General features: G+C 63.2%; 53 protein-coding genes (1 of these 53 running past the window's edge). 33 read left to right on the top strand and 20 right to left on the bottom strand.

Going from position 1 to position 56,798, the window contains the following annotated elements; all coding sequences use genetic code 11:
• The 12 genes in view from J4D52_RS00265 to J4D52_RS00210 are tightly spaced (at most 40 nt apart) and all read left to right on the top strand, a layout consistent with a single transcriptional unit that may run on beyond the window.
• A protein-coding gene (locus J4D52_RS00265; RefSeq protein WP_025808159.1) for an outer membrane lipoprotein carrier protein LolA crosses the window boundary here: on the top strand, positions 1-524 show its 3' portion. Its footprint begins 184 nt before the window's first position; 524 of the gene's 708 nt are visible here — the last part of the coding sequence; the start codon falls outside the window, past its left edge; its stop codon occupies positions 522-524.
• Positions 508-2,847 (top strand): MMPL family transporter, encoded by a 2,340-nt coding sequence (locus J4D52_RS00260; protein ID WP_102675921.1) that lies wholly within the window; start codon positions 508-510, stop codon positions 2,845-2,847. Before J4D52_RS00265 ends, J4D52_RS00260 begins: the two co-directional genes overlap by 17 nt.
• Complete coding sequence (locus J4D52_RS00255; protein WP_102675920.1) at positions 2,844-4,025, top strand: sodium:proton antiporter; 1,182 nt, start codon at positions 2,844-2,846, stop codon at positions 4,023-4,025. Before J4D52_RS00260 ends, J4D52_RS00255 begins: the two co-directional genes overlap by 4 nt.
• Positions 4,012-5,259 (top strand): NAD(P)/FAD-dependent oxidoreductase, encoded by a 1,248-nt coding sequence (locus tag J4D52_RS00250; protein WP_063427922.1) that lies wholly within the window; start codon positions 4,012-4,014, stop codon positions 5,257-5,259. Before J4D52_RS00255 ends, J4D52_RS00250 begins: the two co-directional genes overlap by 14 nt.
• Positions 5,256-6,002, top strand: coding sequence for a class I SAM-dependent methyltransferase (locus J4D52_RS00245; RefSeq protein WP_102675919.1), 747 nt, complete (start codon positions 5,256-5,258; stop codon positions 6,000-6,002). The genes J4D52_RS00250 and J4D52_RS00245 overlap by 4 nt, the downstream gene beginning before the upstream one ends.
• Positions 5,999-6,484: a DUF3261 domain-containing protein gene (locus J4D52_RS00240; RefSeq protein ID WP_009046615.1), complete on the top strand. Its 486-nt coding sequence runs from the start codon at positions 5,999-6,001 to the stop codon at positions 6,482-6,484. Before J4D52_RS00245 ends, J4D52_RS00240 begins: the two co-directional genes overlap by 4 nt.
• Positions 6,481-7,677 carry a beta-ketoacyl-[acyl-carrier-protein] synthase family protein gene (locus J4D52_RS00235; protein WP_102675918.1) on the top strand — a complete coding sequence of 399 codons (1,197 nt, stop codon included), beginning with the start codon at positions 6,481-6,483 and terminating at the stop codon, positions 7,675-7,677. Before J4D52_RS00240 ends, J4D52_RS00235 begins: the two co-directional genes overlap by 4 nt.
• On the top strand, positions 7,674-8,147 hold the full coding sequence (locus J4D52_RS00230; RefSeq protein ID WP_025808170.1) for a hotdog family protein: 474 nt from the start codon (positions 7,674-7,676) through the stop codon (positions 8,145-8,147). The genes J4D52_RS00235 and J4D52_RS00230 overlap by 4 nt, the downstream gene beginning before the upstream one ends.
• Positions 8,144-8,872: a 3-oxoacyl-ACP reductase FabG gene (gene fabG / locus J4D52_RS00225; protein WP_038582689.1), complete on the top strand. Its 729-nt coding sequence runs from the start codon at positions 8,144-8,146 to the stop codon at positions 8,870-8,872. Before J4D52_RS00230 ends, fabG begins: the two co-directional genes overlap by 4 nt.
• Positions 8,872-10,101 carry a beta-ketoacyl-ACP synthase gene (locus tag J4D52_RS00220; protein ID WP_025808171.1) on the top strand — a complete coding sequence of 410 codons (1,230 nt, stop codon included), beginning with the start codon at positions 8,872-8,874 and terminating at the stop codon, positions 10,099-10,101. Before fabG ends, J4D52_RS00220 begins: the two co-directional genes overlap by 1 nt.
• A 23-nt stretch (positions 10,102-10,124) precedes the next feature.
• The gene (locus J4D52_RS00215; protein WP_025808173.1) at positions 10,125-10,571 is read left to right on the top strand and encodes a hypothetical protein; all 447 of its coding nucleotides are present in this window, start codon (positions 10,125-10,127) and stop codon (positions 10,569-10,571) included.
• A 40-nt stretch (positions 10,572-10,611) separates the two neighbouring features.
• The gene (locus J4D52_RS00210; RefSeq protein WP_025808174.1) at positions 10,612-11,058 is read left to right on the top strand and encodes a hypothetical protein; all 447 of its coding nucleotides are present in this window, start codon (positions 10,612-10,614) and stop codon (positions 11,056-11,058) included.
• 252 nt (positions 11,059-11,310) lie between these two features.
• On the opposite strand, the gene J4D52_RS00205 is transcribed toward J4D52_RS00210, so the two are convergent.
• Together J4D52_RS00205 and J4D52_RS00200 are read right to left on the bottom strand one after the other, a co-directional pair.
• Complete coding sequence (locus J4D52_RS00205) at positions 11,311-11,694, bottom strand: type II toxin-antitoxin system PemK/MazF family toxin (RefSeq protein WP_102675917.1); 384 nt, start codon at positions 11,692-11,694, stop codon at positions 11,311-11,313.
• A gap of 114 nt (positions 11,695-11,808) precedes the next feature.
• Positions 11,809-12,702, bottom strand: coding sequence for a LysR family transcriptional regulator (locus J4D52_RS00200; protein ID WP_025808177.1), 894 nt, complete (start codon positions 12,700-12,702; stop codon positions 11,809-11,811).
• A gap of 120 nt (positions 12,703-12,822) precedes the next feature.
• Here J4D52_RS00200 and J4D52_RS00195 point away from each other — a divergent pair, with 120 nt between their 5' ends.
• A complete protein-coding gene (locus J4D52_RS00195; RefSeq protein WP_063427916.1) occupies positions 12,823-14,091 on the top strand; it encodes an MFS transporter in 1,269 nt (422 codons plus the stop codon).
• Positions 14,092-14,182: 91 nt separating this feature from the next.
• On the opposite strand, the gene J4D52_RS00190 is transcribed toward J4D52_RS00195, so the two are convergent.
• The 12 genes from J4D52_RS00190 to J4D52_RS00135 all read right to left on the bottom strand — a co-directional run bounded on the left by J4D52_RS00190 (position 14,183) and on the right by J4D52_RS00135 (position 30,443).
• On the bottom strand, positions 14,183-14,530 hold the full coding sequence (locus J4D52_RS00190) for a YgiW/YdeI family stress tolerance OB fold protein (protein ID WP_009046606.1): 348 nt from the start codon (positions 14,528-14,530) through the stop codon (positions 14,183-14,185).
• 144 nt (positions 14,531-14,674) lie between these two features.
• Positions 14,675-15,742 (bottom strand): uroporphyrinogen decarboxylase, encoded by a 1,068-nt coding sequence (gene hemE, locus J4D52_RS00185; RefSeq protein ID WP_025808180.1) that lies wholly within the window; start codon positions 15,740-15,742, stop codon positions 14,675-14,677.
• A 238-nt stretch (positions 15,743-15,980) separates the two neighbouring features.
• Positions 15,981-17,399 (bottom strand): FAD-dependent oxidoreductase, encoded by a 1,419-nt coding sequence (locus J4D52_RS00180; RefSeq protein WP_007925837.1) that lies wholly within the window; start codon positions 17,397-17,399, stop codon positions 15,981-15,983.
• Positions 17,400-17,432: 33 nt separating this feature from the next.
• Positions 17,433-21,878, bottom strand: coding sequence for a glutamate synthase large subunit (gltB, locus tag J4D52_RS00175; protein ID WP_063427914.1), 4,446 nt, complete (start codon positions 21,876-21,878; stop codon positions 17,433-17,435).
• A gap of 350 nt (positions 21,879-22,228) precedes the next feature.
• The gene (locus tag J4D52_RS00170) at positions 22,229-23,818 is read right to left on the bottom strand and encodes an SPOR domain-containing protein (RefSeq protein WP_063427912.1); all 1,590 of its coding nucleotides are present in this window, start codon (positions 23,816-23,818) and stop codon (positions 22,229-22,231) included.
• Positions 23,819-23,828: 10 nt separating this feature from the next.
• Positions 23,829-24,929, bottom strand: coding sequence for a 3-dehydroquinate synthase (gene aroB, locus J4D52_RS00165; protein WP_102675916.1), 1,101 nt, complete (start codon positions 24,927-24,929; stop codon positions 23,829-23,831).
• Positions 24,930-25,077: 148 nt separating this feature from the next.
• Positions 25,078-25,596: a shikimate kinase AroK gene (gene aroK, locus J4D52_RS00160; protein WP_009041824.1), complete on the bottom strand. Its 519-nt coding sequence runs from the start codon at positions 25,594-25,596 to the stop codon at positions 25,078-25,080.
• A gap of 4 nt (positions 25,597-25,600) precedes the next feature.
• Complete coding sequence (gene pilQ, locus J4D52_RS00155; RefSeq protein ID WP_063427909.1) at positions 25,601-27,673, bottom strand: type IV pilus secretin PilQ; 2,073 nt, start codon at positions 27,671-27,673, stop codon at positions 25,601-25,603.
• A gap of 13 nt (positions 27,674-27,686) precedes the next feature.
• On the bottom strand, positions 27,687-28,214 hold the full coding sequence (locus J4D52_RS00150; RefSeq protein WP_102675915.1) for a pilus assembly protein PilP: 528 nt from the start codon (positions 28,212-28,214) through the stop codon (positions 27,687-27,689).
• On the bottom strand, positions 28,211-28,828 hold the full coding sequence (locus tag J4D52_RS00145) for a type 4a pilus biogenesis protein PilO (RefSeq protein ID WP_063427904.1): 618 nt from the start codon (positions 28,826-28,828) through the stop codon (positions 28,211-28,213). Before J4D52_RS00145 ends, J4D52_RS00150 begins: the two co-directional genes overlap by 4 nt.
• Positions 28,825-29,391 (bottom strand): PilN domain-containing protein, encoded by a 567-nt coding sequence (locus J4D52_RS00140; RefSeq protein WP_025808191.1) that lies wholly within the window; start codon positions 29,389-29,391, stop codon positions 28,825-28,827. Before J4D52_RS00140 ends, J4D52_RS00145 begins: the two co-directional genes overlap by 4 nt.
• Positions 29,391-30,443: a pilus assembly protein PilM gene (locus J4D52_RS00135; protein ID WP_063427902.1), complete on the bottom strand. Its 1,053-nt coding sequence runs from the start codon at positions 30,441-30,443 to the stop codon at positions 29,391-29,393. The genes J4D52_RS00140 and J4D52_RS00135 overlap by 1 nt, the downstream gene beginning before the upstream one ends.
• Before the next feature lie 216 nt (positions 30,444-30,659).
• Here J4D52_RS00135 and J4D52_RS00130 point away from each other — a divergent pair, with 216 nt between their 5' ends.
• Positions 30,660-33,095 carry a penicillin-binding protein 1A gene (locus tag J4D52_RS00130; RefSeq protein WP_164485792.1) on the top strand — a complete coding sequence of 812 codons (2,436 nt, stop codon included), beginning with the start codon at positions 30,660-30,662 and terminating at the stop codon, positions 33,093-33,095.
• Positions 33,096-33,277: 182 nt separating this feature from the next.
• On the opposite strand, the gene J4D52_RS00125 is transcribed toward J4D52_RS00130, so the two are convergent.
• The 3 genes from J4D52_RS00125 to rpmE form a co-directional block, all read right to left on the bottom strand.
• Positions 33,278-34,546, bottom strand: a complete 1,269-nt coding sequence (locus J4D52_RS00125; RefSeq protein ID WP_025808196.1) for a malic enzyme-like NAD(P)-binding protein — start codon at positions 34,544-34,546, stop codon at positions 33,278-33,280.
• Positions 34,547-34,730: 184 nt separating this feature from the next.
• The gene (locus J4D52_RS00120) at positions 34,731-35,513 is read right to left on the bottom strand and encodes a thermonuclease family protein (RefSeq protein WP_063427898.1); all 783 of its coding nucleotides are present in this window, start codon (positions 35,511-35,513) and stop codon (positions 34,731-34,733) included.
• Positions 35,514-35,554: 41 nt separating this feature from the next.
• Positions 35,555-35,773 (bottom strand): 50S ribosomal protein L31, encoded by a 219-nt coding sequence (gene rpmE, locus J4D52_RS00115; RefSeq protein ID WP_009046593.1) that lies wholly within the window; start codon positions 35,771-35,773, stop codon positions 35,555-35,557.
• A gap of 169 nt (positions 35,774-35,942) precedes the next feature.
• Here rpmE and J4D52_RS00110 point away from each other — a divergent pair, with 169 nt between their 5' ends.
• The 10 genes from J4D52_RS00110 to J4D52_RS00065 all read left to right on the top strand — a co-directional run bounded on the left by J4D52_RS00110 (position 35,943) and on the right by J4D52_RS00065 (position 48,770).
• The gene (locus J4D52_RS00110; RefSeq protein ID WP_063427896.1) at positions 35,943-38,162 is read left to right on the top strand and encodes a primosomal protein N'; all 2,220 of its coding nucleotides are present in this window, start codon (positions 35,943-35,945) and stop codon (positions 38,160-38,162) included.
• A 191-nt stretch (positions 38,163-38,353) separates the two neighbouring features.
• Complete coding sequence (argS, locus tag J4D52_RS00105) at positions 38,354-40,090, top strand: arginine--tRNA ligase (protein ID WP_063427894.1); 1,737 nt, start codon at positions 38,354-38,356, stop codon at positions 40,088-40,090.
• 1 nt (position 40,091) lies between these two features.
• Positions 40,092-40,811, top strand: coding sequence for an SPOR domain-containing protein (locus tag J4D52_RS00100; RefSeq protein WP_025808203.1), 720 nt, complete (start codon positions 40,092-40,094; stop codon positions 40,809-40,811).
• A 211-nt stretch (positions 40,812-41,022) separates the two neighbouring features.
• Positions 41,023-41,553 carry an ATP-dependent protease subunit HslV gene (gene hslV, locus J4D52_RS00095; RefSeq protein WP_025808204.1) on the top strand — a complete coding sequence of 177 codons (531 nt, stop codon included), beginning with the start codon at positions 41,023-41,025 and terminating at the stop codon, positions 41,551-41,553.
• A 57-nt stretch (positions 41,554-41,610) separates the two neighbouring features.
• Entirely contained in the window at positions 41,611-42,951 is a 1,341-nt protein-coding gene (gene hslU, locus J4D52_RS00090) for an ATP-dependent protease ATPase subunit HslU (protein ID WP_025808205.1), read from the top strand.
• A 75-nt stretch (positions 42,952-43,026) separates the two neighbouring features.
• Entirely contained in the window at positions 43,027-43,407 is a 381-nt protein-coding gene (locus tag J4D52_RS00085; protein ID WP_063427892.1) for a gamma-butyrobetaine hydroxylase-like domain-containing protein, read from the top strand.
• A gap of 258 nt (positions 43,408-43,665) precedes the next feature.
• Positions 43,666-45,345 carry a class II poly(R)-hydroxyalkanoic acid synthase gene (gene phaC, locus J4D52_RS00080; protein WP_025808207.1) on the top strand — a complete coding sequence of 560 codons (1,680 nt, stop codon included), beginning with the start codon at positions 43,666-43,668 and terminating at the stop codon, positions 45,343-45,345.
• Between the two features lie 98 nt (positions 45,346-45,443).
• A complete protein-coding gene (phaZ, locus tag J4D52_RS00075; protein WP_025808208.1) occupies positions 45,444-46,301 on the top strand; it encodes a poly(3-hydroxyalkanoate) depolymerase in 858 nt (285 codons plus the stop codon).
• A 108-nt stretch (positions 46,302-46,409) separates the two neighbouring features.
• Positions 46,410-48,092 (top strand): class II poly(R)-hydroxyalkanoic acid synthase, encoded by a 1,683-nt coding sequence (gene phaC / locus J4D52_RS00070; RefSeq protein WP_102675914.1) that lies wholly within the window; start codon positions 46,410-46,412, stop codon positions 48,090-48,092.
• Positions 48,093-48,149: 57 nt separating this feature from the next.
• On the top strand, positions 48,150-48,770 hold the full coding sequence (locus J4D52_RS00065; RefSeq protein ID WP_009046585.1) for a TetR/AcrR family transcriptional regulator: 621 nt from the start codon (positions 48,150-48,152) through the stop codon (positions 48,768-48,770).
• Positions 48,771-48,845: 75 nt separating this feature from the next.
• Here the strand turns inward: J4D52_RS00065 and J4D52_RS00060 are convergent, their stop codons facing one another.
• From J4D52_RS00060 to J4D52_RS00050, 3 genes are all read right to left on the bottom strand, one after another.
• The gene (locus J4D52_RS00060; RefSeq protein WP_063427880.1) at positions 48,846-49,661 is read right to left on the bottom strand and encodes a phasin family protein; all 816 of its coding nucleotides are present in this window, start codon (positions 49,659-49,661) and stop codon (positions 48,846-48,848) included.
• Positions 49,662-49,671: 10 nt separating this feature from the next.
• Entirely contained in the window at positions 49,672-50,094 is a 423-nt protein-coding gene (locus tag J4D52_RS00055; protein WP_063427879.1) for a phasin family protein, read from the bottom strand.
• A 209-nt stretch (positions 50,095-50,303) separates the two neighbouring features.
• Complete coding sequence (locus J4D52_RS00050; RefSeq protein ID WP_007925878.1) at positions 50,304-50,579, bottom strand: polyhydroxyalkanoic acid system family protein; 276 nt, start codon at positions 50,577-50,579, stop codon at positions 50,304-50,306.
• A gap of 155 nt (positions 50,580-50,734) precedes the next feature.
• On the opposite strand from J4D52_RS00050, the gene ubiE reads away from it, so the two are divergent.
• The 9 genes from ubiE to J4D52_RS00005 all read left to right on the top strand — a co-directional run bounded on the left by ubiE (position 50,735) and on the right by J4D52_RS00005 (position 56,788).
• A complete protein-coding gene (gene ubiE, locus J4D52_RS00045; RefSeq protein WP_007925879.1) occupies positions 50,735-51,505 on the top strand; it encodes a bifunctional demethylmenaquinone methyltransferase/2-methoxy-6-polyprenyl-1,4-benzoquinol methylase UbiE in 771 nt (256 codons plus the stop codon).
• Positions 51,505-52,128, top strand: a complete 624-nt coding sequence (locus J4D52_RS00040; RefSeq protein WP_063427877.1) for an SCP2 domain-containing protein — start codon at positions 51,505-51,507, stop codon at positions 52,126-52,128. The genes ubiE and J4D52_RS00040 overlap by 1 nt, the downstream gene beginning before the upstream one ends.
• Positions 52,125-53,729, top strand: coding sequence for a ubiquinone biosynthesis regulatory protein kinase UbiB (gene ubiB, locus J4D52_RS00035; protein ID WP_102675913.1), 1,605 nt, complete (start codon positions 52,125-52,127; stop codon positions 53,727-53,729). Before J4D52_RS00040 ends, ubiB begins: the two co-directional genes overlap by 4 nt.
• An 81-nt stretch (positions 53,730-53,810) precedes the next feature.
• Entirely contained in the window at positions 53,811-54,203 is a 393-nt protein-coding gene (gene hisI / locus J4D52_RS00030) for a phosphoribosyl-AMP cyclohydrolase (RefSeq protein ID WP_007925882.1), read from the top strand.
• A 2-nt stretch (positions 54,204-54,205) separates the two neighbouring features.
• The gene (locus tag J4D52_RS00025) at positions 54,206-54,538 is read left to right on the top strand and encodes a phosphoribosyl-ATP diphosphatase (RefSeq protein WP_025808216.1); all 333 of its coding nucleotides are present in this window, start codon (positions 54,206-54,208) and stop codon (positions 54,536-54,538) included.
• A 25-nt stretch (positions 54,539-54,563) separates the two neighbouring features.
• Complete coding sequence (locus tag J4D52_RS00020) at positions 54,564-54,842, top strand: twin-arginine translocase TatA/TatE family subunit (protein ID WP_007925884.1); 279 nt, start codon at positions 54,564-54,566, stop codon at positions 54,840-54,842.
• Between the two features lie 10 nt (positions 54,843-54,852).
• The gene (tatB, locus tag J4D52_RS00015; RefSeq protein ID WP_025808217.1) at positions 54,853-55,293 is read left to right on the top strand and encodes a Sec-independent protein translocase protein TatB; all 441 of its coding nucleotides are present in this window, start codon (positions 54,853-54,855) and stop codon (positions 55,291-55,293) included.
• Entirely contained in the window at positions 55,290-56,084 is a 795-nt protein-coding gene (tatC, locus tag J4D52_RS00010) for a twin-arginine translocase subunit TatC (RefSeq protein ID WP_025808218.1), read from the top strand. The genes tatB and tatC overlap by 4 nt, the downstream gene beginning before the upstream one ends.
• Positions 56,081-56,788 carry a 16S rRNA (uracil(1498)-N(3))-methyltransferase gene (locus J4D52_RS00005; protein ID WP_025808219.1) on the top strand — a complete coding sequence of 236 codons (708 nt, stop codon included), beginning with the start codon at positions 56,081-56,083 and terminating at the stop codon, positions 56,786-56,788. Before tatC ends, J4D52_RS00005 begins: the two co-directional genes overlap by 4 nt.
• Positions 56,789-56,798 lie beyond the last annotated feature (10 nt).

The following is a 56,798-nucleotide window of genomic DNA, read 5'->3' as shown; positions in this document are numbered from 1 at the left end:
AGCTCAGCGACCAGTTGGCCAAACCCGAGGTGATCCACGGCAGTTTCGTCCAGGAGAAACACCTGCGCGCCCTGCCCCAGCCGCTGACCAGCAAGGGCAGTTTCGTCCTGGCGAAGAACCATGGCCTGCTGTGGCTGCTGAAAACACCGCTGCAACAGGACTACCGCATCACCGGCAAAGGCATCGCCCGCCGGGATGGCAGCGGCTGGCAAATGCTACCGAACAAGAGCGCCGGGGCCGAACAGAACCGCCTGTTCCTCGCCGTGCTGCAAGGCGACAGCAGCGGCCTGCAACGGGACTTCGAGCTGGCCCTGTCCGGCGACGCCAAGGCCTGGAAACTGACCCTGACCCCACGTTCGCTGCTGCTCAAGCAGGTGTTCAACCAGATCAACATCGACGGCGGCGAACTGGTGCAGCGCATCGAGCTGCTGGAAACCCAGGGCGACAGCACCCTACTGAAGATGCACGACAGCATCAGCAACCAGCCCTTGAGCGACGCGGAGCAACATGACTTTGCCGAGTGAACGCTGGTGGCCGCGCCTGTTCCTGCTCCTGCTGGTGACCGTGCTGGCCCTGGGCGGCTGGCAATGGCGCCATGGCGCGCCGCTGTCGGCCAACCTCATGGAGCTGGTGCCGGGCACCGACCCCGATGCCCTGGAGCTCAAGGCCGAGCAGCGCATGCAGGAGCCGCTGAACCGCGAAATGCTGGTGCTGGTGGGCCACGCCGAGCGCCAGCAGGCCATCGCCATGGCCCAGCGCCTGGGTGAGCAATGGCAGGCCAGCGGGCTGTTCGAGAAGGTCCAGTGGAACCTGCAGGCCGACCTGCCGGCGCTGCGCAGGCAATTGCTGCAAGGGCGCCTGGCAATGCTGGGCGCCGCCGATCGCCAGCAACTGATCGAGCACCCCGATGCCTTTATCCAGCAGCGCGTACAGGCGCTGTTCGACCCCTTCAGCGGTTTCAGCCTGGTCCCGAGCCAGGACGACTGGCTGGGCCTGACCGGACGCATCCAGAACAGCCAGCCGCAACGCGGCGCGGTGCAACTGGATATCGGCAGCGGCACCCTGATCGCCGATGCCGACGGCAAGAGCTGGGTGCTGCTGCGAGCACGCACCACCGGCAACGCCTTCGACATGCAGCTACCGCTGCAGGTGGCGGCCTTGCTCCAGCGCAGCCGCGAACAGGCCGCCCAGGCCGACGTCCAGCTGCTGGCCGCCAGCGGCCTGCTCTACGCCGCCAACGGCCAGCAGCAAGCCTCCCGCGAGATAACCTGGGTCGGCGGCGGCGCCACCGTCGGCATCCTCCTGCTGCTGTTGCTGGCTTTCCGGCGCTGGCGAGTGTTGCTGGCGTTCGTGCCAGTGCTGGTGGGCATGCTGTTCGGCGCGGTGGCCTGCGTGGCGTTCTTCGGCCATATGCACGTGATGACCCTGGTGCTGGGTTCAAGCCTGATCGGCGTCGCCGTCGACTACCCCCTGCACTACCTGTCCAAGAGCTGGAGCCTGCGTCCCTGGCACAGCTGGCCGGCCCTGCGCCTGACCCTGCCGGGACTGAGCCTGAGCCTGGCCACCAGCTGCATCGGCTACCTGGCATTGGCCTGGACACCGTTCCCGGCCCTGACCCAGATCGCCGTGTTCTCCGCTGCCGGCTTGCTGGGCGCCTACCTGAGCGCGGTGTGCCTGCTGCCGGCGCTGCTGCGCGGCGTCGAACTGCGACCGGCGCAATGGCCGCTGCGTGTCGCCGAGTGGCTGCTGAACCTGCGCACCCAGTTGCTCAAACGCGTGTCCAGCCCCTGGCTGCTGGCGCTGGTGATCGCCTTCTGCGCCGGTGGCCTGTGGCAACTCGACAGCAAAAACGATATCCGCCAGTGGATCGGCGCGCCGCCACAACTGCTCAACGAAGCCCAGACCATCGCGCGGATCACCGGCTACCAACCCACCAGCCAGTTTTTCCTGGTGCGCGGTGCCGATCAGCAACAGTTGCTCGAACGCCTCGGCGCCCTGAGCGAGCGCCTGGAGCAACTGGTCAACCTGGAGAAACTCCAGGGCTACCTGTCGCTCAACCAACTGGTGAGCCTGCCCAGCGAGCAACAGCGCCTACGCCAGGCCCTGGACGCGCTGCCGCGGCACTGGCAGCCGCTGCTGGATCTCGGGGTACCGGTCACGGCCCTGAACGCGGAGCTCGCGCAACTGCGGGCGCTGCCCAACGAAGACATCGACAGCGTCCTGCAAGGCCCGCTGGCCGAGCCTTACCGCACCCTGTGGCTGGGCCCCACCGACAACGGCGTGGCGGCCATGGTCAGCCTGCAGGGGCTGAACAACCCACAGCTGCTGCGGATACAGGCGCAGGACCTGCCGGGGGTGCAACTGGTGGACCGCCTGGGCGACCTGAACCAAGTGTTCGCCGCCACCCAGGTCAGCGCCGCCGAGCTCAAACTCGCCTCCTGCGTGCTGATCGTCTTACTGCTGATCCTGCCGTTCGGCCTCGGCGGCGCCCTGCGCCTGGTCGCGCTGCCGCTGCTGGCGGCCCTGTGCAGCCTCGCCAGCCTGGGCTGGCTGGGGCAACCGCTGACCCTGTTCAGCCTGTTCGGCCTGTTGCTGGTGACCGCCATCAGCGTCGACTACGCCATCCTCATGCGTGAACAGGTCGGCGGGGCCGCCGTAAGCCTGCTCGGCACCTTGCTTGCAGCGCTGACCACCTGGCTGTCGTTCGGCCTGCTGGCGATTTCCAGCACCCCGGCGGTCAGCAACTTCGGCCTGTCGGTGAGCCTGGGCCTGGCCTTCAGCTTTATCCTGGCGCCCTGGGCCGGTCGCCAGCGCCATCGCCAGCCCGTTACGGAGCCCGCCCTGTGATGATTGCCCTGTTCTGGCTCATGGCGCTGCTGCTGTTCGCGCTCGCCACCCGCATCGGCAGCCGTTTCGGCCTGATCCCGATCGTCAGCCAGTTGCTGCTGGCGACCTTCGGCCTGCCGCTGCTGATGCTGTTCTGGATCGAGCCGCACTGGCAGTTGAGTGGCGCCCAACTGGTCGCGCCGGTCTGGCTGAAGAACCTGTACGGCTTGAGTTTCGCCCTGCTGCTGGGGCATATCCTCAGCGACGTGATCGACCTGCGCCTGGATCGCCAGAGCCTGAAGATCGCCCTGCCGAGCTTCGCCATTCCCTTCGCCTGCGGCCTGGCCACGGCGGTCTGGCTGTTGCCGGCGCAACCCTGGCTGAGTTCCCTGGCGGTCGGCCTGCTGTTCGCCATTACCGCGATTCCGGTGCTGTACCTGTACCTGCGGCACATCGACTACCCGCCGCCGGCCACCCGGCGCCTGGTGCAGACCGCGATCCTCATCGACCTCGGCTGCTGGACCCTGTTCGGCGTCGCCCAGGGCAGCCTGCACCTGAGCAGCCTGCTGTTGCCGTTGGCCGGAGCCTGCCTGCCACTGCTCCTGCACGGCCTCGGCCTCGGCCTGCGCCAGCCGTTGCTGCACAGCCTGGGCTTCTTCGGCTTGTTGGTGGTGGCCGAGCACTACAAGCTCAACGCGCTGATTTTCGGCATCGGTTACCTGCTGTGCATGGCCGCCCTCAAGGTGCCGCTGGTGCTGCCGTTAAAGGCAGCCTGGATGAGCCGTTTGCAGACCTTTATCGCCATCCCGCTGATCCTCACGTTCGGCATCGTGCAGATCAATGTGCACAGCGCCATGGACAGCCTCGGCTGGGTGCAACTGGGGGCGTTGCTGCTGCTGCCGATTGCCAGCAAGCTGCTCGGCAACTGGCTCGGCCTGGGCTGGGCCGGCGCCTCCTTCAAGGGCGCCAGCCGCTGGCGGGAAAGCCTGCTGCTGAATATTCGCGGGCTGAGCGAGATCGTTTTTCTCAACCTGCTGCTGCAACAACAGCTGATCAGCCCGGCGCTGTACTTCGCGCTGATGCTTATGGGCCTGATCGCCACCCTGATGCCGGCCCTGGCCGGGCTGCACCGAACACCTTTGGTCCCTTCGAACCTGAACATCGCCGAACCGGCAAGGAGCCCCAGTGCCAACAGTTGAAATGGAACGCCGCCGGATTGTGGTGATCGGCGCTGGCCCATCGGGCGCCATCGCCGCCGCGCTGCTCAAGGGCAAAGGCCACGACGTGCTGATCGTCGAGCGCCAGCATTTCCCACGGTTTTCGATCGGTGAAAGCCTGCTGTCCCACTGCCTGGATTTCGTCGAAGAGGCCGGCATGCTCGAGGCGGTCAAGGCTGCGGGCTTCCAGCTGAAGAACGGCGCCGCGTTCGCCTGGGGCGAGCGTTACAGCGCCTTCGATTTCGGCGACACCTTCAGCAACGGCAAGCCCACCACTTTTCAGGTGCAACGCGCCGACTTCGACAAGCTGCTGGCCGATCAGGCTGCCCTGCAAGGCGTCGAAGTGCGTTATGGCGAGGCCATCGTCAGCGCCGACTTCAACCTGGCCAGGCCGCAGTTGCAGGTGCTGCGCGAAGACGGCAGCGAGTACCGCGTGGAGGCCGACTTCGTCCTCGACGCCAGCGGCTACGGCCGTGTGCTGCCGCGCCTGCTGGACCTGGAGGCGCCCTCGAACTTCCCGGTCCGCCAGGCGGTGTTCACCCATATCGAAGACCGTATCGACAGCCCGGCTTTCGAGCGGGAAAAGATCCTCATCACCACTCACCCCAGCCAACGCGATGTGTGGTTCTGGACCATCCCGTTCAGCAACGGGCGCTGCTCGATCGGCGTGGTGGCGGCCAAGGAGCACTTCGACGGCCGTGACGACGACCTGGACCAGTGCCTGCGCGGTTTCATCGAGCAAACCCCGAGCCTGGCCAAGGTCCTGCACAACGCCGTCTGGGACACCCCGGCGCGGACCATCGGCGGCTACTCGGCCAACGTCAAGACCCTGCACGGCCCGGGCTTCGCGCTGCTGGGCAACGCCGCGGAATTCCTCGACCCAGTGTTCTCCTCCGGCGTGACCATCGCCATGCGTTCGGCGAGCATGGCCGCCGCCGTACTGCATCGGCAGTTGCAGGGCGAAAGCGTGGATTGGGAAAAAGAATTCGCCGCCCCCCTCAAGCGCGGCGTCGACACCTTCCGCTGCTACGTCGAAGGCTGGTACGCCGGCACCTTCCAGGACGTGATCTACCACCCGGGCAGCTCGCCGGAAATCCGCCGGATGATCAGTTCGATCCTCGCCGGTTATGCCTGGGACGAACGCAACCCGTTCGTCAGCGAACCCAAGCGCCGGCTGCGCATGCTCTCGGAAATCTGCGCCATGGAGGCTCCATGAACGACACCCAGCCGCAGTACCTGAGCGCCAGCTACGTCGAGGAAACCCGCTTCGGTTTCTGGTTCCTGCGCAGCCATACCTGGCAGCACCATGTACTGCGAGTGGCGATCAACGACCTGCGCCGCCTGTTCGACAAGGAACCGCCGGCCAACCCGGTGCTGCTGGATGCCGGCTGCGGCCAGGGCAAGTCGTTCCAGTACCTGCGCCAGGTGTTCGCCCCGCGGCGCCTGATCGGCCTGGACGCCGACCCGCACAGCCTCAGGCTCAGCAGCGAAGAGGCGGCGCGCCAGGGCCTGCAGGTCGAGCTGATCGGCAGCGACTGCGCGACCCTGGACGTGGCCGATGCCAGCGTCGACCTGCTGTTCTGCCACCAGACCTTTCACCACCTGGTGGAACAGGAAAAAGCCCTGGCCGAGTTCTATCGCGTGCTCAAGCCGGGCGGTTATTTGCTGTTCGCCGAATCCACCGAGGCCTACATCGACACCTGGGTAATCCGCTGGCTGTTCCGCCACCCGATGCATCTACAGAAAAGCGCGGCGCAGTACCTGGAAATGATCCGACGACAGGGTTTTGAATTTACCCCGCGCAATGTGTCTTATCCCTATCTGTGGTGGAGCCGTGCCAAGGATTTCGGGCTGCTCGAACGCTTTGGCCTGCGCCGCCCGAAACCCTTTGGCCAACGGGAAGAAACCCTGGTCAATGTGGTCGCCCGCAAACCCTTGCACGAAGGTGCCGCTGGATGATCCGTGCCCTGCTCGTCGGCTGCCTGCTGTTGCTGAGCGCCTGCGCCAGCCAGCCGCCGCTGCCCGAGAAAACCCCGAGCCTGGCCCTGCCGCTGCAACTGCATATCGAGCGGCAACAGGCCGGGCAGCGCCAGGACTGGCTGCTGGTGATCCAGGCCGAAGGGCCGGGCATCCGCTGGTCGCTGCTCGACCCGCTGGGCATTCCCCTGGCGCGCCAGCAACTGATCGACGGTCGCTGGCAGGCCGACGGCCTGCTGCCGCCGAACCCGGAGGCCCGCGAACTGTTCGCCGCACTGCTGTTCGCCCTCACGCCCGCGGGCGAACTGCGAGATAATTATCCAGCCGCCCGGCAGCACGGCGCGCAGCGCGATCTCGCCCCGCACTGGCAGGTCCGCTATCGCCAGGCCCTGGATTTCCGCCTGGAGCTGCCCCAGGGCTTGTACTACCACATCAGCCCGCTGACCGCCGAGAACGCCTCATGACGGCCTACCTGAATGCCCTCGGGGTGATCTGTGCCCTTGGGCGCGACAAGCAGCAAGTGGCCCGCAGCCTGTTTGCCGGCGACTGCTCAGGCATGCGCGCCGTAGCCGGCTGGGTGCCGGAGCGCAGCGTGCCGGTGGCCGCCGTCCAGGGACCGCTGGCGAGCATTCCAGCGGAGCTGGGGCCGCAGAGCAGCCGCAACAACCAGCTGCTGCTGGAGGCCGCCCTGCAGATCCGCGGCGACATCGACCAGGCCATCGCTCGCTACGGCCACAGCCGCATCGGCATCGTCCTCGGCACCAGTACCTCGGGTATCGACGAGGCCAGCCGCGGCATCGCCCACTACCTGCGCGACCGGCACTTCCCGGCCGACTACGACTACCGGCAGCAGGAACTGGGCGCGCCGGCGAATTTTCTCGCCGACTGGCTCGACCTCAGTGGCCCGGCCTACGTGATTTCCACCGCCTGCACCTCCAGCGCCCGGGCGCTGATGAGCGCCCGCCGCCTGCTCGACCTGGGCCTGTGCGACGCGGTGCTGTGCGGCGGCGTCGACAGCCTGTGCAAGCTGACCCTCAACGGTTTCTCGGCCCTGGAAGCGGTGTCCGCCCAGCGCTGCAATCCGTTCTCGGTCAACCGCGATGGCATCAATATCGGCGAAGCCGCCGTGCTGTTCCTGATGAGCAAGGAAACCCTCGCCGCGCAACCGATCGCCTTGCTCGGCGGCGGCGCCAGCTCCGACGCGCACCATATTTCCGCCCCCGAACCCAGTGGGCGCGGCGCCCTGCAAGCCATGCAGAAGGCCTTGCACAACGCTGGCCTACAAGCCGAGCAGATCGGTTACCTGAACCTGCATGGCACGGCCACCCAGCACAACGACGCCATGGAAAGCCTGGCGGTCGACCAATTGTTCCCGGCCGGCGTGCCCTGCTCGTCGACCAAACCCATGAGCGGCCATACCCTGGGCGCCGCCGGTGCCCTGGAAGCGGCATTCTGTTGGCTGAGCCTGTCCGCCGCGAACAGCGCGCACGCTCTGCCGCCCCATGTCTGGGACGCCCAGGCCGACCCGCAACTGCCGCCTCTGCATTGGGTCACCGCCACCACACGTCTGGAGCAGAACGCTCCGCGCTGCCTGATGAGCAACTCTTTTGCCTTCGGCGGCAACAACGTCAGCCTGATTATCGGAGACGCCCCATGATTGACTGGCCGCTCGCCGAACTGCTGCCCCACGCGGGCGACATGATCCTGATCGATCAGGTCCTGGGGTTCGATGAAGAGCAAATCCGCACCCGCCTCACTGTCCGTCCCGGCGGCCTGTTCAGCCGTGCCGACGGCAGCCTGCCGGCCTGGGTCGGCATCGAGCTGATGGCCCAGAGCGTCGCTGCCTACGCCGGTTGCCATGCGCGCCAGAAAGGCCAGGCCGTCGAGCTGGGATTCCTGCTCGGCACACGCAAGTTCGAATGCAATGTGGAGCACTTCCCGGCCGGCAGCGAACTGCAGATTCACGCCTTGCGCTCCCTGCAAGACGACAACGGCATGGGCGTATTCGAATGCCACCTGAGTGCCCCCGGTATTCAGGCCGTCGCCCGCCTCAACGTGTTCTGTCCGCCACAGGCGGACAGCTACCTGAACGAATCACCCGCTTTATCAACAGGAGTCCAGCCATGACTGAATCCATATTGGTCACCGGCTCCAGCCGTGGTATCGGCCGCGCCATCGCCCTGCGCCTGGCCCAGGGCGGCTATGACCTGATCCTGCATTGCCGCAGTGGCCGCAGCGAAGCCGAGGCCGTGCAGGCCGAAGTCGAGGCCCTGGGGCGCCAGGCGCGCATCCTGCAATTCGATGTGACCGACCGCGCCAGCTGCAAGGCCGTTCTCGAAGCCGACGTGGAAGCCCACGGCGCCTACTACGGCGTGGTGCTCAACGCCGGCCTGACCCGCGACGGCGCCTTCCCGGCCCTGAGCGAAGACGACTGGGATACCGTGCTGCGCACCAACCTCGACGGTTTCTACAACGTGCTGCACCCGGTGATGATGCCGATGATCCGGCGCCGCGCCGCCGGGCGTATCGTCTGCATCGCCTCGGTGTCCGGGCAGGTCGGCAACCGTGGCCAGGTCAACTACAGCGCTTCCAAGGCCGGCCTGATCGGCGCCGCCAAGGCCCTGGCCATCGAGCTGGGTAAACGCAAGATCACCGTCAACTGCGTGGCGCCAGGCTTGATCGACACCGCCATGCTCGACGAGAACGTGCCGGTGGACGAGCTGCTGAAGATGATCCCGGCCCAGCGCATGGGCACCCCGGAAGAAGTCGCCGGCGCGGTGAACTTCCTGATGTCCGCCGAGGCCGCCTACATCACCCGCCAGGTGCTGGCGGTCAACGGAGGCCTGGTCTGATGAAACGTGTGGTCGTCACCGGCATGGCCGGCATCACTTCGCTGGGCAGCGACTGGGACACCATCGCCGCCAACTTCAGCGCCAACCGCAGCGGCATTCGCCGGATGGACGAGTGGGATCGCTTCAGCGAACTCAATACCCGCCTGGCCGGCCCCGTGGACGACTTCAAGGTGCCGGACCACTGGACCCGCAAGCAGCTGCGCAGCATGGGCCGGGTGTCGCGGCTCGCCGTGGGCGCTGCCGAGCAAGCCCTGGCCGATGCCGGCCTGCTGGGTGACGAGTCGATCAAGGACGGGCGCATGGGCGTGGCCTGTGGCTCGTCCACCGGCAGCACCGACGAGATCAAGGCGTTCGGCAACATGTTGCTGAACTCGGTCGCCGAAGGCCTCAACGCCAACTCCTACGTGCGCATGATGCCGCACACCACCGCGGCCAATATCAGCATCTTTTTCGGCCTCACCGGTCGGCTGATCCCGACGTCCAGCGCCTGCACCAGCGGCAGCCAGGGCATCGGCTACGCCTACGAGGCGATCAAGTTCGGCCGCCTGCCGCTGATGCTCGCCGGCGGCGCCGAAGAGCTGTGCCCGACCGAAGCCATGGTGTTCGACGCGCTCTACGCCACCAGCCTGAAAAACGATGCCCCGCACACCAGCCCGCGGCCCTACGACAGCGACCGCGACGGCCTGGTGATCGGCGAGGGCGGCGGCATGCTGGTGCTCGAAGAGCTGGAACATGCGCTGGCCCGTGGAGCCCATATCCATGCCGAGATCGTCGGCTTCGGCAGCAACGCCGACGGCCAGCACACCACCCGTCCGGAGCAGGCCACCATGCGCCGGGCCATGGAGCTGGCCTTGGAAGACGCCGGCCTTGAGCCTTCGGCCATCGGTTACGTCAATGGCCACGGCACCGCTACAGAACAGGGCGACATTGCCGAAACACTGGCCACCAGCAGCCTGTTCGGCAGCCGGATGCCCATCAGTTCGCAGAAGAGTTTCCTCGGCCACACCCTGGGGGCCTGTGGCGCGCTGGAGTCCTGGTTCAGCATCGAGATGCTCAACCACGACCTCTACGTGCACACCCTCAACCTCGATACGGTGGACCCGCGTTGCGGCGAGCTGGATTACCTGCGCGGCGAGTTCCGGCAGATGAGCTGCGAATACGTGATGAACAACAACTTTGCCTTTGGCGGCGTCAACACCTCGCTAATCTTCCGTCGCTGGCCTCAATGACGTTACCCGCTGGAGAAAATGGAATGCCCTCCCTGCTTCGCGCATGCCTGATCGTGCTGGCCCTGCTGACCTGCGTCTCGTGCACCAGCAAGCGCATGTACACCCCGGACCGTGTCCTGCCTGCCACCATCAAGGCCGACCATGAGGAAATGAAACAGGCGATCCTGAAAAACCTGGTCGCCCGCAAGTGGACCGTGCAGCGCATCAGCCCGGAGCTGATCCAGGCCGAGATCACCGTGCGCGAGCAATACCACGTGGAAATCGACATCCAGTACACACCGACCCACTACAAGATCCTCTACCGCGACAGCCGTGGCATGAGCTACGCGGACGGCAAGATCCACAAGAACTACATCCGCTGGGTGCGCCTGCTGGACAAGGGCATCCTGCGCGAGCTGAAGGACAACCAGAACGAACGGACCGCGCAACAGCTGTCCAGCTCGGCCCAGGCGATTGCCGCGCCTAATTGAGCGTCAGCCGCCACCCGCTTTCTACGTCAAGGAGACCACCATGCAATTGAAGACCCTGGCCGCCACCGCCACCCTGCTGCTCTGCACCCTGCCCGGCGTCAGCCAGGCCCGTGATACCGCGCTGTACCTGCCGTTCGACAAGGTGGTCGCCGAAGCCATCAGCACCGGCAAGATCGACGGCAGCGTGAAGTTCTACCTGGCCGGCAACAAGCCAGCCGGCAAGGTCACGGTGGTCAGCGCGGGCGCGGTCACCAACAAGAAGACCAACGCCTTCAACAAGAGCGACGAAGTGGCCTGCGAATGGGTCCTGCAATCGGCGCTGATCACCCTGCACCAGGCCGCCAAGAAAGTCGGCGCCAATGCCGTGACCGACATTGCCAGCTTCTACAAGAGCAACGAGCGCAAGGACGCGAAAACCTACGAATGCCACGCAGGAGCCCTGATGGCAGGCGTCGCGCTGCGCGGCGATCTGGCGAAGGTGCAATAAGGCGCCTGCCGGTGAAATCGGCATGACCTGATCCACAGTTTCCGTCCCCCGGAAACGACAAAGGGCGCCTTTCGGCGCCCTTTCACAAACAGGCTGGCTTGTCATCGCGCTCTGCCTGTCTGGCTCTGCGATGGCTGGTTGCCCAGGATCCTCAGAGTCTCACAAGTCCCTTTCGGGTACGCACGCAGTGTCGCCCGAAGCGTGCCGTCCGGCAACCGTGGCCAATTGCCTTATTCCTCGAAAGGGTCGACCTTAGATCCCCAAAGCCTTGCGTACAGCGGCTTTGACGGCAGCGAACTCTTCGTCTGTAAGTTGCAAGACTTCGTAAACTCGTCGGCCATGACGGTCTTTGCGCCTGATCCGATCGAGTCGCGGCAAGCCGACCGTGGCGAGCATGTCGCATTTTGCCCAGCAGACACACGGTCGCCCCTGCAGGCGGTTGGCAAGTTGCAGATGGTGCCCCAGCACCACGTCAGGCGCGGTGGTGCTCAAGGGCACGACCGTCACCAGATGCCGGTTGCTCCTGTGCCTGCGTATGACCATAACAGGCCTGACCTTGACCATCTCGGGGACTTCATAACCTCTGAAGTCACAGATCAGGACACTGCCCTCCCTGGGCTGATAGTGAAGTGACATCCGTGGCACTCGCGCAAAGAACCTCAGTCTGCGCAATGAGCCGGCGGATGAGCAAACCCGATCCGTTACCCGAGATGTCCACCTTCGAAGCCCCGCGGAACACCACCAGGCAGGCTACAACTCCGCCTTACGGGTCAGCAGCTCGACAAAGGCCTTGGCCATTGGCGAGCGCTGGTCGGTGCGCTGCGCCAGCCACACCGCCGAAACCGCCTCGGGGTCGAGCAGCGGTCGATAGACCACGCCGTCGATGCGCATGCGCTGGTAGGACGCCGGCAACACCGAGACACCCAGCCCCGCCGCCACCAGGCCGATGATGGTCATGGCCTCGCCTGCTTCCTGGGCAAAATGCGGGGTGAAACCGACATCCCGGGCCAGGGTCAGCAGCTGCGCATACAGGCCGCTGCCGTAGCTGCGCGGGAAGAACACAAAGGGCTCGTGGGCCAGGGCCGACAACGCCAGGCCGGCTTCGCTGCCAGCCACCAGCGGATGCTTGGAACCGAGCACCGCCACCAGCGGTTCGCGCAGCAACTCCACCACGCTCAGGGAATCCGGCAGCGGCAACGGCCGCATGATGCCGACCTGGATCGACTCGTCCAGCAGCGCCTCAGCCACCTGGGTGCTGCTCATTTCCCGCAGCTTCAGGTGCACGTCGGGAAAGCGCTGGCGAAAGGCGAAGATCGCCTGGGGAATGCTCGAGTTGAAGGGTGCCGACGAGGTGAAGCCGATTTTCAGTTCACCCAGCTCCCCCCGTTGCGCCCGACGGGCCACATCCGCGGCCTTGTCGACCTGGGCCAGCACCTGTCGTGCCTCATCGAGGAACAGCCTGCCGGCCTCGCTGAGCTCGACCCGACGATTGGTGCGCTCGAACAGCCGCGCGCCAACCTCCTGCTCCAGCACCTGGATCTGCTGGCTCAAGGGCGGCTGGGAGATGCCCAGGGCCTGGGCGGCGCGGCCGAAATGCAGCTCTTCGGCCACCGCAATGAAGTAACGCAGATGACGCAATTCCATGAACGCCTCATTAGGTCGTTAAACATATCAATCAGGTCGAACAATATATTGGAAAGAAACATTAGCCAGCTATATGCTTTTTTCCATTGCCTGACCGGCTGCGCTCCCCCGAGGTCCCCCGTGAAAACCGCTGTCGCTCCACTCGCCCACGAACTCCCTCCCACTGCCCTCGATGAGGTCGTCGCGCAACTGAACGAGGTCTACATCGAAAAAGGCACACCGATGTTCATGCGCACGGTGCTGGCGCTGTTCTCCGGCGGTTTCGCCACCTTCGCCCTGCTCTACTGCGTGCAACCGATGATGCCGCTGCTGTCCCGGGAATTTTCCATCAACGCCGCGCAGAGCAGCCTGATCCTCTCGGTCGCCACCGGCCTGCTGGCCATTGGTCTGCTGGTCACCGGGCCGATTTCCGACCGCATCGGCCGTAAGCCGGTGATGGTTGCCGCCCTGTTCGCCGCCGCGCTGTGCACCATTGCCAGCGCCATGATGCCGAGCTGGCACGGCGTGCTGCTGATGCGCGCGCTGGTGGGGCTGTCCCTGAGCGGCCTGGCGGCGGTGGCGATGACCTACCTGAGCGAGGAGATCCATCCCCAGCACATCGGCCTGGCCATGGGCCTGTACATCGGCGGCAACGCCATTGGTGGCATGAGCGGCCGCCTGATCACCGGGGTGCTGATCGACTTCGTCAGCTGGCACACGGCGATGCTGGTGATAGGTGGCCTGGCGCTGATCGCCGCGGCGGTGTTCTGGAAAATCCTCCCCGAATCGCGCAACTTCCGCGCCCGCTCGCTGCACCCGCGCAGCCTGCTGGACGGCTTCGTCATGCACTTTCGCGATGCCGGCCTACCGCTGCTGTTCCTCGAAGCCTTCGTGCTGATGGGCGCGTTCGTCACACTGTTCAACTACATCGGCTATCGCCTGCTGGCCGAGCCGTATCACATGGATCAGGCCTTCGTCGGCCTGCTGTCGGTGGTGTACCTGTCGGGGATCTACAGCTCGGCGAAAATCGGCGCCCTGGCCGACCGCCTCGGTCGCCGCAAAATGCTCTGGGCCACCATTTCGCTGATGCTCGCCGGCCTCGCCCTGACCATGCTCACTTCATTGCCGGTGGTGATCATCGGCATGCTGATCTTCACGTTCGGCTTCTTCGGCGCCCACTCGGTCGCCAGCAGCTGGATCGGCCGGCGCGCCCTCAAGGCCAAGGGCCAGGCCTCATCGCTGTACCTGTTCAGCTATTACGCCGGGTCGAGCATCGCCGGGACGGCGGGCGGGGTGTTCTGGCACATGGCCGGGTGGAACGGCATCGGCCTGTTTATCAGCGCCCTGCTGGTGGTGGCGCTGCTGGTGGCGTTGAAGCTGGCCAAGCTGCCGCCGCTGGCCACTCAGTAGTCGCTAAACGAACATGCCGGCAACCCGCCCCCGCGATCCATACGCAGGGGCCGGTCGCCGGCATGGGAGATAGCCGAGGCTGTCGATCGGCTTACTTGACGATCTCCACCAGGTCGACGTCGATCTCGCGCTTCATCAGCCCCTTCTCGACCTCACCGGTCAGCCTGACCTGGGTCTTCTCGTTGAACGCCACCGGCGGCAGGTCTTCGTCGTCGATCTCGACGGTGATGGTGCCGCTGGCATCCTTGAATTCGTACTTGTCGTCGTTGTTCAGCTTCTTGACCACATGGCCCTGCAACACCACCGGCGTATCGTCCGAGGCATCGTTGGCCGCCGCGACGGTGGTGACGGCCTGGGCGCCAGGACCGGTGTAGCCGACAGCCAGGGCGGCGGTGCTGAACAGCGGAGCGAGCAACAGAACGAGGTAACGGGTTTTCATGGCAGTGATCCAATGTGGGTTTCGATAGCGCCAGATTAACCAGTCAGGCTGAATTGAAACTTAATCCGCCAGGCCGTTTCCCGGAATGCGCGAAGAGCCCAAAAAAAAGCCCGGCGAATGCCGGGCCTGATTATCGGGTCGCGATCACTGGTGATACTGCGCCGACAGTTCGTGCACCGCGCGCAGGAAGGCGCCAGCGTGTTCCGGGTCGACTTCCGGGGTGATGCCGTGGCCGAGGTTGAACACATGGCCGCTGCCCTTGCCATAGCTGGCGAGGATGCGCCCGACTTCGGCACGGATCGCTTCCGGCTTGGCGTAGAGCACGGTCGGATCCATGTTGCCTTGCAGGGCGACTTTGTTGCCGACCCGTTGGCGCGCTTCGCCGAGGTCGCAGGTCCAGTCCAGGCCCAGGGCGTCGGCACCGGCGTCGGCAATGCTTTCCAGCCACAGGCCGCCGTTCTTGGTGAACAGGATCACCGGCACCTTGCGCCCTTCGTGCTCGCGGATCAGGCCGCTGACGATCTTGCGCATGTAGGCCAGGGAGAACTCCTGGTAGGCCGCCGCCGACAGGTTGCCGCCCCAGGTGTCGAAGATCTGCACCGCTTGCGCGCCGGCCTTGATCTGGCCGTTGAGGTAGCTGGTGACCGACTGCGCCAGCTTGTCCAGCAGCAGGTGCATGGCTTGCGGGTTGTCGTAGAGCATCGCCTTGGTCTTGCGGAAGTCCTTCGACGAGCCGCCTTCGACCATGTAGGTGGCCAGGGTCCAGGGGCTGCCGGAGAAGCCGATCAGCGGCACGCGGCCGTTGAGTTCGCGGCGGATGGTGCTGACCGCGTCCATCACGTAGCCCAGGTCCTTGTGCGGATCCGGGATCGGCAGGGCCTCGATGTCGGCCAGGGTGCTGACGACCTTCTTGAAACGCGGGCCTTCGCCGGTTTCGAAGTACAGGCCCTGGCCCATGGCGTCGGGGATGGTCAGGATGTCGGAGAAGAGGATGGCCGCATCCAACTGTGGATAACGGTCCAGCGGTTGCAGCGTGACTTCGCAGGCGAACTCCGGGTTCATGCACAGGCTCATGAAGTCACCGGCGTTGGCACGGCTGGCGCGGTATTCAGGCAGGTAGCGCCCAGCCTGACGCATCATCCACACCGGGGTGACGTCTACGGGTTGCTTGAGCAGGGCACGAAGGAAACGGTCGTTCTTCAGGGCAGTCATGTCGGCATCCGGAAAAAAAGTGCGGGCATTTTCTCAGAGCGCGACGCAAAAGGCACGGCGAGAGCCGTGCCTTTTGTCTATCGGGTCAATTTGTCGCGCCACAACCCTTGCTCCACAAGGGCTATAGCGGACCTGTAGGAGCGAAGCTTGCTCGCGATAGCGGTGGGCCAGCCAGCATCCATGTTGCCTGACACACCTTGATCGCGAGCAAGCTTCGCTCCTACAAAGGCGGCAAGAATCAGACGCCCAGGTAGTCGAGGATGCCTTCGGCGGCGTTTCTGCCTTCGAAGATCGCCGTCACCACCAGGTCGGAACCGCGCACCATGTCGCCACCGGCGAAGATCTTCGGGTTGCTGGTCTGGTGCTTGTACTGGCCCTGCTCCGGCGCCACGACGCGGCCCTGGCTGTCGGTCTGGATGCTGAACTGCTCGAACCACGGCGCCGGGCTCGGGCGGAAACCGAAGGCGATGACCACGGCGTCGGCCGGGATGACCTCTTCGGAACCTGGGATCGGCTCGGGGCTGCGACGGCCACGGGCGTCCGGCTCGCCGAGACGGGTCTCGACCACCTTCACGCCTTCGACCTTGTCTTCGCCAACGATGGCGATCGGCTGGCGGTTGTAGAGGAACTTCACGCCTTCTTCCTTGGCGTTCTTCACCTCTTTGCGCGAGCCCGGCATGTTCGCTTCGTCACGACGATAGGCACAGGTCACCGCCTTGGCGCCCTGGCGGATCGACGTGCGGTTGCAGTCCATCGCCGTGTCGCCACCACCGAGGACCACGACCTTCTTGCCCTTCATGTCGACGAAATCTTCCGGCGACTTTTCAAAGCCCAGGTTGCGGTTGACGTTGGCGATCAGGAAGTCCAGCGCGTCGTGCACGCCCGGCAGGTCCTCACCGGCAAAGCCGCCCTTCATGTAGGTGTAGGTGCCCATGCCCATGAATACGGCATCGTATTCTTCGAGCAGTTGCTCCATGGTCACGTCCTTGCCCACCTCGGTGTTGAGGCGGAACTCGATGCCCATGCCGCTGAAGACTTCGCGACGATTGCTCAACACGGTCTTTTCCAGCTTGAACTCGGGGATGCCGAAGGTCAGCAGGCCGCCGATTTCCGGGTTCTTGTCGAACACCACCGGGGTCACGCCGCCACGTACCAGCACGTCGGCACAGCCCAGGCCCGCCGGGCCCGCGCCGATCACCGCGACACGCTTGCCGGTCGGCTTGACCTTGGACATGTCCGGACGCCAGCCCATGGCGAAGGCGGTGTCGGTGATGTACTTCTCCACCGAACCGATGGTCACCGCGCCGAAGCCATCGTTGAGGGTACAGGCACCCTCGCACAGACGGTCCTGCGGGCACACCCGGCCGCAGACTTCCGGCAGGGTGTTGGTCTGGTGCGACAGCTCGGCGGCGGCGAGGATGTTGCCCTCAGCCACCAGCTTGAGCCAGTTGGGAATGAAGTTGTGCACCGGGCACTTCCATTCGCAGTACGGGTTACCGCAACCCAGGCAGCGGTGGGCCTGGTCGGCCGACTGCTGGGGTTTGAAGGGTTCGTAGATTTCCACGAACTCTTTCTTGCGTTGACGCAACAGTTTCTTCTTCGGATCCTTGCGCCCGACCTCGATGAACTGGAAGTCATTATTCAGACGTTCAGCCATAGTTAAAACCTCATCAAACTCTTCAGGCGCATATCACTGCGGGTTGGCACGGGTGCTGGAAAGCAACGATTTCAAGCTGGCAGCCTTCGGCTTGACCAACCAGAAACGACGCAGGTAGTCATCGAGGTTCTCGGCCAGGTTACGGCCCCACTCGCTACCGGTTTCCTCGACGTATTCGTCCAGCACGCGCTGCAGGTGGCTGCGATAGGCTTCCATCGCTTCGCCGCTGATCCGCTGGATTTCCACCAGCTCGTGGTTGACCCGGTCAACGAAGGTGTTGTCCTGGTCGAGCACGTAGGCGAAACCGCCGGTCATGCCTGAGCCGAAGTTGTAACCGGTCTTGCCCAGCACGCAGACGAAACCACCGGTCATGTATTCGCAGCAGTGATCGCCAGTGCCTTCCACCACGGTGTGGGCACCGGAGTTACGCACGGCGAAACGCTCGCCCGCGGTGCCGGCGGCGAACAGCTTGCCGCCTGTGGCGCCGTACAGGCAGGTGTTGCCGATAATCGCACTGTCCTGAGTCTTGTAGGCGCTACCTTTCGGCGGAACTATCACCAGCTTGCCGCCGGTCATACCCTTGCCCACGTAGTCGTTGGCGTCGCCTTCGAGGTAGAGGTTCAGGCCGCCGGCGTTCCACACACCAAAGCTCTGACCGGCAGTGCCCTTGAAGCGGAAGGTGATCGGCGCCTTGGCCATGCCCTGGTTGCCGTGGACCTTGGCGATTTCGCCGGAGATCCGCGCACCGATGGAACGGTCGCAGTTGCAGATGTCGAGCGCGAACTCGGCACCGCTGAGGTCGTTGATCGCAGGCAGGGCCATGGCGACCATTTTCTCGGCCAGCAGGCCCTGGTCGAACGGCGGATTGCGATCGACCTGGCAGAACTGCGGCTTGTCCGCCGGAATATGGTCACTGCCCAGCAGCGGGGTCAGGTCTAGGTGATGCTGCTTGGCGGTCTGGCCTTCGAGGATTTCCAAGAGATCGGTGCGACCGATCAGCTCTTCCAGCGAACGCACGCCCAGCTTGGCCAGCCACTCACGGGTTTCTTCGGCGACGTAGGTGAAGAAGTTCACCACCATTTCCACGGTACCGATGTAGTGGTCCTTGCGCAGCTTCTCATTCTGAGTTGCGACGCCGGTGGCGCAGTTGTTCAGATGGCAGATACGCAGGTATTTGCAACCCAGGGCAATCATCGGCGCGGTGCCGAAGCCGAAGCTTTCGGCGCCGAGGATTGCCGCCTTGATCACGTCGAGGCCGGTTTTCAGGCCGCCGTCGGTCTGCACCCGGACCTTGCCGCGCAAGTCGTTGCCGCGCAGGGTCTGGTGGGTTTCCGCCAGGCCCAGTTCCCACGGCGCACCGGCGTACTTGATCGAGGTCAGCGGCGAGGCGCCGGTACCACCGTCGTAGCCGGAGATGGTGATCAGGTCGGCATAGGCCTTGGCCACGCCAGCGGCGATGGTGCCAACGCCGGCTTCCGCCACCAGTTTTACCGAGACCAGCGCCTGCGGGTTGACCTGCTTCAGATCGAAGATCAGTTGCGACAAGTCTTCGATGGAATAGATGTCGTGGTGCGGCGGTGGCGAAATCAGGGTCACGCCAGGTACCGCGTAACGCAGCTTGGCGATCAGGCCGTTGACCTTGCCGCCAGGCAGTTGGCCGCCTTCACCGGGCTTGGCGCCCTGGGCCACCTTGATCTGCAGCACTTCAGCGTTGACCAGGTATTCCGGGGTCACGCCGAAACGGCCGGTGGCCACCTGCTTGATCTTCGAGCTCTTGATGGTGCCGTAGCGCGCCGGGTCTTCGCCGCCTTCGCCGGAGTTGGAACGCGCGCCCAGGCGGTTCATGGCTTCGGCCAGGGCTTCGTGGGCTTCCGGCGACAGCGCGCCCAAGGAGATACCGGCGGAGTCGAAACGCTTGAGGATCGATTCCAGCGGCTCGACTTCGCTGATGTCCATCGGCGTGTCCAGGGTCTTCACCTTGAACAGGTCGCGGATCATCGACACCGGGCGGTTATCCACCAGCGCGGTGTATTCCTTGAACTTGGCGTAGTCACCCTGCTGCACGGCGGCTTGCAGGGTGTTGACCACGTCCGGGTTGTAGGCGTGGTATTCGCCACCGTGGACGAACTTCAGCAGGCCGCCTTGCTGGATCGGCTTGCGCGGGCTCCAGGCTTCGGTCGCCAGGGCTTTCTGCTCGGCTTCAATGTCGACGAAACGCGCGCCCTTGATGCGGCTCGGCACGCCACGGAAGCTCAGCTCGCAGACTTCCTCGGACAGGCCGATGGCCTCGAACAGCTGCGCACCGCGGTAGGACGCGATGGTCGAGATGCCCATCTTCGACAGGATCTTCAGCAGGCCCTTGGTGATGCCCTTGCGATAGTTCTTGAACACCTCGTAGAGGTCGCCCAGCACTTCACCGGTACGGATCAGGTCGCCCAGCACTTCGTAGGCCAGGAACGGATAGACCGCCGAGGCGCCGAAACCGATCAGCACCGCGAAGTGATGCGGATCGCGTGCGGTGGCGGTTTCCACCAGGATGTTGGAGTCGCAGCGCAGGCCCTTCTCGGTCAGGCGGTGGTGCACCGCGCCGGTGGCCAGGGAAGCGTGGATCGGCAACTTGCCCGGGGCGATATGGCGGTCGCTGAGCACGATCTGGGTGCGACCGGCGCGCACGGCTTCTTCGGCCTGGTCGGCCACGTTGCGGATCGCCGCTTCCAGGCCGAGGCTTTCGTCGTAGTTCAGGTCAATGACCTGACGCTCGAAGCCCGGACGGTCGAGGTTCATCAGCGAGCGCCACTTGGCGGGCGAGATCACTGGCGAGCTGAGGATCACGCGGGAAGCGTGCTCAGGCGATTCCTGGAAGATGTTGCGCTCGGCACCGAGGCAGATCTCCAGGGACATGACGATAGCTTCGCGCAGCGGGTCGATCGGCGGGTTGGTGACCTGGGCGAACTGTTGGCGGAAGTAGTCGTACGGCGTGCGCACACGCTGGGACAGCACGGCCATCGGCGTGTCGTCGCCCATGGAGCCGACCGCCTCGTAGCCTTGCTCGCCCAGAGGACGCAGCACCTGATCACGCTCCTCGAAGGTGACCTGGTACATCTTCATGTACTGCTTGAGCTGGTCGACGTCGTAGAACGCCGAACCGTGGTCGTTATCTTCCATGGTCGCCTGGATGCGCAGGGCATTCTTGCGCAGCCATTGCTTGTACGGATGACGAGACTTCAGGCGGTTGTCGATAGCGTCGGTATCGAGGATCTGCCCGGTTTCGGTGTCCACGGCGAAGATCTGGCCCGGGCCGACCCGGCCCTTGGCGATCACGTCTTCGGGCTGGTAGTTCCAGACGCCGATTTCCGAAGCCAGGGTGATGAAGCCGTTCTTGGTGGTGACCCAGCGCGCCGGGCGCAGGCCGTTACGGTCGAGCAGGCAGACGGCGTAGCGGCCGTCGGTCATGACCACGCCTGCGGGACCGTCCCACGGCTCCATGTGCATCGAGTTGTATTCGTAGAACGCGCGCAGGTCGGCGTCCATGGTTTCGACGTTCTGCCACGCTGGCGGAATGATCATCCGCACGCCACGGAACAGGTCGATGCCACCGGTGACCATCAGCTCCAGCATGTTGTCCATGCTCGAGGAGTCGGAACCCACGCGGTTGACCAGCGGGCCGAGTTCTTCCAGATCCATCAGATCGTTGGTGAACTTGGTGCGCCGGGCCTGGGCCCAGTTACGGTTGCCGGTGATGGTGTTGATCTCGCCGTTGTGGGCGAGGAAGCGGAACGGCTGCGCCAGCGGCCATTTCGGCAGGGTGTTGGTGGAGAAGCGCTGGTGGAACACGCAGATCGCGGTTTGCAGGCGCGGGTCACCCAGGTCCGGATAGAAGGCGGCCAGGTCGGCCGGCATCATCAGGCCTTTATAGATGATGGTCTTGTGGGAAAAGCTGCAGATGTAGTGGTCGGTATCGGCGGCGTTGGCCACCGACGAACGACGACGGGCACTGAACAGCTTGACCGCCATGTCCTGATCGCTCAGGCCTTCACCGCCAATGTAGATCTGTTCGATCTGCGGCAGGCGCTCCAGGGCCAGGCGGCCGAGAACGCTGGTATCGATCGGCACTTTGCGCCAGCCGATCAGTTGCAGGCCTTCGGCCAGGATCTCGCGGTTCATGTTCTCGCGAGCGGCTTCGGCCTTGGCCGGATCCTGGTTGAAGAAGACCATGCCCACGGCATATTGCTTGGGCAATTCGACACTGAAGGTTTCCTGGGCAATGGCTCGCAGGAACGCGTCAGGCTTCTGAATCAGCAGACCGCAACCGTCGCCGGTCTTGCCGTCCGCGTTGATCCCACCGCGGTGGGTCATGCAGGTCAGGGCCTCGATGGCCGTTTGCAAAAGGGTATGACTGGGTTCGCCCTGCATATGGGCTATCAGACCGAAACCGCAGTTATCCTTGAATTCATCTGGTTGGTACAGACCTGCTTTCATAGACACTTTCTCACCAGGCTGCCTCTTATCGAGACAAATTTCTTTTCAATTCAACCAGTTACCATCCACGCCGAACGTACGCCGGCTTTGCGGGGGCAAAAGGGAGGTCATTGTACACACCGACATAGACGCCCACAAATTTGACGACGAAATGTCGCAAATCTATGTCGCATTCATGAAAGGTTTAAAGCGATATGCTGTGCTAGTCAAAACTTTTTTAGTTCGGACCGCGACGACTCAAAAGCTACTGTGACGCAGACACCACAAGGCACGCGGCCTTGAAGGCAGCATGCGCATGCGGATTTTTTTGAGGTGCTGGGAGAGGCGGCCTGGGTAAGGCCGCCGAATCTTCAGCGAGTTGCTGCCAGTTCCTGTTGGACGCTGGCGACAGTGCGAGGCCAAGGTTTACCAGCCTGAACCTTCGCTGGCAAGGCCTTGATAGCGGTAACGGCTGCATCACGGCTGCTGAAGCTGCCATAAGTGATCACATACAGCGGTTTGCCGTTGAGGACTTTCTTGAAATAACGGTACTGAGCGCCCTGCTCCTTGACGAAGTTCTGCGCCGTGGCTTCGGAACTGGTGCCAAGGATCTGCACGACGTAGTTGCCTGGCGCCTGACCGGCGTACCAGCTACCGCCGGTAGCGGCCTTGGCCACGGTGACAGGCTTCTCGACTGGCTTGGCAGCCGGTGCAGCCGGCTTGCTGACCGGAGCAGGAGCAGGCTTGACCACCGGAGCCGGCTTGGCGGCAGCGACCTGGGTCGGTGCTGGGGTCGGACGAGCCTCAGGGGTCGGCGCCGGGCCGGCCGGCACGCCCGCTGGCGGCGCGATGGTGGTCACGGTCGGCGGCGTGGCGCTGGAGCCTTCCACCGGTACGCCATCGTCACCCTCGGTGATCCCACCGGCCGCTTCAGCCAGAGGGCCGCGCATCACCGGTTGCGATTGGCCGACCAATGGCAGCGGCATTGGCTGGGAAGAACCGGCGAACTCGACAGCCGGGCTGCCATTGCTGTTCGGTTGCGGCGTCTGGCCCAGTGGCAGCTGGGCCTGTTCGTTCGCTGGCGCACCAGCAGTACTTGGTGCCTTGCTGCGACCCGGCATCAGCCAGGCAGCGGCAACGGCTACCACTACGACTGCGGATATCGCCAATACGTGTTTCTTCGGCATATTGAACCCCATACTTGGACGCTTGACCGCTAAGCGGCTGGCAATCATGGCTTCGATCATTGCATCCCGGGCGACCTGGTTGATGTTGCCAGGCCAGCCATCGGAGCCTTCGTGAATATCACTGATCTGATCCGCGGAGAAAAGTTCGATACCGCGCCCTGCGCCTTCGAGACGCTGCGCCAGGTATTCACGGGTTTCTTCTTCGGTGTAGGGCTGCAGTTCGATGACATGGAAGCGCTCTTCTTCCGCGCTCAGCAGCTCCAGGCCGGCAATCAGCGACGACTCGCCGAACAGGAACACGTGCGGACGACCTTCCGGTGCGCCAGCCGCGAGCGCCAGCAGCGCCTCGAGCGCCGACTCGTCGAGCTGCTCGGCGTCATCCACCAGCAGATAGACTTCCTGGCCGGTCAGCGCCAGTTGCACCACTTGCGCCAGGATCGGGCCGATCTCGGCCTGCTCGACGTTCAGCGCCTGGGCTACCTGCCGCAGCACACCTGCCGCGTCGCCTGCACCACGGGCGGAAACCACCACGCTCTGTACCGACTGTTTGTTGGTGCTGGCGACCAGCGCCTGGCGCAGCAGCGTCTTGCCGCTGCCCTGCGGGCCGGTCACCACCAGCAGCAGTTGGCTGTAGCGCGCCAGGTGGTGCAGCTGCCCCAGCACCGGCTTGCGCTGGGCAGGGAAAAACTTGAAGCCAGGCACCCGTGGAGCGAAAGGGTCATGGCTCAACTGATAATGGCCGAGGAAGGCCTCGTCGGCATGCAAACTAGTCATGGGGATCTTATTAACCTTTAAGCTGAGCCAGGGCGCGGTAATCCGCTCCCAGCGTGGCCTGTAAAACCTCTTTCGGATAATCGTCGGTCACTACGGCTTCGCCCATGCGGCGCAACAGCACCAGACGCAAACGACCATCGATCACTTTCTTGTCAATTGCCATGTGTTCGAGAAAATCCGCTTCGGTCATTTCCTCGGGCGGAATGACCGGCAAGCCTGCGCGCTGGAACAGGCGAATACCGCGGTCACGCTCCTCGGCGGTGATCCAGCCAAGGCGTGCGGACATCTCCAGCGCCATTACGGTGCCAGCAGCGACCGCTTCACCATGCAGCCAGACACCATAGCCCATGTGGGTTTCGATGGCGTGGCCGAAGGTATGCCCCAGGTTCAGCGTGGCGCGTACGCCGGACTCACGCTCGTCGGCGCCGACCACGGCCGCCTTGGCCGCGCAGGAGCGTTCGATGGCGTAGGTCAGCGCCTGCTGGTCCAGGGCTCGCAAGCGGTCGACGTTGTCTTCGAGCCAGGTAAGGAAGGGCTCGTCGCAGATCAGACCGTACTTGATGACTTCCGCCAGGCCAGCCGACAGCTCGCGAGCCGGCAGGGTATTGAGCGAGGCGGTATCGATCAGCACCACGTTCGGCTGATAGAAGGCGCCGACCATGTTTTTGCCCAGCGGATGGTTGATACCGGTCTTGCCACCCACCGACGAATCGACCTGGGACAGCAAGGTGGTAGGAATCTGGATGAAATCGACGCCGCGCTGGTAGCAGGCCGCGGCAAAACCGGCCATGTCGCCGATCACACCGCCACCGAGGGCGATGATCGTGGTCCGGCGGTCGTGCCGCGCGGCCAGCAGGCCATCGAAAATGAGCTGCAGGGTTTCCCAGTTCTTGAACGCTTCGCCGTCGGGCAGAACTACCGAGATCACCGAGAACTGCGCAAGGCTGCGTTTCAGACGCTCAAGGTACAGCGGCGCTACGGTTTCATTGGAAACGATCGCCACTTGCCGCCCGGCGATGTGGGGAACCAGCAACTCGGGCCAGTCCAACAAACCTTCGCCAATATGAATCGGGTAGCTGCGCTCGCCTAGATCGACCTTAAGTGTCTGCATGTGTCCCCACAGTGAAGATGGAAGCTGGTGTCCTGCCTTACGTTAACGACTGGCATCGCCTGGCTTTCTGACGCCGCGCAATAGCCATGCGCCACAACCGCAAGCGATCATGGCAAGGCGCCGAGGATAGCGCATTTCGCGCTGCGCATTAACGGGGAGGCAGTTGCTGCAGGCGGTCCAGTATGTCCAGCACCACCATGCGCGGTGGCCGTTCATCGGTTTCAACCACCAGGTCAGCGATTTCCCGATAAAGCGGATCGCGAATCGCCAACAGGTCCCGCAGGGTCTTCGCCGGATCGGCCGTGCGCAGCAGCGGCCGATTGCGATCCCGGGCGGTACGACCGACCTGCTGCTCCACCGAGGCATGCAGATAGACCACGCGCCCCCCGGCATGCAGCGCCAGACGGTTGGCTTCACGCATCACCGCGCCGCCGCCGGTCGCCAGGACCACGCCATCGGCGGAGCACAGCTCGGCGATCATGGCCTGTTCCCGATCACGAAAGCCCGGTTCGCCTTCCTTATCGAAGATCCACGGGATATTGGCGCCCGTGCGCAACTCAATTTCCTTATCGGAATCTTTGAATGGCAGACGCAGCTCTTTGGCCAGCAAGCGACCAATGGTGCTTTTTCCAGCCCCCATTGGCCCAACAAGAATCAAATTTCGCACAGAATCAATGACTCACAGCAATCGCCTGGTTGTTCATGATACGCGGAGTGAGAAATACCAGCAGCTCGGATTTTTTCTCCGACACCACGTCACGCCGGAAAAGTCGGCCAAGATACGGCACATCGCCGAGAAATGGCACCTTATCTACAACCTTGCTTTGCGTATTGGAGAAAACCCCACCGATAACGATGGTTTCTCCGTCGTTGATCAGGACCTTGGCGTTGACCTCGTTTTTCTTGATCGGCGGCACGTCCTGGACCTTGTTCAGGTAGTCCGGCTCGTCCTTGGTGACCTTGACCTCCATGATGATGCGATTATCCGGGGTAATTTGCGGCGTCACCTCCAGGGACAGCGAGGCCTCCTTGAAGGACACCGAGGTCGCTCCGCTGGAGGCCGCTTCCTGATAAGGGATTTCCGTGCCCTTGAGGATCTTCGCCGTCTCCTTGTCGGACGTGACGACCTTGGGCTGGGAGACGATTTCACCGTTACCGGTCTTTTCCATGGCCGTCAGTTCAAGGTCCAGCAACACGTTGTCGGTGATGAAGGCGATACCCAGGCCGGAGGTATTGGCGGTGGTGCCCAGGTCGACGAAGGGTGAATTGCTGCTGGTACTGCCCGGCGTGCCTATGGTGGAAGAGCCGTTGGTGCCGTTGCTGACTCCCGAGGCATTCCAGTTGCCCTGGTTCTGGATCGAACCGCCCCAGCGCACGCCCAGGCTTTTGTCGTAGTCGACGTTGGCCTCGACGATCCGTGCCTCGATCATCACCTGGCGCACCGGGATATCCAGCTGGCTGACAATCCGCCGCAGCTCGTCCAGGCGCTCCCGGGTCTGGTAGGCAATGATGTTGTTGGTCCGTTCATCGACGGTGATCGAACCACGCTCATCGGACTTGTCCTCGGCGCGGGTGACCGACTGGAACAACTTGGCGATTTCCGCGGCCTTGGCGTAGTTGACCTGTAGCAGTTCGCGCCGCAGCGGCTCCAGGTCGGCTATCTGCTTCTGTGACTCCAGCTCCTGGCGTTCGCGAGCGGCGATTTCATCGGCCGGCGCCACCAGCAACACATTACCCACCTGGCGCTTGTCCAGCCCCTTGGTCTTGAGCACCAGATCGAGAGCCTGGTCCCACGGCACATTCTGCAGGCGCAAGGTAATGCCGCCCTGCACCGTATCGCTGGCCACCAGGTTGAGGTTGGTGAAGTCGGCGATCAGTTGCAGCACCGAGCGAACCTCGATGTCCTGGAAGTTCAGCGAGAGCTTTTCGCCGTTGTAGGCCGAGCGCTCGACGTTGCGCTTCTGCAGATCGCCCGAGGTCATCGGCCTGACGCTCACCGTAAGCTTGTTGTCCGTCTGGTAGGTCGAGTAATCGAAGGTGCCGCCAGGTTCGATGGTGATGATGGCCTTGCCGGTCTCCGCCCGGGCACTGACGAACTGCACCGGCGTGGCGAAATCCTTGACGTCGAGCCTGACCCGCAAGGGCTCTGGCAGGCGGGCCTTGGCGAAGGCGAGGACGAGCTTGCCGTCGCGCTCCTGTATATCCGGGCTCATTCCCGAATCGGAGAGGTCGATCAGTACATTGCCCTCGCCCTGCTCGCCGCGCTGGAAATCCACGCTACGAATCGACCGCCCCGCGGAAGCCGCGGCCTTGGCCGGCCCGGACGCGACAGCAGGCAGCCCCGGTGCACTCTGCGCCGCCGTCGCCCCCTGGCCGATCACCACAAACAGCTGATTGCCGGCGACCCGGGTGCTGTAGGGCGCCAGCGCGACCAGGTTGACCACCACCCGGGTACGCTGCCCCGATTCGACCACCGTCACGCTGCGCGCATTGCCATTGCCCAGATCGCGGCTCTTGTTCGCCAGCTGGCTGACGACACCCGGCAGATCGAGGGCAATCCGCGCCGGCTGGTCGGTGGTATAACCCCGCGGCTCGGGCACCGGGCCATCGAAGGTGAGTTTCAACTCCAGGCGATCCCCCGGCAGTGCCGCGACATCCAGGGCCTTGAGGCTGGCCGCCATGGCCATCGGTGAAAGCAGCGCCATCCATAGCGCAATACCGAAGGCTGAAAAGATCCTGTTCATGATGCGAGTTCCACTATGTGTGTTCTTTTAATGGAATGGTCCGTGGTCGCTCCAGCCACGCTCCCGCTCCATCGGGAACAATCTCGACCACCTCGACCTGTGAATCGCTGATCGCGACAATCCGCCCATCGTTACGCCCCAGGTAGTCGCCGACCTTCAGCCGATGCACGCCACCGGCACCGCGCAACAGCGCAAAGAAGCCGGAGGCATTGGAAAGAGTGCCCACCATCTCGAACTGCTCGATGCTGAAGCCCTCGAGATACTGCTTGCTGCGGTTCGGATCCGGCTTGACCGCGGGCGAGCCTGCCAGGCGCCCCGCCAGGTCCACCCGGACCGCAGGCTGAAACGGGCTGCGCAAGGGTGCGGCGTTATAGGTGAACGTTGGGTAAGACCCGAATGCCGGCATTGGTTCAATCTCACCCGGCGGCCGTAACCGCACCTCGTTCATGTAGGCATCAAGATCGCCGAAGTCGTCATCGCCGCCACAACCGGCCAACCCGACAAGGATCAGCCCAAGCGACAAGCCGCGAAGGCGCTTCATGGACGGGGCACCTTGTAGCGGTAAGTCCGGGCCAGAATGTTCATGCGCAGCTTGGGACCGACTTCCGGCGTGACCGGTTTGATCTCGAAATCATGCAGGGTGACGATTCGCGGCAAACCGGCCACGCCGCTGACGAAAGTCGCCAGCTCGTGATAGCCACCGGTGACCGTGATCTGGATTGGCAATTCGACGTAAAACGGCTGGACCAGCTCCGGCAACAACTTGATCTCTTCGAATTCCAGCCCGCTGCCAAGCCCGGTGCGACTGATGTCCTCAAGCAGGCCTGGCACTTCGGTATCGCTGGGCAGCTGACGCAGCATGAGGTCAAAGGCGGTTTCCATGGCCTTCATCTGTTCGGTGTAGGGCCCCAGGTTGGCCACCAGGCGCGCCTTGCTGGCGAACTGCTGTTTCAGCACAGCCTCGTCCGCCCGGCGCTGGTCGAGTTGCAGCAACAGATCCTTGAGGTACAGGTTGTAGCCGAGGGCCAGCACCAGCAGCATGACCAGCGCCGCGATCACGCCTTTGACCAGCGCCGGCCACGCCCCCATGTTGCTCATTTCCAGCTCGCCGAGATCGATCCGGCGCATTTGCGCCCACCCGCCGGACAGGCTCATTGCCCGCCCTCGCCCATGGCGGGCCGGGTCTGATGGACGGTCAGTTGAAACACATTGACCTGGTCGGCGTTGTCCGCCCCGGCGGCCTTGACCTCCGTGAGGCTCGGCGCGTCGAACCAGGCGGAGGCGTCCAGGTTGCGCATCAGGTCCGAAACACGATGGTTCGATTCGGCCGCCCCGGTGATGGAGAGGGTCTGCCCGCTCATCCTCACATCGGTGAAATACACCCCGTCCGGCAGGGTGCGGGCCAACTGGTCGAACACCCGCGCACTGGTAGAACGATTGCCTTGCAGGTCCTGGATGATCTTCATCCGCTCCACCAGTTGCTCGCGATGCAGCTTCAGTTCGCCGATCTTGGCGATTCGCTGATCGAGCAAGGTGATCTGTGCCCCTACGTGGTTGTTGCGCGCCAGTTGCCTGTCGATCGCCCGGTCGATGATCCTGTCGCCCGCAAACAGTGCGCCCAAGGCCACCGCCGCAGCTGCCGCCAGGGCCAGGAGAAAGTGCCGACGCCGCTGTTCACGCCGCGCCTCGCGCCAAGGAAGAAGATTGATCCGCGCCATCAGTCGAAACTCCGCAAGGCCAGGCCACAGGCGATCATCAGGGACGGAGCCTCGCTGGCCAGGGCCGCGGCATCGACCTTGCCGCCAATGCTCATGCCAGCGAAGGGGTTGGCGATCAGCACGGGCAAGCCCAGGCGCTGCTCGATCAACGGCGCAAGCCCCGGAACCGAGGCGCTGCCGCCCGCCAACAGGATGGAATCGACCTGGCGCTGCGGGCCGGAGGCCTGGAAAAGCTGCAACGAGCGCGAAACCTGCTGTACCACCGCCTCCTGAAAGGGTTGCAGCACCTCACTGGCGTAGTCGTCCGGCAGGCCGCCCTGCTTTTTCGCCAGGCCGGCCTCTTCTTTCGACAGCCTGTAGCGACGCTGGATGTGCTCGGTCAACTGGTACCCGCCAAACAACTGCTCGCGGGAATAGATGATCTGCCCTTCATGCACAACGCTCAGGGTGGTCAGGGTGGCGCCGATATCGATCAGCGCCACGGCCCGGGCAACCGATGACCCGGCCGCCAGGGCGAACGACCGCTCCAGCGCGCAGGCTTCCAGGTCCACCACCCGCGCCGTCAATCCCGCCATTTCGAGCGCCGCCTCGCGAACTTCGATGTGTTCCTTGCGGCAGGCCGCCAACAGCACATCGACCCGCTCGGGATTGCGCGCCGAATAGCCGAGGACGTCGAAATCGATGGCCGCCTCGTCCAGTGGATAGGGAATGTACTGGTCGGCGTCGACCTTGAGCTGGCTCTCCCGATCGTCATCGGAAAGTCCGGCCTCCATCTCGATGACCTTGCTGATCACCGCCGAGCCGGCCATCGCCAGCGCCGCATGCTTCGCCCCCGGCCGGGCCCTGGCCAGCAGGCGAGACAGGGCATGCCCCACCCCTTCGGGCTCGACGATGTTTTTTTCGACCACGGCGTTGGCCGGCAACGGCTCCACCCCATAGGCCTCGACCCGAAAGCGGTTGCCGGCCCGGCTCAACTCAAGAAGCTTGACCGAGGTGGAGCTGATATCGATCCCCAGAAGGGAACTCGCCTTTTTGCTGAAGAGTCCTAGCACTACCAATTCCCTATGACTATCCGTGACTTACGGACTCTGGAATATCCATTGCGTTCAATCACCACGTCTTGACAGACGGGCAAATGACGCCCTCGACGGAAAAATGCTTATAATGCCCAGCGATTTTTCCGCGATTTATCTGCTGCGTGAGCCGATTCCTGACTGTGAATACCTGACGCCTAATTCATTCCTTTCTCTGGAAATCCAAAAGCCTTGATTCGTCTGCTGAAGTTTTTCGGGTGGTCCATCGTCGCTGTGTTCTGCGGGCTGCTCCTCGCTCTCTCCGGCGCGTTTCTCTATCTTAGTCCTGGGTTACCGTCGGTAGAGGCGCTCAGAAGTATCCAGTTGCAGATTCCCCTGCGGGTGTACAGCAGCGACGGCAAGTTGATCGCAGAATTTGGCGAAATGCGCCGTACTCCGATCCGTTTCGCCGACATTCCCCCCAACTTCATCAATGCGTTACTAAGTGCTGAAGACGACAATTTCGCCAACCACTACGGCGTCGATCCCAGCAGCCTGATGCGGGCCGCGACCCAACTGGTCAAGAGCGGGCACATCCAGTCCGGCGGCAGCACCATCACCATGCAGGTGGCGAAGAACTTCTTCCTGAGCAGCGAACGCAGCTTCTCGCGCAAGACCACCGAGATCCTCCTGGCCCTGCAAATCGAGCGCCAACTGACCAAGGACGAGATCCTCGAGCTGTACGTCAACAAGATCTACCTGGGTAACCGCGCCTACGGCATCGAGGCCGCGGCGCAGGTGTACTACGGCAAGTCGATTCGCGATGTCAGCCTGGCGCAGATGGCCATGATCGCCGGCCTGCCGAAGGCCCCGTCGCGCTTCAACCCGCTGGCCAACCCGGCGCGCAGCAAGGAGCGTCGCGACTGGATCCTCGGGCGCATGTACAAGCTCGGCAAGATCAGCGAGGCCGATTACCAGGCCGCCGTAGCCGAACCCTTGAATGCCAGCTATCACGTACCGACGCCGGAAGTGAGCGCGCCATACATCGCCGAAATGGCCCGTGCCGAGATGGTCGGCCGTTATGGCAGCGACGCCTACACCGAAGGTTTCCGCGTCACCACCACGGTCCCGAGCGACCTGCAGGAACTGGCCAACACCGCCGTCCATGAAGGTCTGATCACCTACGACCAGCGCCATGGCTACCGCGGCCCCGAATCGCGCCTGCCCGGTAAGACCCACGCCGCCTGGGCCCAGGAACTGACCAAGCAGCGCAGCATCAGCGGCCTGGAGCCGGCGATCGTCACCCAGGTCGACAAGAATGGCCTGCAGGTACTGACCCGCACCGGCGAAGAGCACGTGGGCTGGGACAGCATGAAATGGGCGCGCCCGTTCCTGAACACCAACAGCATGGGCGCAGCGCCCAAGCAGCCGAGTGATGTCGCCCAGGTCGGCGACCTGATTCGCGTGCAGCGCCAGGCGGACAACTCGCTCAAGTTCCGCCAGATCCCGGTCGTCCAAGGCGCGCTGGTGTCCCTCGATCCGCAAAACGGTGCCATTCGCTCGCTGGTGGGCGGTTTCGCCTTCGAGCAGAGCAACTACAACCGGGCGCTGCAGGCCAAGCGCCAACCCGGTTCGAGCTTCAAGCCGTTCGTCTATAGCGCCGCGCTGGACAATGGCTACACCGCCGCCAGCCTGGTGAACGATGCACCGATCGTGTTCGTCGACGAGTACCTGGACAAGGTCTGGCGTCCGAAAAACGACACCAACACCTTCCTCGGCCCGATCCGCATGCGCGAGGCGCTGTACAAGTCGCGCAACCTGGTTTCGATCCGCCTCCTGCAAAGCCTGGGCGTGGATCGCACCATCGACTACATCAGCAAGTTCGGCTTCAACAAACAGGACCTGCCGCGCAACCTGTCGCTGGCCCTGGGCACCGCGACCCTGACCCCGATGGAAATCGCCACCGGCTGGAGCGTGTTCGCCAACGGCGGCTACAAGGTCACGCCGTACATCATCGACAAGATCGAAAGCCGCAACGGCGAAACCCTGTTCACCGCCAACCCGCCGAGCGTACCGGCTGGCGACACGGCCAGCAGCGGGATCGCGGTACCGACAGAACAGAGCTTCACGGTGAACAGCGTCCCTGGCGAAACCCCGAGCCAGGCCCCCGTGCAGGCGCCCGCGGTGGCCGAACGCATCATCGACGGCCGCACCACCTACATCCTCAACAGCATGCTGGAAGACGTGATCAAGCTCGGTACCGGGCGGCGCGCCCTGGCCCTGGGCCGCACCGACCTGGCCGGCAAGACCGGGACCACCAACGAATCCAAGGACGCCTGGTTCTCCGGCTACAACGCCGACTACGTGACCACGGTCTGGACCGGTTTCGACCAGCCGGAAAGCCTGGGCCGCCGCGAATACGGCGGCACTGTGGCCCTGCCGATCTGGATGAACTACATGGGCGCCGCCCTCAAGGACAAGCCAGCCCATACCCAGGCCGAGCCGGAAGGCATTCTCAGCCTGCGGGTCGATCCGGTCAGCGGCCGCGCCGCGACACCGGGCACGCCGAACGCCTACTTCGAACTGTTCAAGAGCGAAGACACACCGCCTTCGGTCAACGAATTGGGCAATGGCTACGCGCCTGGCAGCCCGCTGCCGGCAGACGAGTCAGCGCCGATCGATCTGTTCTGACCGCCTGATAACCGCAGCACAGCCAATCGCGGGCAAGTCGGATCGCCGCCCGCTCGCTCCTACTGTAGGAGCGAGGCTTGCCCGCGATGAGGCCGCCATGGATCACTCCGATCTACGGCAATACCCACAAAAAAGCCCCGACTCTCACGAGCCGGGGCTTTTTTGTTCAACGCGTCTTCGGCTTAGCCGTTGAACACGTCATCCACGCTTTTCAGCGGGTAGTTCTTCGGATACGGCAGGGTCGCCACGCCGGTCTCGATCGCGGCCTTGGCCACGGCGTCGGAGATCACGGTGATCAGACGGGCATCCATTGGCTTCGGAATGATGTACTCACGGCCGAATTCCAGCTTGATGCCGCCGTAGGCGTCGCACACTTCCTGAGGCACCGGCAGCTTGGCCAGTTCGCGCAGGGCGTTGGCCGCGGCCACTTTCATTTCTTCGTTGATGCGCTTGGCGCGAACGTCCAGGGCACCGCGGAAGATGAACGGGAAGCCCAGCACGTTGTTGACCTGGTTCGGGTAGTCCGAACGGCCGGTGGCCATGATCACGTCGCTACGGGTGGCGTGCGCCAGCTCCGGGGCGATTTCCGGATCAGGGTTCGAGCAAGCGAACACGATCGGGTTGGCAGCCATGGAGCTCAGGCCTTCGGCGCTCAGCAGGTTCGGACCGGACAGGCCAACGAACACGTCTGCACCTTTCAGGGCGTCAGCCAGGGTGCGCTTGTCGGTGGTGTGGGCGAAGACCGCCTTGTACTGGTTCAGGTCGTCGCGGCCGGAGTGGATCACGCCGGTACGGTCGACCATGAAGATGTTTTCGATCCGCGCGCCCATGCTCACCAGCAGCTTCATGCAGGAGATGGCCGCAGCACCGGCGCCCAGGCAGACGATCTTCGCGTCCGGCAGGGTTTTGCCAGCGATTTCCAGGGCGTTGATCATGCCGGCCGCGGTTACGATAGCGGTACCGTGCTGGTCATCGTGGAATACCGGAATGTCGCACTGTTCGATCAGGGCGCGCTCGATCTCGAAGCACTCTGGCGCCTTGATGTCTTCCAGGTTGATGCCACCGAAGGTGATGGAGATGCGCTTGACGGTGTCGATGAAGGCTTGCGGGCTTTCGGAGTCGACTTCGATGTCGAATACGTCGATGCCGGCGAAGCGCTTGAACAGCACACCCTTGCCTTCCATTACCGGCTTGGAAGCCAGAGGGCCGAGGTTACCCAGGCCGAGAATCGCGGTGCCATCAGAAATGACTGCAACCAGGTTGCCCTTGCCGGTGTATTTGTAGGCCAGTTCAGGATCGCGGGCGATTTCGCGTACTGGTTCGGCTACGCCGGGGCTGTAGGCCAGCGACAGGTCGCGGGCGGTAGCGGTGGCCTTGGTGAGCTCGACACTCAGTTTCCCTGGACGGGGATTGGCGTGATATTCGAGAGCGGCAGTTTTCAGATCAGACATGTGGGCATTCCGCTTTTTACTGTTGGACAGACGGACCGCCGAGGATACGCGTGTCGCAAAGTCCCTACAAGACTGACCAGTCACCCCTGTCAAGGCCCGCGGGCTACGACTTTGGGCCAAGAGCCACGGAACACAAGGGGTGGACTGTTCACAATCCAAATAAAAAATGTCTACAATTTTTTATTTATTGAACCAGCTGGAACATTCCGGGATGGGTCAATGGCAACATCCAGCGTGCCTGACCCGATTTCAAACCGCCCTTGCGTGAACGGTCGAGCACCCAGCCGCGTGCCTCGATCTGCTGCCCCGGCAGGCGATCCAGCTGCGCAACATCGAATTGGCCAAGCAGATTGGGTGCAATGCGCAATACAACCGAATCCTGCAATTCGATCCAGACGCCGCCCCGATTGCGTTGCACCTTGCTCACCCGGCCACTGAGCAGCGCAAACCCGGAGGTCTTTATCTGATCTGCTTTCAGTACAGACGATTGCCGCCACAGCCCCAGCCGGGCCTGACGAGCGCTACTCTCGGCGGCTTGCTGACAGCTGAACAAATCGACGTTCGGCGCTACCGCCACCTGATATCCCAGGCCTTCGGCAAGCAATTGCGCTTCAAGGTTGGCGCCATCGGCGCCATAGACATGGGCCAGGGTCCGCCCATAGTGATCTTTGCTTTCCCGACCGGGGAGCAGGCCAACCCGGCCGTTGCTGGCCTTCACCAGTGCCTGCAGGCGCTGGCGGGCGGCAACCGCGAAGGGCTCGTCGGTGCGGCCTTTTTTACCCAGTTCCGGCGCATTGAGGCCAATCATGCGCACGCTGCGGCCATCGGTGAGGCGCAAGGTGTCGCCATCGACCACCCGCTGGACCTGCACGGAGGCCAGCCCAACCGGCGCCGGGCAGAATGCCTGGGCACTGGAGAGCCAAATCGCGGACATAAAAAAGGCGCCCGCAAGGGACGCCTTTTTCATCAGCGAGGAGAAGCTGAAACAGCTTTCCAGACCGATCAGCCTTAGGCCTTTTTCGCGCCGAAAGCGCCGAAACGGTCGGCGAACTTCTGAACGCGGCCGCCGGTATCCAGAGTCTTCTGCTTACCGGTGTAGAACGGGTGGCACTCGTTGCAAACGTCGATCGCCAGCGGCTTAGCGTAGGTCGAACGAGTTTCGAACTTGTTGCCGCAGCTGCAGGTTACGGCAACTGCTGGGTATTCTGGATGGATATCGGCTTTCATGGTGTCTTCCTCAGGCTAGCGTGCCGCCACCCAACACTATTGTTGAATACCGCACGTAATTAGGCCGCGGATTCTACCAGACCTTTGCAATCACGCAAGCTGTCCCTCGCACCGACCGTCTGCTAGGCTCCGGGCCTTCTTCAGCGCCTGTTCAATGAGATTTCCCCGCGTGCCCGACGCCATTTTGCGCCTCGCCCTGCCCTCGCCCCTGCGCCGCCTGTTCGATTACCGAGCCCCTGCCGGCGTACTGCGTGCCCGGTTGCATCCGGGCATGCGCCTGCGAGTGCCGTTCGGTCGCCGGGAGATGATTGGCATCCTGGTCGAAGTCACGGACAGCAGCGAAGTCCCCGCCGAGAAACTCAAACCGGCCTTGGCCCTGCTGGACGCCACCCCACCGCTGCCGCCCGCGCTGTTCAAGCTGTGCCTGTGGACCGCGCAGTACTACCAGCACAGCCTCGGCGACACCCTAAGCTGGGCGCTCCCGGTCCTGCTACGCCAGGGCGAACCGGCCGAGGCCCGGCAGGAACGCTTCTGGTCGGTCAGCCCTGGCGCCCGCCTCGACGACCCACGCATCGCCCGCGCCCCGCGCCAGCGCGAAGCCCTGGCGACCCTGGCCCAGCACCCTCACGGCGTCGCCCATCAGTTGCTAAGCAAGCTGATGCTGAGCAAGGACAGCCTGGACCTGTTGCTGGCCAAGGACCTGGTACAGGTGGAAGTCCGCCGGCACGCCCCGGGCGAACGCCACGAACATTGGCTGGCCCAGCCGGAACTGCCGCTCAACAGCGAACAGCGCGCCGCCTATGAGGCGATCCGCTCCGGCTTCGACAGCTATCACGCCTTCCTGCTGGCCGGGGTCACCGGCAGCGGCAAGACCGAGGTCTATCTGCAACTGATCCGCGAAACCCTGGAAGCCGGCAAGCAAGCGCTGGTGCTGATCCCGGAAATCAACCTCGGTCCGCAAACCCTGGCGCGCTTCGAGCAACGCTTCAATGCACGCATCGCCCTGCTGCACTCGGCGGTCAACGACCGCGAGCGCCTGGATGCCTGGCTGGCAGCCCGCGACGGCGAGGCCGACATTATTATCGGCACCCGCTCGGCGCTGTTCACGCCGATGAAGAACCCCGGGCTGATCATCATCGATGAAGAGCACGACGGCTCCTATAAACAGCAGGAAGGCCTGCGCTACCACGCCCGCGACCTGGCCCTGGTCCGCGCCCGCCAGGAAAACATCCCCATCGTGCTGGGCTCCGCCACCCCGTCGATGGAAAGCCTGCACAACGCCTACACCGGCCGCTATGGCCTGTTGCGCCTGAACGAGCGGGCCGGCGGCGCCAAGCAGCCGCGCTTCCTGCGCCTGGACGTGAAAAGCCGACCATTGGACAGCGGCATTTCCGGCCCCATGCAACAAGCCATCGGTCAAACCCTGGCGGCAGGCCAGCAGGTGCTGGTGTTCCTCAACCGCCGCGGCTTCGCGCCGACCCTGCTGTGCCACGACTGCGGCTGGATGTCCGAGTGCGAACGCTGCGACGCGCGAATGACCGTGCACCAACGCTACGGCGAGCTGCGCTGCCACCATTGCGGTCACTCCGAACGCGTGCCGCGGCATTGCCCGAAATGCGGCAAGGTCGACCTGCGCCCGGTCGGCGCCGGTACCGAGCGCGCCGAAGAACGGCTGGCGATCCTGTTCCCGGACTACCCGGTACTGCGGGTCGACCGCGACAGCACTTCGCGCAAGGACGCGATGAACCAGTTGTTCGCCACCATCCAGAAGGGCCAGCCCTGCATCCTCGTCGGCACCCAGATGCTCGCCAAGGGGCACCACTTCCCGCGGGTGACCCTGGTCTCGATCCTCGATGCCGACGGCGGCCTGTTCTCCGGCGACTTCCGCGCCAGCGAACGCATGGCGCAGTTGATCGTCCAAGTCGCCGGCCGGGCCGGGCGGGCCGAAGAGCCGGGCAAGGTGATCATCCAGACTCACCTGGCCGACCATCCGCTGCTGGTGCAGCTGACCGAACAGGGCTACTTCGCCTTTGCCGAACAGGCCTTGAGCGAACGACGCGCCGCCGGCCTGCCGCCGTTCGCCCATCTGGCGCTGCTGCGCGCCGAGGCCCACAAGCCGGGGCAGGCCGAAGGTTTCCTCGACGAAGCCTGCAGCGAGGCCGAGCGTTTGCTGGCCCAGATGAACCTGGGCGGCATCGAGTTGCTGGGACCGGTACCGGCGCCCATGGAGCGTCGGGCCGGGCGTTACCGCGCGCAACTGCTGTTACAGGCCAATGCCCGGGCGCCGCTGCACAAGCTGCTGAGTCACTGGCTGCTGGTGCTGGAACAGATGCCCAGCGGGCGCCAGGTACGCTGGTCGCTGGATGTTGACCCTGTGGACCTGTATTGATAGAAAAACCGCCATCTCGGGCCAGCACGCTTCTGCAGGAGCGAGGCTTGCCCGCGATATGGCCCGAATAGCCACCGCATATCCACAAGCGGCCCGCTATAGTTGGCAAGCCCGTCTTCGCAACGGATAATGCCCAGTTTTTCCACCTGCGCATCGAAGCGCCGCCGCGCCAGCGGTTGAAAGAGAAGACCATGAAAGACACCATTCGCCAGCTCATCCAGCAAGCCATCACCCAACTCGTCACCGAAGGTGTGTTGCCAGAAGGCCTGACGCCGGCGATCCAGGTAGAAAACTCCCGCGACAAGACCCACGGCGACTTCGCCAGCAACATCGCCATGATGCTGGCCAAGCCGGCCGGCATGAAACCACGCGACCTGGCGGAAAAAATCATCGCCGCCCTGCCCGCCGACGAGCAGGTCAGCAAGGCCGAGATCGCCGGCCCCGGCTTCATCAACTTCTTCCAGAACACCCAGGCCCTGGCCACCCGCCTGGACGCCGCCCTGGCCGACGCCCACCTCGGCGTGCGCAAGGCCGGCGCGTTACAGCGCACCGTGGTCGACCTGTCGGCACCGAACCTGGCCAAAGAGATGCACGTCGGCCACCTGCGCTCGACCATCATTGGCGACGGCGTGGCACGGGTCCTGGAGTTCCTCGGCGATACCGTGATCCGTCAGAACCACGTCGGCGACTGGGGCACCCAGTTCGGCATGCTGATGGCCTACCTGCAGGAAAACCCGATCACCAGCGACGAACTGTCGGACCTGGAGAACTTCTACCGCGCCGCCAAGCAGCGCTTCGACGAATCCGAAGAGTTCGCTGACCGCGCCCGCGGTCTGGTGGTCAAGCTGCAGGCCGGTGACGCGGACTGCCTGGAGCTGTGGACCAAGTTCAAGGACATCTCCCTGTCCCACTGCCAGAAGATCTACGAACTGCTGAACGTCAAACTGACCATGGCCGACGTGATGGGCGAAAGCGCCTACAACGACGACCTGATCAATGTGGTCAACGATCTCAAGGCCAAGGGCCTGCTGGTCGAGAGCAACGGCGCCCAGTGCGTGTTCCTCGACGAGTTCAAGAACGCCGAAGGCGAGCCGCTGCCGGTGATCATCGTCAAGGCCGATGGCGGCTACCTGTACGCCACCACCGACCTGGCCGCCGTGCGCTACCGCAGCGGCAAGCTCAAGGCCGACCGCGCGCTGTACTTCGTCGACCAGCGTCAGGCCCTGCACTTCCAGCAAGTGTTCGCAGTGGCCCGCAAGGCCGGCTTCGTGACCCATCCGATGGAAATGGAACACATGGGCTTCGGCACCATGAACGGCGCCGACGGCCGTCCGTTCAAGACCCGCGATGGCGGCACCGTGAAGCTGATCGACCTGCTGACCGAAGCCGAGGAGCGCGCCTACAGCCTGGTCAAGGAAAAGAACCCGGAACTGGCCGAGACCGATCTGCGCAACATCGCCAAGGTAGTGGGCATCGACTCGGTGAAATACGCCGACCTGTCCAAGCACCGCACCAGCGACTACAGCTTCAACTTCGACCTGATGCTGAACTTCGAAGGCAACACCGCGCCTTACCTGCTGTACGCCTACACCCGCGCCGCCGGTGTGTTCCGCAAGCTGGGCAAGGACTTCAGCGAAGTACAGGGCCAGATCACCCTCGAAGCCGCCCATGAGCTGGAACTGGCGGCCAAGCTGGCGCAGTTCGGCGAAGTGCTGAACGGTGTGGCCGACAAGGGTACGCCGCACATCCTGTGCACCTACCTGTACGACGTGGCCGGGCTGTTCTCCAGCTTCTACGAGAACTGCCCGATCCTCAGTGCCGAATCGCCGACGCAGATGCAGAGCCGCTTGCGCCTCACCGAGCTGACCCGTCGTACCCTCAAGCAAGGTCTGGAGTTGCTGGGCCTGAAAGTTCTGGAGCAAATGTAAGTTGGCTGCCAAGAAGAAACCTGCACCCAAGCGTGGCGCCAGCCGTTACCAAGCTCCTGCAAAGCAACCGATCCCGGGTTGGTTGTGGATGGCCATCGGTCTGGCCGTGGGTGCCTTCATCGTGTTCCTGATGAAGCTGGAGCCAGGCAAGGGCGGTGACAGCGTCAAGCGCGAGCGGCTGGAGCAACAGAAAACCACCAAGATCGCCGAGGCCAACAAGACCCCGCCGAGTCCGCAGCAACCGGTGAAGCCGAAATACGACTTCTACACCCTGTTGCCGGAATCGGAAGTGATAGTGCCGCCGGAAGCCGTGCCGGAAAAAACCCTGCCAACGCCGCAGACCGCGCCAGTGGTTCCGACCACGCCGGTGACCCCGGCGGAAGCGGCGAAGATCGACACCGCACGGGCCCAGGCAGCCCTGGCCGGTATCACCCCGCCGCCCGCGCCACCGGTGGCGCAGGTGGCGAAGGCCGCGCCGGTGACCAAGTTCTTCCTGCAGGCCGGTTCGTTCCGCAAGCAGGCCGATGCCGACAAGGTCCGCGCGCAGATCATCCTGCTGGGGCAATCGGTGTCCGTCGAGTCCGGCACCGTCAAGGACGAGACCTGGTACCGCGTACTGGTGGGCCCGTTCAGCAACCGCGAACAGCTGACCACCGCGCAGAAGCAATTGTCCGGCGCCGGTTTCAGCAACCTGCTGTTACAACAGCGCCAGAGCCGCTAAAGCGGCTGATCGCGAGCAAGCTCGCTCCTACAAGGCCTGTGCCAAACCTGTAGGAGCGAGCTTGCTCGCGATGGCGTCCTCACTGGCACCGCCTCCCCCAACAGCAAAGACCACTCGTCCCACAGCCCCCGCTGCAGTTGAAAAACCCCACGTCACCCCCATATGAGTTTCCATCAGGGCATTTTCGCCCCGCAGCGTGGAGACTCTCCCCTTGACCACCATCGTTTCAGTCCGCCGCCACGGCAAAGTCGTCATGGGCGGCGACGGCCAGGTTTCCCTCGGCAACACCGTGATGAAAGGCAACGCGAAAAAGGTTCGTCGCCTGTATCACGGCCAGGTCATCGCCGGCTTTGCCGGGGCCACGGCTGACGCCTTCACCCTGTTCGAACGTTTCGAAGGCCAGCTGGAGAAGCATCAGGGGCATCTGGTACGCGCCGCCGTCGAACTGGCCAAAGAATGGCGCACCGACCGCTCCCTCAGCCGCCTCGAAGCCATGCTCGCGGTCGCCAACAAGGACGCATCCTTGATCATCACCGGCAACGGTGACGTGGTCGAGCCGGAAGACGGCCTGATCGCCATGGGTTCCGGCGGCGCCTACGCCCAGGCCGCGGCCAGCGCCCTGCTGAAGAAAACCGACCTGTCGGCCCGCGAAATCGTCGAAACCGCCTTGGGCATCGCCGCCGACATCTGCGTATTCACCAACCACACCCAGACCATTGAGGAGCAGGATCTCGCGGAATAAGCCTGTTTCGGCCATCGCGCCACGGCATTCATTCTTGCTTGAGGACCGCCAATTACTATGCCCATGACTCCCCGCGAAATCGTCCACGAACTCAACCGCCATATCATCGGCCAGGACGATGCCAAGCGCGCCGTCGCCATCGCGCTGCGTAACCGCTGGCGCCGCATGCAGCTGCCTGAAGAGCTGCGTGTCGAAGTGACCCCGAAGAACATCCTGATGATCGGCCCGACCGGCGTCGGCAAGACCGAGATCGCCCGGCGCCTGGCCAAGCTGGCCAACGCTCCGTTCATCAAGGTCGAAGCGACCAAGTTCACCGAAGTCGGTTATGTCGGCCGTGACGTTGAATCCATCATCCGCGACCTGGCCGACGCTGCGATCAAACTGTTCCGCGAACAGGAAATGACCCGCGTCCGCCACCGCGCCGAAGACGCTGCCGAAGAACGCATCCTCGACGCCCTGCTGCCACCGGCGCGCATGGGTTTCAGCAACGAGGACGCCGCCCCGGCCCAGGACTCCAACACCCGCCAGCTGTTCCGCAAGCGCCTGCGCGAAGGCCAGCTGGACGACAAGGAAATCGAGATCGAAGTGGCTGAAATCAGCGGCGTCGACATCTCGGCTCCACCGGGCATGGAAGAGATGACCAACCAGCTGCAGAGCCTCTTCGCCAACATGGGCAAAGGCCAGCGCAAGAACCGCAAGCTCAAGATCAAGGACGCGCTCAAGCTGATTCGCGATGAAGAAGCCAGCCGCCTGGTCAACGATGAAGAACTCAAGGCCAAGGCCCTGGAAGCGGTCGAACAGCACGGCATCGTGTTCATCGACGAAATCGACAAGGTTGCCAAGCGTGGCAACTCCGGTGGCGTCGACGTCTCTCGCGAAGGCGTGCAGCGCGACCTGCTGCCGCTGATCGAAGGCTGCACCGTCAACACCAAGCTGGGCATGGTCAAGACCGACCACATCCTGTTCATCGCTTCCGGCGCGTTCCATCTGAGCAAGCCGAGCGACCTGGTGCCCGAGCTGCAAGGCCGCCTGCCGATCCGCGTCGAACTCAAGGCGCTGTCGCCGGAAGACTTCGAGCGCATTCTCAGCGAGCCTCACGCCTCCCTGACCGAGCAATACCGCGAGCTGCTGAAAACCGAAGGCCTGGTCATCGAGTTCCAGGCGGACGGTATCAAGCGCCTGGCGGAGATCGCCTGGCAGGTCAACGAGAAGACCGAGAACATCGGTGCCCGTCGCCTGCACACCCTGCTCGAGCGCTTGCTCGAAGAGGTGTCGTTCAGCGCCGGCGATCTGGCCAGCGCCCACAACGAAGAGCCGATCCGCATCGACGCCGCCTACGTCAACAGCCACCTGGGCGAATTGGCGCAGAACGAAGACCTGTCCCGTTATATCCTGTAACGAGCACGTCCCCACGGCCGCGAGCTTGCTCGCTGCCGTGGGGATTCCTTGTACAGACGGACCGCAGGCTGCCCCATGACCACTCGACTTCCCACCGCCATCAACCTGCACAAAGCCTCGAAGACCCTGACGCTGACTTACGCGCCAGACGAGGTCTATCACCTGCCCGCCGAGTTCCTGCGGGTGCACTCCCCCTCCGCCGAGGTCCAGGGCCACGGCAAACCCATCCTGCAATTTGGCAAGATCGACGTCGGCCTGACCAAGGTCGAACCGGCCGGTCAGTACGCACTGAAACTGACCTTCGACGACGGGCATGACAGCGGCCTGTTCACCTGGGACTACCTGTACCAGTTGGCGGTGCGTCAGGACGATCTGTGGAAGGATTATCTTGCTGAACTTCAAGCCGCCGGAAAGTCCCGCGACCCAAATGAGTCTATCGTCAAGCTGATGCTCTAGATCGGACCTCTGACGCTTTAGAGGGCATTTTCTAGATTCATCTGTTTGAATGCTGGGCTGCATGGCCAACGATTGGCCTGCTTGCGAAAAAAATTAAACTCGGGTAACCAATGGAGCTGGCAAGTTCCCTGCAGTGTTCTCTGAACAAAAAAGCAGTAATGCAGAATCAACGGTCACCCGAGCAGTAGTACCTGGCATCTTTGCTGTGTGACTACACAGCAGGTCCGGTACTCGTCTCAGGACAATGGAGCGTCGTAGATGAGTAACAAGAATAACGATGACCTGAAACGCCAAGCCTCGGAAAACACTCTGGGCCTGAATCCTGTCATCGGTTTACGTCGGAAAGATCTGCTTACCTCTGCTCGTATGGTGCTGACCCAGGCCATCAAACAACCGCTGCACAGCGCCAAACATGTGGCCCATTTCGGCGTCGAATTGAAGAACGTGATGTTCGGCAAATCGACGCTGCAACCGGAGAGCGATGACCGTCGCTTCAACGATCCGGCCTGGAGCCAGAACCCACTGTACAAGCGTTATCTGCAAACCTACCTGGCGTGGCGCAAGGAGCTTCACGACTGGATCGGCCACAGCAACCTCTCCGAACAGGACATCAGTCGCGCCCACTTCGTCATCAACCTGATGACCGAAGCCATGGCGCCGACCAACACCGCCGCCAACCCGGCAGCAGTCAAACGCTTCTTCGAGACCGGCGGTAAAAGCCTGCTCGATGGCCTCTCCCATCTGGCCAAGGACCTGGTGCACAACGGCGGCATGCCGAGCCAGGTCAACATGGACGCCTTCGAGATCGGCAAGAACCTGGGCACCAGTGAAGGCGCGGTGGTGTTTCGCAACGACGTGCTGGAACTGATCCAGTACCGCCCGGTGACCGAGCAGGTGCACGAACGCCCGCTGCTGGTGGTCCCGCCACAGATCAACAAGTTCTACGTCTTCGACCTCAGCCCGGACAAGAGCCTGGCGCGTTTCTGCCTGCGCAACAGTGTGCAGACCTTTATTGTCAGTTGGCGCAACCCGACCAAGGCGCAGCGCGAGTGGGGTCTGTCGACCTACATCGAAGCGCTGAAAGAAGCGGTCGACGTGGTCATCGCCATCACCGGCAGCAAGGACTTGAACATGCTCGGCGCCTGCTCCGGCGGCATCACCTGCACCGCACTGCTGGGGCACTACGCGGCCCTGGGCGAGAAGAAGGTCAACGCCCTGACCCTGCTGGTCAGCGTGCTCGACACTACCCTCGATACCCAGGTGGCGCTGTTCGTCGACGAGCAGACCCTGGAGGCCGCCAAGCGTCACTCCTATCAGGCTGGCGTGCTGGAAGGCCGGGACATGGCCAAGGTCTTCGCCTGGATGCGGCCCAACGACCTGATCTGGAACTACTGGGTGAACAACTACCTGCTGGGTAACGAACCGCCGGTGTTCGACATCCTGTTCTGGAACAACGACACCACCCGGTTGCCCGCGGCCTTCCACGGCGACCTGATCGAAATGTTCAAAAACAATCCACTGATCCGCGCCAACGCCCTGGAAGTGTGCGGCACGCCGATCGACCTGAAGCAGGTCACCGCCGACATCTTCTCCGTGGCCGGCACCAACGACCACATCACCCCGTGGAAGTCCTGCTACAAGTCGGCCCAACTGTTCGGCGGCAAGATCGAGTTCCTGCTGTCCAACAGCGGGCATATCCAGAGCATCCTCAACCCGCCGGGCAACCCCAAGGCGCGCTACATGACCAGCGAGGAGATGCCGGCCAACGCCGACGACTGGCAGGAAAACTCGACCAAGCACACTGACTCCTGGTGGCTGCACTGGCAGGCCTGGCAGGCGGAGCGCTCGGGCAAACTGAAAAAGACGCCGAGTATTCTCGGCAACAAGGCGTACCCAGCGGCCGAGGCGGCGCCGGGTACTTATGTCCATGAACGTTAACCGATAGCAGGCCTGTAGGAACGCGAGTCGCTTGCGGTAACGCTGCTGCGCAAGCGACTCTCTCCTGCAGGCAACGATTCCACCGACAGGGCCAAGGCATGCCTCAACCGTTCATCTTCCGCACCGTCGACCTGGATGGCCAGACCATCCGCACCGCGGTACGCCCCGGCAAGCCTCACTTGACGCCCTTGCTGATCTTCAATGGTATCGGCGCCAACCTGGAGTTGGTGTTCCCGTTCGTCCAGGCTCTGGACCCGGACCTGGAAGTCATCGCCTTCGACGTACCGGGCGTTGGCGGCTCCTCGACGCCGAGCCACCCCTACCGGTTTCCCGGCCTGGCCAAGCTGACCGCGCGCATGCTCGACTACCTCGACTATGGGCAGGTCAATGTGGTGGGTGTGTCCTGGGGCGGGGCACTGGCCCAGCAGTTCGCCTACGACTACCCCGAACGCTGCAAGAAACTGGTGCTGGCCGCCACCGCCGCAGGCGCCTTCATGGTGCCGGGCAAACCCAAGGTGCTGTGGATGATGGCCAGCCCGCGGCGCTACATCCAGCCCTCCCATGTGATCCGCATCGCCCCCCTGATCTACGGCGGCTCGTTCCGCCGCGATCCCAACCTCGCCGCCGAGCATGCCAGCAAGGTCCGCTCAGCGGGCAAGCTGGGCTACTACTGGCAGCTGTTCGCCGGCCTCGGCTGGACCAGCATCCACTGGCTGCACAAGATCCATCAGCCGACCCTGGTGCTGGCCGGCGACGACGACCCGCTGATCCCGCTGATCAACATGCGCATGCTGGCGTGGCGAATTCCCAACGCCCAGCTACACATCATCGACGACGGGCATCTGTTCCTGATTACCCGGGCCGAAGCCGTCGCGCCGATCATCATGAAATTCCTCGAGGAAGAACGACAACGGGCAGTGATGCACCCGCATCCGACACCGTTCAGCGGTGCGTAGCAAAAAGCGTCTGCCGACAGGATCGTCGCGCGCGCAGGATGGTTCAGGACCGACTATGGTGTTTGTCTTGGTGTGCTTGTTGATGGCTTGACGAAGGAGTGTTGAAGCATGCGAGACAAACCAACGGCGGGCTCGTTGCCCACGCCCGCCACCTACATCACTGCTCAGAGTGCCATCACCGGCCTGCGTGGCCGTGACTTGCTGTCGACTCTACGCAGCGTGGCCACCTACGGCCTGCGCAACCCGGTGCACAGCGCCCGCCATGCCGTGGCGCTGGGTGGCCAGTTGGGCCGTGTACTGCTGGGTGAAACACTGCACAAACCCAACCCCCAGGACAGCCGGTTCTCCGATCCGACCTGGAGCCTGAACCCGTTTTACCGACGCGGCCTGCAGGCCTACCTCAGCTGGCAGAAGCAAATCAAAAGCTGGATCGACGACAGCGGCATGAGCCTGGACGACCGGGCCCGCGCGCACTTTGCCTTCAACCTGCTCAACGATGCGGTGGCACCGTCCAACACCCTGCTCAATCCGCTGGCGATCAAGGAAATCTTCAACTCCGGCGGCAGCAGCGTGATCCGTGGCATCGGTCATCTGGTCGACGACCTGCTGCATAACAATGGCCTGCCCAGCCAAGTCACCAAACAAGCCTTCGAGGTCGGCAGGAACCTGGCCACCTCCCCCGGTTCGGTGGTGTTTCGCAACGAGCTACTGGAACTGATCCAGTACAAGCCGATGAGCGAGAAACAGTACGCCCGGCCCCTGCTGATAGTGCCGCCGCAGATCAACAAGTTCTATATCTTCGACCTCAGCCCCGCCAACAGCTTCGTGCAGTTCGCCCTGAAAAACGGCCTGCAGGCCTTCATGATCAGCTGGCGCAATCCCGATGTCCGGCATCGCGAATGGGGCCTGTCGAGCTATGTCGAGGCCGTGGAGGAAGCCATGAATGTCTGCCGGGCGATCACCGGCAGTCGTGACGTGAACCTGATGGGTGCCTGTGCCGGCGGCCTGACCATTGCCGCCCTGCAAGGCCACCTGCAAGCCAAGCGACAACTGCGCCGAATCTCCAGCGCCACTTACCTGGTCAGCCTGCTCGATAGCCAACTGGACAGCCCGGCGACCCTGTTCGCCGACGAACAGACCCTGGAGGCAGCCAAGCGCCGCTCCTATCAACGGGGCGTGCTCGACGGTCGCGACATGGCCAAGGTGTTCGCCTGGATGCGGCCCAACGACCTGATCTGGAACTACTGGGTCAACAACTACCTGCTGGGCAAGGAGCCGCCGGCGTTCGACATCCTCTACTGGAACAACGACAACACCCGGCTACCGGCTGCCTTTCATGGCGATCTGCTGGACTTCTTCAAGCACAACCCTATGGGTCATCCCGGTGGCCTGGAAGTGTGCGGCACGCCAATCGACCTGCAAAAAGTCACGGTCGACAGCTTCAGCGTCGCCGGGATCAACGACCACATCACCCCCTGGGATGCGGTGTATCGCTCGACCCTGCTGCTGGGCGGCGAAAAGCGCTTCGTGCTGTCCAACAGCGGACACGTGCAGAGCATCCTCAACCCGCCGAGCAACCCCAAGGCCAACTACGTCGAGAACGGCAAGCTCAGCAGCGACCCGCGAGCCTGGTACTACGACGCCAAGCACGTCGACGGCAGCTGGTGGACGCAATGGCTGGAGTGGATCCAGGAGCGTTCCGGCGCCCAGCGCGAAACCCTGATGACTCTGGGCAACCAGAATTACCCACCGATGGAGGCGGCGCCTGGCACCTACGTGCGCGTCCGCTGAATTTCCCCGCGCCGCGGCCCGAGGGTCGCGGCCTGACTGAACAACCAAGAAGACTGGATGAAGACCCGCGACCGGATACTCGAATGTGCCCTGCAGCTGTTCAATCACAAGGGCGAACCCAATGTCTCGACCATGGAAGTTGCCAACGAAATGGGGATCAGCCCCGGCAACCTCTACTACCACTTCCACGGCAAGGAGCCGCTGGTCCTCGGGCTGTTCGAGCGCTTCCAGAATGAGCTGACGCCCCTGCTCGATCCACCCGCCGATGTACACCTGGCTCCCGAAGACTACTGGCTGTTCCTGCACCTGATCGTCGAGCGCCTGGCGCACTACCGCTTCCTGTTCCAGGACCTGTCCAACCTGGCCGGACGCCTGCCGAAGCTGGCCAAGGGAATTCGCAACCTGCTCAACGCCCTGAAGCGCACCCTGGCCTCGCTGCTGGCCAGGCTCAAGGCTTCGGGGCAACTGGTCAGCGACACCCAGGCGCTGGGGCAACTGGTGGAACAGATCACCATGACCCTGCTGTTCTCGCTGGACTATCAGCGCATTCTCGATCGCGAGGGCGAGGTACGGGTGGTGGTCTACCAGATCATGATGCTGGTGGCGCCACATTTGCTGCCACCGGCAAAACTGGCCACCGAACAGATGGCCCTGCGTTACCTCGACGAGCACGATTGATCGGCCCCACAAGAACCCCACAAACAAAAACGCCCGACCTTTGCAGGCCGGGCGTTTTTGTATGTCCCGAAAAACTCAGGACTGACTGGTTGGCGTCGCTGGTGCTGGCGCGGCAGTCGGGGTGACAGCAGGGGTTGGCGCCACTGCGGAGTTCGCAGGGCTGACCGGTGCTGCCGGCTTGGCGGCAACCACTGGCTTCGGTGCTGCGGCCTTGGGTGCTACCGGTTTTTTCACTGCTGGTTTTTTCGCCGCCGGTTTCGCAGCGGGCTTGGCCGCTGGTTTTGCCGCTGGCTTGGCGGCTACTGGCTTGGCGGCAGGTTTTGCAGCCGGCTTGGCCGCCGCAGTTTTGGCTGCCGGTTTCGCGGCAGGCTTGGCTGCTGCTTTGACCGGAGCCTTGGCTGCCGGTTTGGCTGCTGCTTTAGCCAGAGGCTTGGCCGCCGGTTTGGCCGCTGCAGTCTTGGCCGCGATCGGAGTCACCTTGGCGCCTGTGAGTTTTTCGATCTGTTTGGTCAGGGTGTCGACCTTGCTGTGCAGCGCCTTCACTTCATTGCGGCTAGGCACGCCCAGACGCGAAATGGCACTGTTCAAGCGCTTGTCGAATGCACCCTCCAGCTCGTCCCACTTGCCCAGCGCGCGGTCCTTGACACCACTGATGCGCGATTTAGCCGAGCTCGCGGAGTCCTTGGCGGCGTCGACGGTTTTGCCGACAGCGCTTTTGGTGAGCTTCTCGGCTTTCTCGCCATCCTTGACCAGCGACTCGAAAAGCTTGCTGCCGTCAGTGTCGATTTTCGAGTACACGCCTAAACCAGCAAGCCAGATTTTACGGGAGTAGTCTTCGACCTTCCCGATCCACGAGCTGCCTTCTTTTTCAGTATTCTTTTTACCAGCCATCCCGTTCTCCTTAATGTTTACGCGCGACACGTTCGAGCAATGCCGTCAGCTCATCGAGCTTAGCAGAGAGTGTCTCAACGTCATGTTTAGACGGAATGCCGATGCGATTCAAGGCACTTGCGACGCGCGTGTCAAAAGCCTTCTCGACTTTATCCAGCTGCACTTCGACTTTGCCTTTGAGACTGGTGACATCCCCCTTCACGCTATCAATCTGACTGTTGGCGGCCTCAAGTTGTTCAGTCACAACTTTTTTGCCTTTCTTTTCAACAGTTTGACCGGCTTTAACGAGCTCTTGAAAGTACTCGCTGCCCTCCTGGCCGACCTTGGTGTAGGCACCCAGGCCTGCCAGCCAGATCTTGCGGGCATAGGATTTGACTTCACTCAGGGTGGTTGATGCAGCATCAACTTTTTTCTTCAGAATTGCTTTGGCCATGGTGCACCTCACGCGCAGAAGGTTTGAGGAACTGCCCGCAGGAAAGTGGGCTCATGCACAAAGTAGTGAGAAAAATTAGAATCGGCACCCTAACCAATGTCATAAAAAGGTGGAGGGGTTATTGGAGATAACCGGCTCGCCAGCGATGTTTTTCCAGGCGTCATGACCACACCCGAAATCACCGGCAAGCCGACTTCTGTGAAAGCGGCTCAGACCAGGGCTTTATCCAGCGCCTTTTCGATTTCCGACTTGATCATGCCGCTCATCGCAGACATCAACAGGCCCAGCTCGACATCCACCCTGATCGAATCGTCGCCCACCTGCACCGCACCTTTGACCCCCGAACGCTTGAGGTTCAGGGTATCGCCCGACCACTGCGGCTCCAGGCCATACTGATCGGCCAGTTTCTGCGCCAACTGGTCAGCCTTTTCGCGGGCTGCTTCCTTACCCAGGCCGTGGGCACGCTCAACACTAATACGGGCCATTGAATGACTCCTGTTTTATCGGGACTTGCCTGAAGCGTCTTGAGCTGCGCTGCGTCAAAACGCCCCGGCGCTTCACTATCTTACATTCAGCCTTGCCAAGACAAAGACCGCCACCGGGATTAGAATGTCCCGCATTCTCTTTTGGTGACAGCGATATGACTGATCAGCGCAAAGGCAGCGATGCCGAACCCACCACTCACTTCGGCTTCAAAAACGTTCCGGAAAGCCAAAAGGCGGAAAAAGTCGCTGAGGTGTTCCACTCGGTAGCCGCCAAGTACGACCTGATGAACGACGTACTGTCCGGTGGCATGCACCGCCTGTGGAAACGCTTCACGATCGAATTGTCCGGCGTTCGCCCTGGCAATCGCGTGCTGGACATCGCCGGCGGCACCGGTGACCTGACCCGCAAGTTTTCCCATCTGGTAGGCCCTACCGGCCAGGTAGTGCTGGCGGACATCAACGCCTCCATGCTCAAGGTCGGTCGCGACCGTCTGCTCGACAAGGGCGTGGCCGGCAACATCGAGTTCGTTCAGGCCGACGCGGAAAAGCTGCCGTTCCCGGACAACCATTTCGACGTCGTGACCATCGCCTTCGGCCTGCGTAACGTGACCCACAAGGAAGACGCCCTGCGCTCGATGCTGCGGGTGCTCAAGCCCGGTGGCCGCCTGCTGGTGCTGGAATTCTCCAAACCGACCAACGCCCTGATGTCCAAGGTCTACGACGCCTACTCGTTCGCCTTCATGCCGCTGGCCGGCAAGCTGATCACCAACGACTCGGAAAGCTATCGCTACCTGGCCGAATCGATCCGCATGCACCCGAACCAGGAAACCCTGAAGTCGATGATGGTCGAGGCCGGTTTCGATCGCGTGACCTACCACAACATGACTGCGGGCATCGTTGCCCTGCACCGCGGCATCAAGCCCTGATGTTGTTCAGCGGCCTGCTTGCCAGCGTCGAACACGGCCTCAACCGTGTACTGCGTCTCGACAGCACGGCTTTGCCACGCTTGCAGCATTTGAACGGCAAGGTCATCGCCGTCGATTGCCGCAGCCCGAGCGTGCAGCTGTTCGTCATTCCCAGCGATGAGGGCCTGACCCTCGCCACGCATTGGGCTGCCGACGCCGACTGCACCCTGCGGGCGCCGGCTTCGAGCTTGGTGCGCCTGGCCCTGAGCCAGGACAAGACTTCGGTGCTGCACAGCCCCGAAGTCGAGCTGGAAGGCGACAGCGGCGTGCTGCTGGAACTGGCAGCCATCCTCCAGGACCTGGAGCTGGACTGGGAGTACGAACTCTCGCGCTGGCTCGGTCCGGTGGCCACCCAGCTGTTCAGTGGCCATATACGCAGCCGCGCACGCTGGTATCGCCAGGGTTTCGCCAGCCTGAACCAGAACCTCGCCGAGTACCTGGCCGAAGAGTCGCGCACCCTGGTGGGCCAACGCGAGGCCGAAGCCCGTTTCAGCGAACTGGACCGGGTCAAGCTCGACCTGGAACGTCTCGAGGCGCGCTTCGAGCGCCTTTCCCGATCCCTTGACCCAAGCGATAACGCATGAAGCTGCTTGCCGTCCGCCGTTTGTTGCGCATCCAGCGCGTCGTGATCCGCTACCGCCTCGATGACCTGCTGTTCGCCCTGCCCCTGCCCTGGTTCCTCTTGGCACTGCGCTACGCCTTGCCCTGGCGCTGGTTCCCGCGCAAGCAACTGGAACTGACCCGCGGCGCCCGTCTGCGCCTAGCCTTGCAGGACCTGGGGCCAATCTTCATCAAGTTCGGGCAGATCCTCTCGACCCGTCGCGACCTGCTGCCCGAAGACATCGCCGACGAGCTGATGCTGCTGCAGGACCGCGTGCCGCCCTTCGATTCGAAGAAGTCGGTGGCGCTGATCGAGGAGCAACTGGGCAAGAAGATCAGCGATGTGTTCAGCCGCTTCGATATCGAGCCCCTGGCCTCCGCTTCGGTGGCGCAAGTCCACGCCGCCCAGCTCAAGAGCGGCGAAGAAGTGGTGGTCAAGGTCATCCGCCCGGGCCTCAAGCCGGTCATCGCCCAGGACCTGGCCTGGCTGTTCATCCTTGCCCGCGCCGCCGAAAAGGTCTCGGCCGACGCCCGCCTGTTGCACCCGGTGGATGTGGTCAGCGATTACGAAAAGACCATCTACGACGAACTCGACCTGCTGCGCGAAGCGGCCAACGCCAGCCAGCTCAAGCGCAACTTCGACGGTTCGCCGCTGCTCTACGTGCCGCAGGTCTACTGGGACTGGTGCCGACCGAAAGTGCTGGTCATGGAGCGTATCTACGGGATCCAGGTGACCGACCTGGCCACCCTGGCCGACCAGCGCACCGACATGAAAATGCTCGCCGAGCGCGGCGTGGAGATCTTCTTCACCCAGGTGTTCCGCGACAGTTTCTTCCACGCCGACATGCACCCGGGCAACATCTTCGTCAGCACCGTGCAGCCCTGGAGCCCGCAGTACATTGCCATCGACTGCGGCATCGTCGGCAGCCTGACCCCGGAAGACCAGGACTACCTGGCCCGCAACCTGTTCGCGTTCTTCAAGCGCGATTACCGGCGCGTGGCGCAGTTGCACATCGACTCGGGCTGGGTGCCGGCAGAGACCAAACTCAACGAATTCGAAGCGGCGATCCGTACCGTGTGCGAGCCGATCTTCGAAAAACCGTTAAAAGATATTTCCTTCGGCCAGGTGCTGATGCGCCTGTTCCAGACCGCTCGCCGCTTCAACATGGAAGTGCAGCCGCAGCTGGTGCTGCTGCAAAAGACCCTGCTGAACATCGAAGGCCTGGGCCGCCAGCTGTACCCGGAGCTGGACCTGTGGAACACCGCCCAGCCGTTCCTCGAACGCTGGATGCGCGATCGCGTCAGCCCGAAAGCCTTGCTGGGCAACCTGCACAGCCAGGTCGAGCAACTGCCGCACCTGGCCAACATGACCCGCGACCTGCTCGAACGCATGTCCCAGCCCCATGCCCAGGACCCTTCGCCATCCTGGAAACGGCGCAAGGACGACTGGTTCCTGCGTCTTCTCGGCGCGGCGCACTTGGGCGGTGGCGCTATCCTCGCGGCCGGCGGACCGCTGAACGAACTGGGTCACTGGCCGGCCGGCATCATGATGGCCGTGGGCTTGTATCTGGTCGTGCGCCGATAGCCAGCCGGGCTAGCGGCTGGCACACTGTTTCTCATCGCCGAGGCTCGACGAGCGCGTCGAGCCCTGTTGTCGGAGTCGAAGATGAAAGATTGGCTGGACGAGATCAAATGGGACGCTGACGGCCTGGTGCCAGCCATCGCCCAGGATCACAAGACCGGGCGAGTGCTGATGATGGCCTGGATGAACCGCGAGGCGCTGAGCCTGACTGCTGCCGAAAACCGTGCCATCTACTGGTCACGTTCGCGTGGCAAGCTATGGCGCAAGGGAGAAGAGTCCGGGCATGTACAAAAGCTTCATGAAATGCGCCTGGACTGTGATGCCGACGTCATCATCCTGATGGTCGAACAGATCGGCGACATTGCCTGCCATACAGGCCGCCAGAGCTGTTTCTACCGTGTCTATGAAAACGGCGACTGGAAAACGGTCGATCCGGTACTCAAAGACCCGCATGCAATATATCAAGCAGGACACTGAGCATGAGCGATACCCTGACCCGTCTGGCCCAGGTGCTGGAAGAGCGCAAAGGCGCCGCCGCCGACACTTCCTATGTCGCCAGCCTGTACCACAAGGGCCTGAACAAGATTCTGGAAAAAGTCGGCGAGGAATCGGTGGAAACCATCATCGCCGCCAAGGACGCCGCCAACAGCGGCGACTGCAGCGATGTGATCTACGAAACCGCCGACCTGTGGTTCCACACCATGGTCATGCTCGCCCAGCTGGGGCAGCACCCGCAGGCCGTTCTCGATGAACTGGACCGGCGCTTCGGTTTGTCCGGACACGCCGAGAAAGCCTCGCGTCCGTCCGCCTGAACATTATTTAGAGAGGAAACGCAGCATGGGCATTTTTGACTGGAAACACTGGATCGTCATCCTGGTTGTCGTAGTGCTGGTGTTCGGCACCAAGAAACTGAAAAACCTCGGCACCGACGTCGGCGAATCGATCAAGGGCTTTCGCAAGGCCATGAACGACGACGAAAAACCCGCCGAGCCTGGCGTGCCACCGACCGCCCAGCCTGCTCCGCCGGTCCAGCCGCAAAGCGCTCCGCTGAACCAGCCGCACACCATCGACGTGCAGGCGCAAAAAGTCGAAGAGCCGACCCGCAAAGACTCGTGAGCACTGAATAATGTTTGGTATCAGCTTCTCTGAACTGCTGCTCGTCGGCCTGGTGGCCCTGCTGGTGCTCGGCCCCGAGCGCCTGCCGGGCGCCGCGCGCACGGCAGGCCTGTGGGTCGGCCGATTGAAGCGCAGCTTCAATGCGATCAAACAGGAAGTTGAACGGGAAATCGGTGCCGATGAAATTCGTCGGCAACTGCACAACGAACACATTCTGTCGCTGGAACAGGAAGCGCGGAAGATCCTCAATCCGACCCAACAACAGCCGACACCGGTCGAGCCCGTGGCCGAGCAGAGCATTCATGCCCCCGCCGCGGCCCCTGAAGCGCCAGCCAGCGCGACCACGGCGAGCCCCACTGCCGCAACTGCACCGGCCGAACCGGCTGCGCCCGTGACAACGCCTGTCACGCCAGCCCCCCACGACCCTACTTTGCCGCCGCGAGCCCCATGAGCGATATTCCGGAAAACGACCAACATATGCCGCTGGTGTCGCACCTCACCGAGTTGCGCACCCGGTTGCTGCGCTGCGTGGCGGCGATCTTCCTGATCTTCGCCGGGCTGTTCGCCTTCACCCAGCAGATTTACACCATCGTCTCCACGCCGCTGCGCCAGTACCTGCCGGCGGGCGCAACGATGATCGCCACCGACGTGGCGTCACCGTTCCTGACCCCGCTCAAGCTGACAATGATGGTCTCGCTGTTTCTGGCGATCCCGGTGATCCTGCACCAGATCTGGGGTTTCATCGCCCCCGGCCTGTACAAGCATGAAAAGCGCATTGCCGTACCGCTGCTGGTCTCCAGCATCCTGCTGTTCTACATCGGCATGGCCTTCGCCTACTTCCTGGTGTTCCCGCTGATCTTCAAGTTCTTCGCCGCAGCCACCCCAGCCGGCGTGGAAATGATGACCGACATCACCAGCTACCTCGACTTCGTCATGACCCTGTTCTTCGCCTTCGGCGTGGCGTTCGAGATCCCGGTGGCGGTGGTGCTGCTGGTGTGGATCGGCGTGGTCGACGTCGCCTACCTGAAGAAGATCCGCCCGTACGTGATCATCGGCTGCTTCGTGGTCGGCATGATCCTGACCCCGCCGGACATCTTCTCCCAGACCTTGTTAGCCGTACCGATGTGGCTGCTGTTCGAGATCGGCATCCTGTTCGGCAGCCTGATCAGCAAGCGTGGCGACCATCCGGACGACCAGCCGGCGGAAGACCACAACGACCAGCCGCCAGCGACCCAAGCGTGAACCTGCTGCTTCTGGAAGAGGCCGACTTCATCGCGGCCGACCGGGTGATCCTGCGCGATCGCCGCCTGACCCACATGCAGGAAGTCCATCGTGCCGCGGTGGGCGACAGCCTGCGGGTCGGCCGTATCGGCGGCCTGATGGGCTCGGCCGAACTGCTGCGCCTGGAGCCCGGGGAGGCCGAACTGCAAGTCAGCCTCGACCAGCCACCGCCGACCAAGCTGCCCCTGACCCTGGTGCTGGCCCTGCCCCGCCCGAAAATGCTCCGGCGGGTGCTGCAAACCGTCGCAGCCATGGGCGTGCCCCGGCTGGTGCTGGTGAACAGCTACCGGGTCGAGAAAAGCTTCTGGCAAACCCCCTTCCTCGAACCCGAGGCGATTCGCGAGCAATTGATCCTCGGCCTGGAACAGGCCCGCGACAGCGTGCTGCCGGAAGTGGTCATCGAAAAGCGCTTCAAACCCTTCGTCGAAGACCGTCTGCCAGCGCTGGTCGAGGGCACCCTCGGCCTGGTCGGTCATCCCGGCCGGTACCCGGCCTGCCCTCGTGGCCTGGATGAGCCGGTGACCCTGGCCATCGGCCCGGAAGGCGGCTGGATCCCCTACGAGATCGAGTTGCTGGGCAAGTCCGGCCTGCAACCGGTACAGCTCGGCGAACGCATCCTGCGGGTCGAAACCGCCGTCACCGCCCTTCTCGCCCGCCTCTTCTAACTAGCCCCAC

The organism is Pseudomonas sp. GW460-12-10-14-TSB1 (assembly GCF_017349775.1).
Lineage (GTDB): Bacteria > Pseudomonadota > Gammaproteobacteria > Pseudomonadales > Pseudomonadaceae > Aquipseudomonas > Aquipseudomonas piscium.
This window is presented reverse-complemented; position numbering and strand designations above follow the sequence as displayed.

Excerpts from the sequence above, each read along its gene's own strand:
- J4D52_RS00260 (WP_102675921.1), top strand. The coding sequence starts at position 508 with ATGACTTTGCCGAGTGAACGCTGGTGGCCGCGCCTGTTCCTGCTCCTG.
- J4D52_RS00245 (WP_102675919.1), top strand. The coding sequence starts at position 5,256 with ATGAACGACACCCAGCCGCAGTACCTGAGCGCCAGCTACGTCGAGGAA.
- J4D52_RS00240 (WP_009046615.1), top strand. The coding sequence starts at position 5,999 with ATGATCCGTGCCCTGCTCGTCGGCTGCCTGCTGTTGCTGAGCGCCTGC.
- J4D52_RS00235 (WP_102675918.1), top strand. The coding sequence starts at position 6,481 with ATGACGGCCTACCTGAATGCCCTCGGGGTGATCTGTGCCCTTGGGCGC.
- J4D52_RS00230 (WP_025808170.1), top strand. The coding sequence starts at position 7,674 with ATGATTGACTGGCCGCTCGCCGAACTGCTGCCCCACGCGGGCGACATG.
- fabG (WP_038582689.1), top strand. The coding sequence starts at position 8,144 with ATGACTGAATCCATATTGGTCACCGGCTCCAGCCGTGGTATCGGCCGC.
- J4D52_RS00220 (WP_025808171.1), top strand. The coding sequence starts at position 8,872 with ATGAAACGTGTGGTCGTCACCGGCATGGCCGGCATCACTTCGCTGGGC.
- J4D52_RS00215 (WP_025808173.1), top strand. The coding sequence starts at position 10,125 with ATGCCCTCCCTGCTTCGCGCATGCCTGATCGTGCTGGCCCTGCTGACC.
- J4D52_RS00210 (WP_025808174.1), top strand. The coding sequence starts at position 10,612 with ATGCAATTGAAGACCCTGGCCGCCACCGCCACCCTGCTGCTCTGCACC.
- J4D52_RS00205 (WP_102675917.1), bottom strand. The coding sequence starts at position 11,694 with ATGTCACTTCACTATCAGCCCAGGGAGGGCAGTGTCCTGATCTGTGAC.
- J4D52_RS00200 (WP_025808177.1), bottom strand. The coding sequence starts at position 12,702 with ATGGAATTGCGTCATCTGCGTTACTTCATTGCGGTGGCCGAAGAGCTG.
- J4D52_RS00190 (WP_009046606.1), bottom strand. The coding sequence starts at position 14,530 with ATGAAAACCCGTTACCTCGTTCTGTTGCTCGCTCCGCTGTTCAGCACC.
- hemE (WP_025808180.1), bottom strand. The coding sequence starts at position 15,742 with ATGACTGCCCTGAAGAACGACCGTTTCCTTCGTGCCCTGCTCAAGCAA.
- J4D52_RS00180 (WP_007925837.1), bottom strand. The coding sequence starts at position 17,399 with ATGGCTGAACGTCTGAATAATGACTTCCAGTTCATCGAGGTCGGGCGC.
- gltB (WP_063427914.1), bottom strand. The coding sequence starts at position 21,878 with ATGAAAGCAGGTCTGTACCAACCAGATGAATTCAAGGATAACTGCGGT.
- J4D52_RS00170 (WP_063427912.1), bottom strand. The coding sequence starts at position 23,818 with ATGACTAGTTTGCATGCCGACGAGGCCTTCCTCGGCCATTATCAGTTG.
- aroB (WP_102675916.1), bottom strand. The coding sequence starts at position 24,929 with ATGCAGACACTTAAGGTCGATCTAGGCGAGCGCAGCTACCCGATTCAT.
- pilQ (WP_063427909.1), bottom strand. The coding sequence starts at position 27,673 with ATGAACAGGATCTTTTCAGCCTTCGGTATTGCGCTATGGATGGCGCTG.
- J4D52_RS00150 (WP_102675915.1), bottom strand. The coding sequence starts at position 28,214 with ATGAAGCGCCTTCGCGGCTTGTCGCTTGGGCTGATCCTTGTCGGGTTG.
- J4D52_RS00145 (WP_063427904.1), bottom strand. The coding sequence starts at position 28,828 with ATGAGCCTGTCCGGCGGGTGGGCGCAAATGCGCCGGATCGATCTCGGC.
- J4D52_RS00140 (WP_025808191.1), bottom strand. The coding sequence starts at position 29,391 with ATGGCGCGGATCAATCTTCTTCCTTGGCGCGAGGCGCGGCGTGAACAG.
- J4D52_RS00125 (WP_025808196.1), bottom strand. The coding sequence starts at position 34,546 with ATGTCTGATCTGAAAACTGCCGCTCTCGAATATCACGCCAATCCCCGT.
- J4D52_RS00120 (WP_063427898.1), bottom strand. The coding sequence starts at position 35,513 with ATGAAAAAGGCGTCCCTTGCGGGCGCCTTTTTTATGTCCGCGATTTGG.
- rpmE (WP_009046593.1), bottom strand. The coding sequence starts at position 35,773 with ATGAAAGCCGATATCCATCCAGAATACCCAGCAGTTGCCGTAACCTGC.
- argS (WP_063427894.1), top strand. The coding sequence starts at position 38,354 with ATGAAAGACACCATTCGCCAGCTCATCCAGCAAGCCATCACCCAACTC.
- hslU (WP_025808205.1), top strand. The coding sequence starts at position 41,611 with ATGCCCATGACTCCCCGCGAAATCGTCCACGAACTCAACCGCCATATC.
- J4D52_RS00085 (WP_063427892.1), top strand. The coding sequence starts at position 43,027 with ATGACCACTCGACTTCCCACCGCCATCAACCTGCACAAAGCCTCGAAG.
- phaC (WP_025808207.1), top strand. The coding sequence starts at position 43,666 with ATGAGTAACAAGAATAACGATGACCTGAAACGCCAAGCCTCGGAAAAC.
- phaZ (WP_025808208.1), top strand. The coding sequence starts at position 45,444 with ATGCCTCAACCGTTCATCTTCCGCACCGTCGACCTGGATGGCCAGACC.
- phaC (WP_102675914.1), top strand. The coding sequence starts at position 46,410 with ATGCGAGACAAACCAACGGCGGGCTCGTTGCCCACGCCCGCCACCTAC.
- J4D52_RS00065 (WP_009046585.1), top strand. The coding sequence starts at position 48,150 with ATGAAGACCCGCGACCGGATACTCGAATGTGCCCTGCAGCTGTTCAAT.
- J4D52_RS00060 (WP_063427880.1), bottom strand. The coding sequence starts at position 49,661 with ATGGCTGGTAAAAAGAATACTGAAAAAGAAGGCAGCTCGTGGATCGGG.
- J4D52_RS00055 (WP_063427879.1), bottom strand. The coding sequence starts at position 50,094 with ATGGCCAAAGCAATTCTGAAGAAAAAAGTTGATGCTGCATCAACCACC.
- J4D52_RS00050 (WP_007925878.1), bottom strand. The coding sequence starts at position 50,579 with ATGGCCCGTATTAGTGTTGAGCGTGCCCACGGCCTGGGTAAGGAAGCA.
- ubiE (WP_007925879.1), top strand. The coding sequence starts at position 50,735 with ATGACTGATCAGCGCAAAGGCAGCGATGCCGAACCCACCACTCACTTC.
- J4D52_RS00040 (WP_063427877.1), top strand. The coding sequence starts at position 51,505 with ATGTTGTTCAGCGGCCTGCTTGCCAGCGTCGAACACGGCCTCAACCGT.
- ubiB (WP_102675913.1), top strand. The coding sequence starts at position 52,125 with ATGAAGCTGCTTGCCGTCCGCCGTTTGTTGCGCATCCAGCGCGTCGTG.
- hisI (WP_007925882.1), top strand. The coding sequence starts at position 53,811 with ATGAAAGATTGGCTGGACGAGATCAAATGGGACGCTGACGGCCTGGTG.
- J4D52_RS00025 (WP_025808216.1), top strand. The coding sequence starts at position 54,206 with ATGAGCGATACCCTGACCCGTCTGGCCCAGGTGCTGGAAGAGCGCAAA.
- J4D52_RS00020 (WP_007925884.1), top strand. The coding sequence starts at position 54,564 with ATGGGCATTTTTGACTGGAAACACTGGATCGTCATCCTGGTTGTCGTA.
- tatB (WP_025808217.1), top strand. The coding sequence starts at position 54,853 with ATGTTTGGTATCAGCTTCTCTGAACTGCTGCTCGTCGGCCTGGTGGCC.
- tatC (WP_025808218.1), top strand. The coding sequence starts at position 55,290 with ATGAGCGATATTCCGGAAAACGACCAACATATGCCGCTGGTGTCGCAC.